Genomic DNA, 57,341 nt, shown 5'->3' with positions numbered 1-57,341 from the left:
GTCCACGACCTGGGCCGGGTCGTTGCGGTTGTTGATGCGGACGTAGCCGTCGCTGGTGGAGGTGAAACTCCACTGCTGGGCCGTGGAGTTGTTGCAGGCGTACTGCTGCACGGTGGTGCCGTTGGCGGTGCCGGCGGCCCGGGCGTCCAGGCATTTGCCGCTGCCGCTGTTGACGACCGTCGCCCAGCTCGTGGGCAGCGCCGCCGCGGCGGCGGAGGCGCGCGGGGCGGCTCCCGCGGAGACGACCGTCAGCGCCGACGCGGCTGTGACCAGCGCCAGTGCGGCGGCCGTTCCGGGGCGGACACGCCGGAGGCGGCCCGCTCCGTGGCGGAACAGGGATGGGAACACGGTTCCTCCTCGGCCGACGGTTCGCCGGCCGTTGTGGGGGTGGGGGACGGCTCGTTCAGCCGGTGTAGGAGGCGAAGACGCGCGTGTAGTCCCAGGCCTGCTGGCTCACTCCGGAGCAGCTGTCGGCCGGGCCGCCGGTGCAGGGGCGGTCACGGTTGACGGACCAGAAGGTGAGTCGCGCGAGGTGGTGCTGCTGGGCGTAGCCGAGGATGGTGCGGAAGTCGGCGACGGTGACCGTCTCGTTCTGGTCGGTGATGCCGTTCATCGACGAGATGCCCATGTCGCGGTAGGCCTGGTCGTCGCTGTAGCCGTACGCGTTCTTCAGCGCCGTCTTCAGTCCTTCGGCGGCCCGCAGGGTGAGCGTGCCCATGTTCTGTCCCGCGCCGCCGAAGTCGAACGGCATGATGGTCCAGCTGTCGACCGTGAGGCCCGATCCCGCGGCCCGGTTGATCAGACTGGTGTCCGGGCCGCTCTGCCCGGTGCCGATGGTGACGTACACCTTCAGACCGGGGTTGTTGGCCTTCACCGTCTTCAAGGCGTCGACCGTGCGCTGCTGGACGGTCGGGTTGCTGTAGGCGTCGGCCTCGATGTCGATGTCGATCGCCTTGAGACCGTAGGCGTTGATGACCTTCTGGTATGCCGCCGCGAGCTCGCCGGCGCTGGAGCAGGAGCTCTCCAGCTTGTTGCCGCTGTAGCCGCCGAACGACGGGATCACGTCGCCGCCGTTCGCCCGGACTGTGTTGATCGTCTGCTGGTCGACCCCTCCGGTGAGCGCACGGCCGCCGTCCCACTGGGGGTTGCAGTAGCCGTTGCTGAGCACGAAGGCCAGCGTGAACCACTTCACGCCCGTCGCGTTGGTGACGGTGGTGGGGCTCGGCGGGTCGCCCCAGCCGTTGTAGAGGTACGGGGCCACGGCCATCGGCGCGGCGGGGGTGGTGCCGCCTGACGAGGGCGCCGTCCACTTCTGGTTGGCTCCGCCCGAGCAGGTCCAGATCTGTGTCGGGGTGCCGTTGGCCGAGTTGTTGTCCGTGACGTCGAGGCACTTGTCGGCCTGGGAGTTGACGATGTCGTGCGCGGCGCTGACGGTCCACTTCTGGTTCGCGCCGCCGGTGCACGACCACAGCTGGACGCGGGCGCCGTTGGTGGTCGAATTGCCGGTCACGTCGAGACACTTGCCCAGGGCGCGAATGGTGCCGTCGGCGCCCACGGTCCACTGCTGGGCCGTGGTGCCGTTGCAGTCGTAGATCTGCACCGGGGTGCCGTTGGCGGAGTTGGCGCCGGCGACGTCGAGGCACTTGCCCGCGAGTCCGGTGATGGTTCCGGTCGCTGCGGCGGCGGGGGACGCGGACAGCGCGGTGGCGGACAGAGCCAGCAGGGACACGGCCAAGGCGGCGCGAGCGGCGGTCTGGGAGCCCATGACACTCCCTTTCTCTGCGTGGGGGGTGGGGTGGGGGAGCTGTTACTTCAGACCGCGATTTAAGAAGTGAAGTAAGGGACTGTCAAGACTTTGGTACAGACCAGTAGTTCAGGGGTTCGCCGGATGCGGATCGATGCGGACGTCGCGCACCCGGACGGTCGGCGCCCGTGGGCCACGGGCGCCGACGCGCACGGTCAGGCGTTGGGGTCGAACGTGATCCCGGACGGCTTGGCCGCGGCCAGGTGGGAAGCGAAGTTGTCGTCCCTCAGACCGAAGTGGGCACTGCCGAAATCGGCCTGGCTCAACTTCTCGCGGACTCCCGCGGGGTAGCCGTTCCATCCGACCAGGGCGGGGAACTGCCAGGCGTGGTAGTGGTTCTCCGGCGGGTCGTCGTTGCTGTTTGCGGGGCGGAAGCAGTGGGTGCCGATGCCGTCCTTGTGATACACGACCTTGGGGTGGGTGCCGTCCCAGCGGATCTGGTCGCGACTGTAGATGTCGAAGTCCCCGTGAGCCGAGGTGGAGACGTACTGCGCCTGGTTGTTCAGCACCCAGACGACCACGTGCTCCCAGTCGTGACGGTGACCGCCGAGGCTCGTGCCGGGGAGCGCCTGGTCCTTCTCGAAGTACAGCCCGTAGATGATGGCGCACCAGCCGTTGTTGCACTTGTAACGGGAGTACCCGTTGGTGTTGTCGAGATCCGAGGCGTCGCGGCAGTTCCCGTTGAGCTCTCCGGTCGGATTGAGACCGCCGTTGAGGGTTCCGTCGGGGCCGATGGCGGGTGTCGGGTAGCAGCCGTCCGTGTCGTAGTCGTAGGCCGGCTGGAACGTCTGCTCCAGTGCGTCCGCGTTGGCGGGCAGACCCTTCGGCGGGGCGGCCAGCGCGACGCCCGGGAAGGCGACCACGAGCGCGGCGGCGGCCGCGACGACGGCCGACGTTCTGCGGAATCTCGAGCGCTTCTGCATTTTCACTGCGTCCTCCTGAGACACGGCGGTGGGGGGGTACGCGGAGCACGGTTGGCATGCCCGGAACAATCCCGTGACACACCGTGCATCGGGTGAACACCGGCGCCCCGCCGCGTGATGGGCGCTCAACGAGTAGGCGTTCAGGTCGAATTGGAGACGAACGGTCCGTGTCCTGGCATGCTGCCCGCATGCCGACCCCCATGCGCCCGCGCTCCGCTCCCACGGCCACCGCATCGTCCGATCGCATCGACGGACTGCGGATCCGGGCGCACCGGGTGGACCAGGACGTTCGGGGCGCCGGGCGCGTCCTGCGGGAGGTGTCCTTCGACGCCGACCCGGGGCGCATCACGGTGATCGTCGGCAGCAGCGGGGCGGGCAAGAGCGTGCTGCTGCAGACGCTCGCGGGCCTGCGCGCGCCGGCGGGCGGGAGGGTGCTGCACGACGGCGCACCGCCCGGACGGCCGGGGCCCCGGTTCGGGTTCGTGCCGCAGGACGACGTCATCCACCGCGAACTCCCCCTGCGGCGGACGCTGATGTACGCGGCGGGGCTGCGCCTGCCACCGGCCACGGCTCCCGGGGACATCGACGAACGCGTGGACCGCGTGCTGGACGTCCTCTCGCTCACCGACCGGGCGGACACACCCGTCGGCGCGCTCAGCGGAGGCGAACGCAAACGGGCGAGTATCGCCGCCGAGTTGCTCACCCGGCCGCGCGTGCTCCTCCTCGACGAGCCCACCTCCGGTCTGGACCCGGTGACGGCCGCGGGGCTGCTGCGCACACTGCGCTCACTCGCCGAGGACGGCACGACCGTCGTGCTCACCACACACGTCCTCGCCGACCTGCCGCGCTGCGACCGGGTCGTCTTCCTCTCCCCCACGGGCCGGCTCGCCTACACGGGCGAACCCGCGGATCTGTGCGCGGCGTTCGGCGTCGGCACGGTGGAGGAGGTCTACGAGGCCGTGGCCGGCGGCTCCCGGGCGCAGGACTCCATGACGCCGGAGGCAGGGGCCATGGACGACCCCGCGCCCGGCCCCGCGGCGGCCCCCACCTGGCCGCGCTCCGGTGCCGTGCGTCAGTGGCTGCTGCTGACCCGGCGGGCCGGCGCCCTGATGTGGCGGAACCGGCTGACCGCGGCCGTGCTGGCCGGATCACCCGTGATGATCGTGGCGATGTTCGTGGTCCTGTTCCGGTCGGGCGCCTTCGACGCCTCCTCCCCCGATCCGGGCACCACCGCGATGATCATGTTCTGGATCGCGTTCAGCGCGTTCTTCTTCGGGCTGACGTACGGGTTGCTCCAGATCTGCACGGAACTCCCCGTGGTACGCCGGGAGTGGATCGCCGGAGTGCGCATCGGCCCCTATCTGGCCTCCAAGGTCGCCACCGTGCTGCCGCTGCTCGCGGTCGCGGACGCAGCACTGCTGGCCGTGCTGCGCGCCCTGGACCGGCTGCCCGCGGCCGGATGGGACGTGTACGGATCGCTGTTCACCTCCGCGGTCCTGGCCTCGGCCGCCGCCCTGGCGCTCGGGCTGCTCGCCTCTGCCGCAGTCGGCGAACCTGGACAGGCGACGCTGATACTGCCCCTGCTGTGCTTTCCGCAGGTGCTGTTCTCGGGCGCGTTCGTGCCGGTGCCACGGATGCCGCTGCCCGGGGAGGTCGTCAGCTGGGCCATGACCAACCGCTGGGCCTTCGAGGCACTGGGCAGCGGGGTCGGTCTGGAGCCGCTGTGGCGCCGGGGAGCCTCACCGCTGGGGCCGCCGCTGCTGCGCTCGTACGGCGACACGTTCACGCATCCGGCGGCCCGCGGCTGGCTGGTCCTCGCCGGGTTCGCGCTGCTCTTCCTCGGCGTCACCTGGGCCGTCCTCGCCCGCAAGTGCCGGGAGGGAGCCGTACGGAGCCGGGCGGGAGGCTGAGCGCGGGGGCGCGGCCCCTCCGGCCGGAGCAGTCCCGCGCGACAGGCGGGCGGGCGCGTACGAGGGTGGAGTGCATGATCGAGGCCCATTCCCTCACCAAGCGCTACGGCGAGCACACCGCCGTCGACGATCTGAGCTTCACCGTACGACCCGGCGTGGTCACGGGATTCCTCGGGCCGAACGGGGCGGGCAAGTCCACCACGATGCGGATGCTCCTCGGCCTGGACGCACCCACCTCGGGCCGGGCCGCGGTCAACGGCAGGAAGTACGCCGAGCACCGGGCGCCGCTGCACGAGGTGGGCGCGATGCTCGAAGCGCGCTCCGTCCACACCGGGCGCAGTGCCTACCACCATCTGCTGGCACTCGCCGCCACGACCGGGATCTCCAGGCGCCGGGTGAACGAGGTGATCGACCTGGTCGGACTGAGCGCGGTCGCGGGGAAACGGGTCGGCGGCTTCTCCCTGGGCATGGGCCAGCGGCTCGGTATCGCCGGCGCGCTGCTGGGCGACCCGGCGACGGTGATCCTCGACGAGCCCGTCAACGGCCTGGACCCGGAGGGGATCCTGTGGATCCGCAATCTGCTCAAAGGGCTTGCCGGCGAAGGGCGCACGGTCCTGGTCTCGTCACACCTGATGTCGGAGATGGCCCTGACGGCCGAACACCTGATCGTGATCGGGCGGGGACGGCTGATCGCGGACACCTCGGTGGCTCAGTTCGTCGCCCGGGCCGCCGGAGACGTGGTGCGCGTGCGCACCGACGAGGCGGACAGACTGTGCGCGCTGCTGGCCGGGCCGGACGTGGCGGTCGCCGCGCAGGAGCCGGGCGTGCTGCAGGTGACCGGGCTGAGCAGTGACCGGATCGGACGCCTCGCGGCGGAGCACGGTGTCGCCCTGGCGGAACTGACTCCGCAGCAGGCCTCGCTCGAGGAGGCGTTCATGGAGCTGACCCGGGACGCCGTGGAGTACCAGGCACCCGATGCCCGGCTCATCGGCACGGGCGGGAAAGGACTGGCGGCATGACGACGGCATCTGCGATCCCCGCCGCCGAGCGGGGCAGGGTCACCCAGCTGAGGGTGATCCGTTCCGAGTGGATCAAACTGCGGTCGTTGCGCTCCACCCTCTTCACACTGCTCGCCGCGGTCCTCGCCATGGTGGGACTCGGCTGTCTGTTCAGCTACTTCACCTCGGCACGCTGGGACCGTCTGCCACCGCAGGAGAGGCTCGCCTTCGATCCGACGCTGGTCAGTCTGCGCGGCATCTACCTGGCCCAGCTGGCGGTCGGGGTGCTGGGCGTCCTCGTGATCAGCGGCGAGTACGCGACGGGAATGATCCGGTCCTCGCTCTCCGCGGTGCCGCGGCGCCTTCCGGTGCTGTGGGCCAAGGCCCTGGTGTACGCGGCCGTGGCCTGGGGGCTGATGACGATCGCCTCGCTCGCGGCGTTCCTTGCGGGGCAGGAGGCGCTCTCCGGCCGGCATCTGAACACGTCGCTCGGCGAACCCGGGGTGCTGCGCGCGGTCCTCGGAGCCGGTCTGTATCTGACCGTCGTGGGAGTGATCGGAGTGGCGTTCGGCGCGCTGTTCCGCAACACCGCGGGCGGGATCGCCACCCTCTTCGGCCTCCTGATGGTGCTTCCCGTGCTCGCCCAGGCGCTCCCGTCGTCATGGCTCGACGAGGTCAACCCGTATCTGCCGAACACCGCGGGGCAGGGCCTGATCCACGTCCAGCAGATGCCCCACACCCTGGCCCCCTGGACCGGCTTCGCGGTGTTCTGCCTGTACGCACTGGTGGCACTGGCCGGGTCCGGGCTGGCCCTCGGACGAAGGGACGCCTGACCCGGCGCAGTGCCGGCCTCCGCAGCCCCACGGCCGGCCCGGCACCGGCCGACGGGCCTCTCAGCAGCCCACGCGGGCGGTCAGCCCGGTCGTGCCCGGTGTCCTGTCCCGGTAGGTCTCCTCGACGAACCGCAGGAACGTGTCCACGTCCTCCGGCCGCGACGACAGGCCGAGGGAGACCCGGACGGCTCCCGCCGAGGGCAGGTGCAGCAGCTCCAGATAGTCCTCGAGGGACCGCGGACGGGTGCGGGCCGCCGCCCGCAGACGGGGCAGCGGCAGCGCGAAGGCCGCTTCACCGGCTCCGGGGTTGCAGAAGCAACCGGTACGCAGGGAGATCCCGCGTGCCGCGCTGTCCCGCGTGACGATCCGCTCGTCCACGACACGGCCGTCCGCCCCGAGCACGTTCAGCGCGACGGTACCGCCGCGGTCCGGCTCTCCGGCCCCGGGGCCGTACACCCTGACCAGGGGCGAACGGTCGCTGTGGCGCAATCCGCCGAGGCCGGTGAGCAACCGGTCCGTGAGCGCGGCCACATGCGTGTGCACCCGGTGCACTCCGATCCGGTCGATCCAGTCGAGTCCGGCGGTGACATCCGGTATGGAGAGGAAGTTGACGGTGCCGTCCTCGAACGCCGCCTCGTCGGGGGCCAGGACGTGCCACTGCGCCTGCGCGCTGACCGCGTATATCGTGCCGCCCGAGAACCAGGGGCGGCGCAGCCGGGCGAGCGCCTCCTTGCGTGCGATCAGGCTGCCCACGCCGGTGGGGTGACCGAAGACCTTGTACCAGCTGACCACGGTGAAGTCCGGATGGAACCGGCTCAGGTCCAGCGTGTTCGTGGGGACGAAGGCGGCGGCGTCGAGCAGCACGTCGTAGCCGCGCTCCCGGGCGCGGGCGATCCACTCCAATGAGTGCTGCACTCCGGTGAAGTTGCTCTGCGCCGGATAGGCCAGCAGCCCGCGCCGGCGACCGCGTCCGGGCAGCAGCCCGCGCCCACCGGTGGTCAACGCGGCCTCGAACCGCTGCTCGTCGAGCCTCAGGGCGGGTCCTGCCACGGGAACGTACGCGGTGGCCGCTCCCCTCGCACGGGCGTACTCCCGCAGGCCGTTCACGGAGTTGTGGTTGTCCAGCGCCATCACCAGCCGGCTGCGCCGATCGAACGGATAGGCCTCGCCCACCAGGCGCAGCGCACCCGTCGCGTTCGGCGTGAAGATCACCGCGTACTCACCGGGGTCCGCCCGGAAGTGGCGCAGCACCGCCTGCCGGGCCTCTGAGAGCAGCAGGCCCGAGGCGCGTGAGGCAGGGCTCTCCGAGTGCGGGTTGCCGAACAGGGCACCGGTGATCCGCGCCGCACTCCCGCTGACGAGGGAGCTCGGGGGCAGGCCGGCCCCCGTGTGGTCCAGATAGGTGTGCCCCCCGGCGTCGAGGTAGCCGAACTCGCGGGCACGTAAGCGTGCGAAGTCCCGCGCCTCCCCGTGCCCGTCGCCGTGCGTGCCGTCGATGGTCCGTATGTCCGCCACGATCCCCCCTGTGTCCTGCCGTCCCGGCCCGTCGCGCGCACGGGACGTGCCCTTGTCCTCGGCATCTTCCGCCCGGCCGGCGACGGACCACCCGCCCGGCGAAAGCGGTGTCCGCCCCCGCGGAGCCTTCCCCGGGCCGCCACGCTTCACGTCCGTCACTGTGGCCCCTACGGCACCGCGGCCCTGTCACACCCCCGCAACGATCACCTGCGAGAATCGAACACAGCACCGCCGTACGGCAGACATGCCACGGATCCTGGAGGAGCCCTGTGCCGCCGACCTCGCAACCGCTGCAGAAGCTGGGATTCCTCACCATCGGCCTGTTCGACGAGGCCGATCCCGGTCGCGGGCACGAGTCGACGCTGGAGATCATCGAACTGGGCGAGCGGCTCGGCTTCGACAGCGCCTGGGTGCGCCACCGTCATCTGCAGTTCGGGATCTCCTCGCCCGTCGCCGTGCTCGCGGCCGCCACCCAACGCACGCAGCGGATCGAGCTCGGGACCGCGGTCATCCCACTGGGCTGGGAGAACCCGCTGCGCCTCGCCGAGGACCTGGCCACCGTCGACATCCTGTCCGGCGGCCGGCTCAACCCCGGCATCAGCGTCGGCCCCCCGATGCACTACGACCAGGTCAAGCGGGCGCTCCACCCGGACACCGCCGGCATGGAGGACTTCGGCTACGAACGCGTGCAGCGGCTGCTGGACTTCGTGCGCGGGAAGCCGGCCACCGACTTCAGCGGTGTCGAGGGCTTCGAGGTGTTCTCCGAGCGGGTCCAGCCGCACTCCCCCGGCCTGGGCAGGCGCATGTGGTACGGCGGCGGGAGCCTCCGCTCGGCACGGTGGGCGGGCGAACACGGGATGAACCTGCTGACCAGCAGTGTCGTGAAGGCGGAGGAGTCGGAGGACTTCGCCGAGGTGCAGCTCTCGCACATCCGCGCGTTCCGCGCCCATCACCCCGAGGGCGAGCGCGCCCGGGTCTCGCAGGGGCTCGTCGTGATCCCCACCGACGGTGCGACGTCCGAACAGCGCGCCAGGTACGAGGGGTACGCGGCGAAGCGGATGCCGCGCACGGCAACGCCGCAGGGCCCCGGCCGGCTGATGTTCGCGCCCGACCTCGTCGGGCCGTCCGAGCAGATCGCCGAACAGTTGTATGCGCACGCCGCGTTCCGGGAGGTCCACGAGGTGGCGTTCGCCCTGCCGTTCACCTTCGAGCACGAGGACTACGTACAGATCCTCACGGACATCGCCACCCGGCTCGGACCGGCGCTCGGCTGGCGGCCGGCCGTCTGAACCCCGGGCGGCGGCGCGGCCCCGGTCACGTCACGTCGGGCCGCCCGTGCGATCTTTCGCACGGGCGGCCGACAGGCGATGCTTGCCCCGAGAGGCCCGCACGAACGACGGACGGAGCCCGCATGACCGGGGACAGCGGTACGGAGATCGAGCCGAGGCCCGTCGCGGGCCATATCGGCGCCGAGATCACGGGGGTAGATCTGGCCGGCGACCTGGACGACGCGGCGGTGGCCGCGATCCGGTCCGCCCTGCTGCGCTGGAAGGTCGTGTTCTTCCGGGACCAGGAACTCGACCACGCCGCGCACATCGCGCTCGCCCGTCGGTTCGGCGAACCGGTGATCCTGGGCAAGCGCGGGAGCGCCTCACCGCAGGACCACCCCGAGGTCGAGACCACGGCCGACCGGCTGGAGCTCGGCGGGCGCTACGGCATGGACCACGACGAATGGCTGCGCCGCAGGCGCCACTCGCTGTTGAGGGGCTGGCACTGCGACCACGGTGCCCGTGTCGATCCGCCCGCCGCGACCATCCTCCGCGCCGAGACGGTGCCGCCCTACGGCGGGGACACCCAGTGGTCCAACCTGGCGGCCGCCTACGCCGGGCTCTCGGAACCGCTGCGGGCCTTCGTCGACGGGCTGCGCGCCGAGCACCGGCTGGGCGTCGGCTACCAGGCGCGACCCGGCGACGACGCCTATCTGCGACATCTCCTCGACCATCAGGTGGCGACGGAGCACCCGCTCGTACGGGTGCATCCCGAGACGGGCGAGCGGGTGCTGTTCGTCAACGGCTACTACCTCGAGCAGATCACGGGCCTCTCGCGCGCCGAGAGCGCACACGTCCTGCAACTGCTCCTGGAGCAGGCCACGCGTCCCGAGTACACGGTCCGCTTCCGCTGGGAACCGGGCAGCGTCGCCTTCTGGGACAACCGGGCCACCATCCACCTCGCCCCCGGGGACCTGGTCACCCCCGGGCATCCCCGGATCATGCACCGCGTGATGCTCGCCGGAGACGTACCGGTGGGGCCCGACGGCAAGCCGTCGGCGCCCATCACCGGTACGGAGCCCGGCCGTTGGTGACGCGGCGGGAGGCCGCCGGCGCTCCGAGCCGGCTGTTCACGGCGTCGTCGCCGCGCAGACGCCCCGCGCACGGACGGAGCGGTGGACCGGGGAATGTTCGCTGCGGCGAATCCTCCGTCTGCGACCGGAACCTCCTGCTGCCACTTCCTGTGCGCTCCTTGTCGTATTCCGCCGCATCCGGCGGCAACCTGGGCTAGATTCGAGCACCGCCGATCCCGCATCCATCGGCGACGTCGCAGAGAGACTCGGGGGCGGCGCATGCGCGACTTGGGGAACGTCCGGGCGGCCGCCCAGGACACGACCGGATGGCCCGTCATGGCCGGAGGGCTCGCCGACAGCGTCTTCGACCGGGCGGCCCGGGACCCGCTTCTGCCGCAGATCGCCCGTCGTGGCGCCGACGGCACCTGGACGACGGTGACGGCGATCGAGCTGCGGGACGAAGTGGTCGATCTGGCCAAGGGACTCGTCGCCTCGGGCATCCGTCCCGGCGACCGGGTGGCCATCATGGCGCGCACCCGTTACGAGTGGACCGTGCTCAGCTGCGCCCTGTGGGCGGTCGGGGCCGAGGTCGTGCCGATCTACCCGACGTCCTCGCACGAACAGGTCGAGTGGATCCTCAGGGACTCGGACTCGGTCGCCGTGCTGGTCGAGGACGAGCACGGAGTGATGACCGTGGGGTCCGTGTGCGCCTCGCTGCCCCGGCTGCGCCACGTCTGGCAGTTGGACACCGGCGCGCTCAGGGCACTCGTGGAGCGCGGCCGTCCGGTACCGGCCACGACCGTGGACTCGTTGCGCCGGATCGTGCTGCCCGACTCGACCGCGGTCATCGCCTACACCTCGGGCACGTCCGGACACCCCCGCGGATGCGCGCTCAGCCATCGCAATCTGGCCGGCGCGGGCGACACGAGGCTGGCCGGGTGGGGTCACACCTGGGCTCCGCCCGGCGAGCAGCCGTCCACCGTCGTGTTCCTGCCCTTCTCCCATGTGTACGGGCTGATGGTCCAGGTGCTCTGCCTGCGGGGCGGTCTGCTCATGGGCCACGAACCCGAACTCCGCGCGGACGTCCTCGCCGAGTCCCTGCTGACCTTCCGTCCCACCTACCTGTGCGCGGTCCCGTTCGTCTTCGAGAAGCTCTACAAGAACGCCCTCCGCGCCGCCCAGCAGGCGGGCCGGGGCGCCCTGTTCGAGCGGGCCGTGCGCACGGCACAGGACTACGCCCTGGCGACGGAGCGGCAGCGGCTGGGCACGGGGCCCGGACCCGGTCTCGACCTGAAGCTCCAGCACAGCCTCTACGAGAAGGCGGTCTACCGGAAGGTGCGCGCCGCCCTCGGCGGGCGGGTGTGCGGCGCCGTGTCCGGCGGATCGCCGCTCAGCCGTGAACTCGCCCTGTTCTACGAGGGGATCGGCATCTACGTGCATGACGGGTACGGGCTGACCGAGACGGGCGGAGGGATCACGGCCCAGCCGCTCGGGCGGGAGAAGTCCGGCACCGTCGGGCTCCCGCTGCCGGGCATCGACGTGCAGGTGGCACCGGACGGGGAGATCCTCGTACGCGGCCCGTCGGTCTTCCAGGGGTACGTGAACGACGATCTGGGCACACACGCGGCGCTGCGCGAGGGCTGGCTGGCGACGGGCGATCTCGGGCACCTCGATCCGGAGGGATACCTGTCCATCACGGGCCGCAAGAAGGACATCATCGTCACGAGCGGCGGGAAGAGCGTCGCCCCGGCGGCCCTCGAGGAGCGGCTGCGCATGCACCCGCTCATCCACCAGGCGGTGGTCGTCGGCGACAACCGGCCCTGCGTGGGTGCCCTGATCACCTTGGACCCGGAGTTCGTGACGCACTGGCGCGGCGCGCTGTTCATGCCGGGGGGAGCCCCGGCGGGCGAGGCGCGGGAGGCGAACGCGCTGCGCCAGGAGGTCGCCCGTGCCGTGGCCGCCGCGAACACCACGGTGTCGCGGTCCGAGTCCATCCGGGTCTTCCGCGTCCTTCCGGAGCCCTTCGATGTGTCCAACGGACTCCTGACCCCGTCGATGAAGCTGCGCAGGGACGCCATCGCGCACCGGTACGCGGTCGAGATCGACGGGATGTACCACTCCGCGTCGCGGGTTCCACGGGAGCGGAGGTCCGAGGAACTTCCCCTGTGGGACGACTCCGACGACGTGTTCCGACGCACGAGGTGAGCGGGCGTCAGCCGCTGCGCGGCGGGTCCTGAGGCCGGCACTCACCGCCGCCGCGCCGACCGGCAGACCGTAGGCGCCCCTCGGACGGCGATCCGGCTTCGGCGGTCCCATACGCATCAGCCGGAAGCGGCGACGCCGCCCGGCACGCTGCCTGCCACACCCGGGGGCCGGTACGGCGGGTGCTCACCGCCGCCGCGCCGACCGGCCGGGCGCCCCCGCGGACGGCGACCCCGGCGGCGCCCGCCCGACCCGTGCCGGGCCGGGCACATGCCGGGCCCGGCGCGGCCGGCCTGGGCCCTCGCCCCGCCGCATACTCCCGGACCACCCGCCACGGACCGCGGTGCCCCGCGACCGGCTTCGCCGCGCCGGGGGTGTCAGGTGCGACGGCCGCGGCCCCCTCACCGAGCCGTCCGGATGCGCGTCGGGGGCAGTGCGGCGCATTCTTGCTGTGATACCTCACCCGACGGCTCGGGACGAAGGCAGACCGATGCAAGGGAGCGCCGAGCGCGTGGACAGCGCACCCGGGACACCGACCGCTGTGCTGACCGGCGCCGTGACGGACGCGATCCAGGCCGTGGCCGGCTTCGCGGGCGGGGTCTACCTGCGCGCCAGCACGCCCGCGGTACTGCGCCTCGCGGTGCTCGCCGGGCTGCCGGGACCGCTGTTCCGGCCGTGGTCGCGAGTGCACATGGACCGGCAGCTTCCCGTCGCGGACGCCTACCGGCTCCGCACACCCGTCGTGCTCACCGACGCCGAGGACACGATGCGGCGCTACCCGCAGTTGGCGGCCGGTCTGCCGTTCCGCTTCGGTTCGGTGTACGTGCCCGTCATGAGCGGTACAACGGCGTACGGCGTCCTGGCGGTGCTGAGACCCCCGCTCCCGGAGGCCCCCGAGGCGCTGCCCCACCGGACCAGGGTCACGGCGGTCGCAGAGCGCCTGGGGGGCGCCCTGCGCGCCCTGGAACAGGACGGGGCTCCGTTGCACTGGGACGGGGACCCGATGGGCGTACGGCTGCCCTCCCACGGTCTGCCCCAGGGTTTCATCGGGCACTTCGTCTGGGACCCCACCGACTCCTCGGTCACCGCCGACGCCACGTTCTGGGACATGACCGGCGGCGCGAAGGACGACGCGGCCCGCTCACCCGAGGCCCTCGCCTCGGCCATCTCCCCCGACGACGCGCACCTGGTGCTCGGTGCGCTGCGGGAGACCGCCGCCGGTTCACCGCCGTCGCGTCCGCTCGGTGTGCGCACCGAGAACGGCGGTCATCTGATGCTGGAGTTCTGGACCGAGGGATCGACCCGGCGGGAGTACCGCGTCGGCGGACTGGTGATCGACCGGGGGGCGGGGCAGGCCGCGCAGGAGGCCACCGATCTGCTGCCCGACGGTCTCTTCGCCTTCGACCGCCTCGGGCTGATCACCTACGCCAACCCCTGCGCCGCCGACCTGCTCGGCCGGCCGCAGGCGGAGCTCGTCGGCCGGACCCTGTGGGACGCCGTCCCCTGGCTGGGGCGCCCCGCCTACGAGGAACGGCTGAGAGCGGCCCTGATCACGCCGGAGCCGGTGCACTTCCATGTGCTGCGCCCCGGCTCGGGCACCGTACGGGGCGACGACGGGGACTGGCTCACCCTCTCGGTCTACCCCGGCGCGGACGTCCTGACCTGCCGGATGGTGCCGCTCGGGCACACCGCGGAGGCACCCTCCATGGGTGAGCCCGCGGCGCCGGAGGGGCCGCTGTCGGTCGGGGAGGCCCCCACCCCCGTGTACCGGCCCATCGTGCTCGCGATGGCTCTGTCCGAGGCCGTCACCGCGCGCCAGGTGTCCGAGGTGGTGATGCGGGAGTTGCTGCCCGCCTTCGGCGGGACCCGGCTGGCCATCTACCTGATGCAGGAGCGGCATCTGCACCTGGCCTGGGAGACCGGCTTCCCACCGCGGTTCCTCTCGCAGTTCGACGGCGTGGGGCTCGACGCCAAACTGCCGGGTGTGGAGACGCTCAATTCCGGCCGACCGTTGTTCTTCGAATCGATGCAGCAACTGGAGGCCGCCTATCCGGACATGCCGCTCGACACCCCGGTGGGCTCGCGGGCGTTCCTGCCGCTGATCGCCTCCGGGCGGCCGGTCGGTGCATGTGTGCTCGGCTTCGAACGGCCGCGCACCTACAGCGCCGAGGTGCGCACGGTGCTCACCGCGCTCGCCGGTCTGATCGCCCAGGCCCTGGAGCGGGCCCGGCTCTACGACTCCGAAGCCGCACTGGCGCGCGGTCTGCAGGAGGCACTGCTCCCGCACCGGCTTTCGGAGCATCCGCAGGTGGAGACGGAGGGTTGCTATCTGCCCGGCACCCAGGGCATGGATGTCGGCGGCGACTGGTACGACGTCGTCGAGGCCGGCGACGGCCTGGCCCTGGTCATCGGAGACGTGCAGGGCCACGGAGTTCAGGCGGCCGCCACGATGGGCCAACTGCGCAGCGCGGTCCGGGCTTTCGCGCTCCGCGACAACGCCCCGCACCAGGTGATGGGCGGAACCAACCGGCTGCTCATCGACCTCGATCCCGGCCAGTTCGCGAGCTGCTGCTACATCCGGCTGGACCCGGACACCGGCTACGCACGCGCCGTGCGGGCCGGGCACACGCAGCCCCTGCTGCGCCATCCGGACGGCCGGGCGGAGGTCCTCGATCTGCCCGGCGGGCTGGTGCTCGGGGTGGATCCGCAGGCCCGCTACCCGGTGACGCATCTGCGACTGGAACCCGGGGCCGTCCTGGCGCTCTACACCGACGGGCTCGTCGAGCAGCCGGGCCACGACATCGACGAAGGGGTCGAGGCCCTGCGCAAGGCGCTCGCGGGCAAGTGCGCGGCCGACGGCCCCGGCCCCTCCCTGTCGGACATCGGGGACCGGCTCATGGAACGTGCCCGGCGGGCCGCCGACCGCCCGGACGACATCGCGCTCCTGCTCGCCACACGCCGCCACGAGCCTCCCGGAACCGCCCACGCCTAGCACGCCGGGCGTCCTCTCGTCCTCGTCCAGCCCCGCCGTCCCGGCAGTCGTGGTGCGCCCCCGGCGGTTCCCGTCCATGATCCGGCCGCCTGTTGACGCAGGCGCCGTCCGGGTGCGGTGATGCTCCTCGGCACGACGACCGACCATGAGGCGAGGACAGTCCTTCGATGGCTCTGCAGATCAGCGCGACCAATCCGGAGCACCCCGCACTCCTGCTCGACCTGCCCTGGCAACTGCCTCTGGAGCAGTGGCCCGAGCAGGTTCTCGTGCCGCTGCCGCGCGGCATCTCCCGGCACGTGGTGCGCTACGCGCGGGCCGGCTCGGAGGTCGTGGCGGTCAAGGAACTGGCCGAGCGGCCCGCGGTGCGGGAGTTCGAGCTGCTGCGGGACCTGGACCGGCTCGGCATCCCGGCGGTGGACCCGCTCGCCGTGGTCACCGGTCGCGCCGACGGGAACGGTGAACCCCTCGAACCGGTGCTGATCACCCGGCATCTGGGCGGTTCGATGCCGTACCGGTCGATGTTCGAGACGACGCTGCGGCCCGCCACCATGCACCGGCTGATGGACGCGCTCGCCGTGCTTCTGGTGCGGCTGCATCTCGCCGGATTCGCCTGGGGCGACTGCTCGCTCTCCAACACCCTGTTCCGACGGGACGCGGGCGCGTACGCCGCGTATCTGGTGGATGCCGAGACCGGGGAGCTGCATCCGAGGCTGAGCTCCGGACAGCGCGACTACGACCTCGATCTCGCACGTGTCAACATCAGCGGCGAGCTGCTGGACCTGGAGGCGTCCGGGGCGCTGCATCCGTCCGTGGACGCCATCGAGTTCGGCGCGGAGATCTGCGAGCGGTACACCCGGCTGTGGGTGGAGCTGACCCGCACATCGGTGTATCCGGCCGGCAAGTACCACTACATCGACCGCCGGGTCCGACGACTGAACGACCTCGGGTTCGACGTCGCGGAGATGCAGATCGCGCACTCCAGCAACGGCGACACGGTCACGTTCGTCCCGAAGGTCGTCGACGCGGGGCACCACCAGCGGCAGCTGCTCAGGCTGACCGGACTCGACACCGAGGAGAACCAGGCCCGGCGGCTGCTCACCGACCTCGAGAGCTGGATGGCCACGCAGGACGACTACGCGCCCGGCGATCCCCTCGCCGCCCGACCCGAGGTACTGGCCCACCGCTGGGTGCGGGACGTGTTCCGGCCCACGGTGCGCGCCGTGCCGCCGGAACTGCGGGGCTCGATGGATCCCGCCGAGCTGTACCACGAACTCCTCGAACACCGCTGGTACTTGTCCGAGCGGGCCCAGCACGACATCGGTCTGGACACCGCCGTCGAGGACTACGTCGCGAACATCCTGCCCCGGGTCCGCGGGACGCTGTCCGATGCCGCGGGCGAGGACACGCCGACACCTCCCTCCGCCTGAAGGGACCGGCCTCCGCCCGAACGCCCCATGCGATTCGTTCCGCATGCCGTTGCGCCGCGCCGATGATCCCCGCGCGCGGGACCGCCGGCCGGCGTTGCGATGATGGCGCCCGAAGGCCCGGCCGGATCGCCATCGGCCGGATGACGAAAGTCAGGAGAACAGCACATGACCTCCACCCGTGGGACGTCCGTGGACATCCCCACTCAGGACGGCACTGCCGACGCCTACCTGGCCTACCCGGAGGACGGCAGCCCCCACCCCGCGGTTCTGCTCTACATGGACGCCTTCGGTCTGCGCCCGAACCTGAAGCAGATGGCCGACCGCCTCGCCGGGAACGGCTACACCGTCCTCGTACCCAACGTCTTCTACCGTCAGGGGCGGGCGCCCGTCGTCGAACTGCCCGAGTTCATCGACACGGCCGAGCGCCCGGAGATTTTGCAGCAGATCAGCCCGCTCGTGCAGGCCCTGACGCCCGAGGTGGTCGAACGCGACGCGGACGCCTATCTGCGCTGGCTCGCCGACTGTCCCCAGGCCGCCGACGGTCAGATCGGCATCACCGGTTACTGCATGGGCTCCCGGCTGGCACTGCGCACCGCCGGTGCGCATCCGGAGCGGGTCGCCGCCGTGGCCGGGTTCCACGGCGGACAGCTGGCGACCGACGCCCCCGGCAGCCCTCATCTGGTGGCCGACCGCGTCACCGCCGAGGTCTACTTCGGCCACGCCGACCAGGACGCCTCGATGCCGCCCGAGCAGATCGAGCGGCTGGACAAGGCGCTCACGGAGGCGGGCGTCCGCCACCGCAGCGAGGTGTACCCCGGCGCCCACCACGGCTACACCCAGGCCGACACCTCGAGCTACAACGCCGAGGCGGCGGACCGCCACTGGAGCGAGCTGCTCGCACTCCTGGACCGCACTCTGCGGCGCGCCGACGGCGCGTCGTAGGTCCACCGCCGGGACGGCGGGCCATCGGGCCCGCCGTCCTGCGGCCGCCCGGCGCAGGAGACCCAACGGGCCCGTCCACGGCGTACGGCGGCCAGGGAATCCGCCCCGGCGGGCCCCAGGGCCCCGTCCTGAGGGGTCAGGCCGGCGGGACGACCGCGACCGGGCAGGGCGCGTGGTGGAGCAGCGCATGCGCCACCGAGCCGATCCGCGGGGCCACCACGCGGGAGGAGTGCCGCCCCACCACCACGAGCTGCGCACGAGCGGCCGCGGAGAGCAGCACCTGACCCGCGCTGCCCATCTCCACGTGCTCGGTGACCGGCACGTCCGCAAAGCGCTCCCGCCAGGGCCGCAACGCCTCGTCCAGCGCCTTGCGCTCGTACGGCTCCAGACCGCCGGCCTCGTCGAGCAGCTTCAGCGATGCGGGGCTGTAGGCGAACACGGGCGGCAGGGTCCAGGCCCGCACGACACGGACCGCCGCTCCCCGGGCCGCCGCCGTGGTGAACGCGAACTCCAGCGCGGCAGCGCCGTCGTCCGGCTCCCCGTGCTGGCCGACGACGATCTCGCGGCCCGCCGCCTCGGCCGCCGCCCGGTCGTCGGACCTGACCAGCACCACGGGCCGGGCGGACTCGGCGATCACCTGCCGCCCGACGGAGCCGAGCAGGAAGCCCACGACCGCACCGTGGCCCCGCGATCCGAGCACCACCAGCTCCGCTGCGGCGGCCTCCTCCACCAGGACCTCGACGGGCGGGCCCTCCAGGGCCTCGGCGGTCACGGTCAGCTCCGGGTGGCGCTCGGTGAGCGTCCGCCCGGTCCCCTCCGCGGTCTCCCGGGCCCAGCGCGCCTGGGCGTCCCGGTCCGCGGCCGGGACGATCTCGTACGGCTCCCAGTGCCACGCGTGCACGATCCGCAGCGGCAGACCCCGGCGCACCGCCTCGCGGCCCGCCCAGGCCGCCGCGGCGACGCTCTCCGGTGATCCGTCCACTCCCACGGTGATGGGGCGGGTCATACGGCTGCCTCCCTGTTCATGATCCGACGTGCACACGCTACCGATCCGGGCGCTCACCTGGTTCCGGAGCGAAACCGGACGATCGAACATACGATGGGCGGGACGCCGATGAGTTCGGGGTGGGAGACTTTATGGCACAGGCTGCCAGCGCAGCTGCACGGACCGTCATCCTGACCGTGGACGACGATCCCGGAGTGTCGCGTGCCGTGGCGCGCGACCTTCGGCGCCGGTACGGCGAGTCCTACCGCATCGTGCGCGCCGAGTCCGGTGAGAGCGCCCTCGATGCCCTGCGGGAGTTGAAGCTGCGGGGCGACCTGGTGGCCGTGATCATGGCCGACTACCGGATGCCCGAGATGAACGGCATCGAATTCCTGGAACAGGCCCTGGACGTCTACCCCGGCGCGCGCCGGGTGCTGCTCACCGCGTACGCGGACACCAGCGCCGCCATCGACGCGATCAACGTCATCGACCTCGACCACTACCTGCTCAAGCCGTGGGACCCGCCGGAGGAGAAGCTCTACCCCGTCCTGGACGATCTGCTGGAGGCGTGGCGGACCTCGGACTACCGGCCGGTACCGAGCACGAAGGTGGTGGGGCACCGCTGGTCGGCGCGGTCGTCGGAGGTACGGGAGTTCCTCGCCCGCAACCAGGTTCCCTACCGCTGGTACTCGGTCGACACCCCCGAGGGCCAACGGCTGCTGGCGGCAGCAGGACACAGCGGGGACCGTCTGCCGCTCGTCGTCACCCCGGACGGCACGCCCCTGCTCGAACCGGGTGAACAGGAACTCGCGTCCCACGTCGGGCTGGCCACGACGCCCACCGCGGAGTTCTACGACCTGATCGTCATCGGCGGCGGTCCGGCCGGCCTCGGAGCCGCCCTGTACGGGGCGTCCGAGGGTCTGCGGACGCTGCTCGTGGAGCGGTCGGCGACCGGCGGCCAGGCCGGGCAGAGCTCCCGCATCGAGAACTACCTCGGTTTCCCGGACGGAGTGTCCGGCGCGCAACTGACCGACCGGGCCCGCCGTCAGGCGAAGAAGTTCGGCGCCGAGATCCTCACCGCACGCGAGGTGTGCTCTCTGGAGGTCAACGGGTCGGCGCGCATCGTGCGGTTCTCGGACGGGCCGGCGATCTCGGCACACAGCGTGATCCTGGCGACCGGCGTGACCTACCGGCAGCTCAACGCCCCGGGCCTCGAGAAGCTGACGGGGTGCGGTGTCTTCTACGGTTCGGCGCTGACGGAGGCCCCCGCCTGTTCGGGCCAGGACGTCTACATCGTCGGCGGCGCCAACTCCGCCGGACAGGCCGCGATGTACCTCGCCCGGGGCGCCAAGTCGGTCACCGTGCTCGTCCGGGGCGAGTCGCTGTCCGCATCCATGTCGCACTATCTGATCCAGCAGATCGCCGAGTCCCCCAATATCTCGGTGCGCACCGGAACCGTGGTGGAGGCGGCGCACGGCACCGACCACCTGGAGCAGTTGACACTGCGCGACGTGGTCACCGGTCACACCGAACTCGTCGACGCGCAGTGGCTGTTCGTGTTCATCGGGGCCGCGCCGCTGACGGAGTGGCTGGAAGGGACCGTGCTGCGGGACGAGCACGGGTTCATCCTGACCGGTCCCGACATGACCTGCGACGGGCAGCCGCCGCCCAGCTGGGAGCTCGAACGGCCCCCGTACCATCTGGAGACCAATGTCCCCGGTGTGTTCGTCGCGGGCGACGCGCGCGCCGAGTCCGCCAAGCGGGTCGCATCGGCGGTCGGCGAGGGGGCCATGGCGGTGATGCTCGTCCACCGGTATCTGGAGCAGTCATGAATCCACAGGACGGGGAGCGGTGCGTGGGCGGCCGGACGATGACGTGCGACAAGGAGGAGCTCAGGACGCTCTTCCTGTTCGAGAAGCTCACCGACGACCAGTTGGCACGGCTCTGCCACGAGGGCCGGGTGGAACTGTTCGAACCCGGCCCGGTGTACACCGAGGGCGAACCGGCCACGTGTTTCTTCGTCCTGCTGAGCGGCACGGTGGTGATGTACCGCCGTGTCGGCTCCGACGACGTGGAGATCTCCCGGACGTCACAGCGAGGGGTGTACGCGGGGGCCTTCCAGGCGTACCTGGGCGAGCGGGCCCGGGGGGCGAAGTACAACGGATCGATGCGGGTGACCGAACCCTCACGGTTCTTCGTCCTGCCCTCCGAGACCTTCTCCTCGGTCATGCGGGACTGGTTCCCGATGGCGGTGCATCTGCTGGAGGGCCTGTTCTTCGGCAACAAGAACACACAGCAGATCATCAACCAGCGGGAACGGCTGCTGGCACTCGGTTCCCTGTCCGCGGGACTCACCCATGAGCTCAACAACCCTGCCGCGGCCGCCGTGAGCGCGACGGCGGCGCTGCGGGAGCGGGTCGCCGGGATGCGGCACAAGCTGGGCATGATCGCCGCCGGGCGGTACGAGCCGGAGGCGCTGCTGACCCTGGTCGACATCCAGGAGCGGACCGCGGAACAGGTCGCCAAGGCGATGCCGGTCAGTCCGCTGGAGGCGTCCGACCGTGAGGACGCGATCGGCGACTGGCTCGAGGACCACGGCATCCAGGGCGGCTGGCAGCTGGCTCCCACGTTCGTCCAGGCCGGTCTGGACACCGACTGGCTCGACCAGGTCGAGGCGGCCGTCGAGGAGGGGGCGCTGGAAAGCGCGATCCGGTGGCTCAACTACACGGTCGAGACCGAGCTGCTGATGAACGAGATCGAGGACTCCACGACCCGGGTGTCCACCCTGGTCAATGCCGCCCGTCAGTACTCCCAGCTCGACCGGGCGCCGTACCAGGTCGTCGACGTCCACGAACTTCTCGACAGCACCCTGCTGATGCTCTCCGGAAAGATCGGCCGTCGGATCACCGTGGTCAAGGAGTACGACCGCACCCTGCCGAGCATTCCCGCCTACCCCGGCGAGCTCAACCAGGTGTGGACGAACATCATCGACAACGCGGTCTCGGCCATCGAGGAATCGGGTGGTGACGGCACGCTGACCGTGCGGACGTCGCGCGACCGCGACCGGCTGCTCGTCGAGTTCTGCGACACGGGCCCCGGTGTGCCGTCGGAGATCCGCAACCGTATCTTCGACCCCTTCTTCACCACCAAGCCGGTGGGTCAGGGAACCGGGCTCGGCCTGGACATCTCCTGGCGCATCATCGCCAACAAGCACCACGGCAGCCTGGACGTCCAGTCGGTGCCGGGCGACACACGGTTCCAGGTGCGGCTGCCACTGACCGCCGCGGAGTCCGACGTCGCCGAGCAGAGCGCCGAACCCCAGCCGGCTCCCGAACCGTCACCGGAGGCAAGATGAGCACTGTGAACGGAATCGAGCCCAGCGTCCCGCCGAGCGGCAGTGGTTGCGTGGAGTGCAACGAGGCGGGCGGTTGGTGGTTCCATCTGCGGCGGTGCGCGCAGTGCGGGCACATAGGCTGCTGCGACGACTCTCCGGCCAAGCACGCCACTGCCCACTTCCACGCCACCGGGCATCCGGTGATCCGTAGCTTCGAGCCGGACGAAGGCTGGTTCTGGGACTTCACCACCTCCCAGCTGTACGAGTCCGGGCCGGATCTGGCTCCCCCCGCCTGCCACCCCGAGGACCAGCCCGTGCCCGGGCCGGAGGGTCGGGTACCGGCCGACTGGGCGGAGACGCTGCGCTAGGGCCTTTCGTCTGGATCAGATCGGCTGAGAGAGACTGCGCCTTTCGGTCGACCCGAGCGGGGCGGGACAGGCCCGTAGATCGCACACGGCCTGCCCCGGCAGTTCCCGCGCCACAACGGGGTGTCCCCCCTTCTCCCGAGAGCCGGCGGCCCCGGAAGTCGCGGTCACCGGATTTCCCGCGCCCGCACATGCGAGGGTGGAGGCGGAACGACAGCCGCATCGTGGCGGATGGAACTGTCATGGGAGGTAGGGGCGTTGATCGGGATCTCGGACATTCACGCGGCCGCGGAGCGCATCGCCGGGCACGTCGTACGCACGCCGACGGTGGAGAGCCCCGGGCTCACCGCACTGCTCGGCGCCCCCGTGACCGCCAAGCTCGAACTGCTGCAGCGCACCGGTTCCTTCAAGGCGCGGGGCGCGACGGCGCGGCTGCTCACGCTCGGCGAGCGGGAGCGGGCCGCGGGAGTGGTGGCGGTCAGTGGCGGCAACCACGGGATCGCGCTCGCCGTCATGGCAGCCGCCCTGGAGGTGAAGGCGACGGTCGTGATGCCACGGACCGCGCCCGCACGATCGGTCGAGATCGTGGAGTCGGCTGAGGCCTCGCTGCATCTGACGGACGGGATGGACGAGGCGTTCGCGCTCACCGCGCGGTTGCGGGGCGAAGGCCTCACTCTTGTGCACCCGTTCGACGACCCGGAGGTGATCGCCGGACAGGGCACCGTCGGCCTCGAGTTCGCCGAGGACGCCGGCGAGTTGACCGACGTTCTGGTGAGCGTCGGGGGCGGCGGGCTCATCACGGGAGTGGCCGCGGCGCTGCACGCCCTGCGGCCCGGTATCCGTGTGTGGGGGGTGGAGACGGAGGGTGCAGAGGCCATGTCCCGTGCACTGGCGGCGGGCGGTCCGGTACCGGTCGAGCTGTCCTCGGTCGTGACCACGCTGAGCGCACCCTCGGTCTCCCAACTGACGTACGACCATGCGTCGACCCTGGTCACCGAGGTCCTGCTGGTGTCGGACCGGGACGCGGTCCGCGGCAGCCTGGAACTGGCCGAGCACGCCGGGGTGTGGACGGAGCCCGCCGCGGGCTGCCTGCTCCCCGCGGCCCGGCAGGTGCGGGAGCGTGTCGGCGAAGGGGTCCGGCTGGGTCTGGTGGTCTGCGGCCGCAACGCGACCGTAGCGGACATCATGGGGTGGGCCGATCGCTTCGGGCTGCGCTGACCGGTGCCGAGCCCTCCCGGGAGATGAGAGGCGCCCGACAGCGGCGCAGCGGGCCGCCGCGAAGGGGGGTCGTGTGCCAACGGGCCGTGAAGGTGCGGTCGTCCAGTGCGCAGTTCACCGTCAGACGGTGCGGCGTCTGCAGGAAGACGACGTCGACTCGCAGGGTGCCCGGGGCCGTCCAGCCACCGCTCACCGCCGTGGGGACCGCACCCTCGTCCACGGCCCATCCCGAGTCGGGAAGGCGCAGGGCGAGACGCTCCTCGCCTTCCACGAGCGTCACCGTCCAGGCGCCGTCCGCCGAGGTGACCTCGACCTCCGTCAACGTCGGCTGGTCCGCTGAATGGCCGCCCAAGGGCGTGAAACGGGCGTCGCGCCAGGAGCCGGGGGCGGCCGGCGGCCCGGGGTCCGCGACCACCGGTGGCAGTGCCAGCCGGTCGAGGCGTTCCTGGAGCGCCTTGTCCTCCTTGGCGCGGCCGGCGAGCGGGGCGGGGCCGAGGGCGGGCAGCAGATGACGCCACATCGCGTCGAGGAGTTTCTGCGTCTGCCGGGTCGCCGCTGTCGTCGCGATGACGGTGTCGTGCTCGGGCAGGACGACGCAGAACTGACCGTAGGCCCCGTCGCCCCGGTACCCGTGCCGTGACATCCAGAACTGGAAGCCGTACCCCTGCTGCCAGTCCGAGGCGGCGCCCTCGGCCGTCCCGTCGGCGTTGGAGATGTGCGACCGGGACGCCTGCGCCACCCAGGAGGACGGCAGCAGTCGCATGCCCTCCCAGACGCCGTCCTGCAGGTACAGCAGCCCCAGCCGGGCGATCGCGTCCGTGGTGGCGTGCAGTCCGCTGAACCCGAGGTCCCGGCCTCGCGGATGCTGGATCCAGGAGATCTCGCCGATGCCCAGCGGGTCGAGGATCCTCGGGCGCAGGTACTCGGTCAACGACTGTCCGGACAGCCGCTGTACGAGTGCGGCCAGCGTGTAGGTCGTGGGCTGGTTGTACGCGAAGACGGTACCGGGATCGCGGTCCGGGGGGATCAGCAGGAAGCCGCGGACGGGTTCGGCGCGGTCACGCCCGAAGGCCTCGGTGTCGGTCTCGGCGAGGTGCCCGCTGGCCATGGAGGCGATGTGCCGGACCAGCATGGCGCGGCTGCGCGGGTCGGTGATGTCCGCCTGGAATTCCGGGAAGTACGAGACGACGGGTGCGTCGAGATCGAGCAGTCCTTCGGCGACGGCCACTCCGGCCGCCGTCGAGGTGAAGCTCTTGCTGAGGGAGTACAGCAACTGCAGGCGTCCGGCGGTGTACGGCGCCCACCAGCCCGAGGCGACCAGGTGGCCGTGGCGCAGGATCATGAGGCTGTGGGGCTCGATGTCGGAAGCCGTCTCGACCGCATCGAGGAAGGCCTGGATCCCGCGGGCGTCCACCCCTTGCTCGGCGGGGTAACTGACGGGCAACGGGCGGGTCCTCATGCGGCTGGCCTCCTGGAACGCTGCGGTCGGGCGGTCGCGACAGCGGTTCGCTGTACGCGCCATCCTTCCGCCGGGGGCCCGGGCCTGTCCACGGCGCGGATCGGGGTCGCGGGGCCTGCCCCAACTCGGCCGCGGCGCGGGATGGTTGACGGTACACCGCCATAATGATCGGGTGATCGACTCTTCCCCCACACCCTTCCCCCCATCCGGTCGGCACGTCCCCGTCGTCATAGTCGGCGCGGGGCCCGCCGGGCTGGCTCTCGCCAACGTCCTGCGAAGCGCCCGTGTCGACTGTGTCGTCCTCGAGGCCGAGAGCAGGCAGTTCATCGAACAACGACCCCGGGCCGGGTTCATCGAGGAATGGGCGGTGCGCGCGCTGGAGCGCCACGGACTGGCCGCTCGCCTGCTGGAACAGGCGCAGACGCACACGGAGTGCGAGTTCCGCATCGGCGGCGAGCGCCTCAGGTTCGGCTACACGCAGGTGTCCGGCCACCGCCACTTCGTCTATCCGCAGCCGCTGCTCGTCACCGACCTGGTCCGGGAGTACGCGGACACCAAGGGCGGCGACATCCGGTTCGGCGTCCGCGACGTGGAGTTGCACGACGTCGACGGCGAGACGCCTTCGGTGTCGTACACGGACCCCGACTCGGGCGAACGCCGCCGGATCACCTGCGATGTGATCGCCGGCTGTGACGGCGCCCGCGGCGTGACCCGGGCCTCGCTGCCGCCCGATCGCGCGCACACGGCGCGGCTCGACTACGGCGTGGGCTGGCTGGCTCTGCTCGCGGAGGCCCCGCCGTCGTCGGACTGCGTGGTCTTCGGGGTCCATCCCCGCGGTTTCGCCGCGCACATGGCCCGCGGCCCGCAGGTCACGCGCTACTACCTCGAGTGCCCACCGGGCGACGACGCCGCGAACTGGTCGCACGAGCGGGTCTGGTCCGAACTGCGCACGCGGCTGTCCGTGGCGGGTGCCGCACCGCTGACCGAGGGGCGGTTGATCGAGAAACGTGTGCTGGACATGCACAACTACGTGGTGCAGCCCATGACGTACGGAAGGCTGTTCCTTGCGGGAGACGCCGCCCATCTGGTGGCACCGATCGCCGCGAAGGGCATGAACCTGGCCCTGTACGACGCGCTGACGCTCGCCGACGCCCTCGTCGCGTACTTCCACGAGGGCGACACCGGCGGGCTGCGCGGCTACTCCGCCGCCTGTCTGCGCCGGGTGTGGGAGTACCAGGAGTTCTCCGAGTGGTTCGCGGAGCTGCTGCACGGGCCGTCCTCGCAGGACCCCTTCCGGGCCGGCAACGCCGGTGCCAGGCTGCGGCGGCTGTTCGACTCCCCTGTCGCGGCGGCCGCGTTCGCCGAGTCGTACATCGGCGCGGGTGGCGAAAGTAACCGCAGGTAACCTACTGACGGGTAGTCAAGCGCCGCGTTTTCGCACGTACAAGCGGACGTCAGCGCGGCCGGGGAAATCCCGCCATGGAAATCGCCTTTCTTTGAACACCCACCGTCACGTCCGCCGTACAACCGGGAAACGGAGAGTCCGGTGCGCAGCGAAGGATGACGATGGACCACGGGCAGCTCCACACACGAGAGTTGATCGCCGGGCGGTACCGGGTGCTCGAGGCCGTCCACGAGGAGGAGGGACGGTCCGTCTGGGTCGGTGAGGACGTGGAGTCCGGACGGCCGGTGTCGCTCACGGGGTCGCGCCTGGCACCCGTTCGGTCCGAGGACACCGTGCGGCGCACCGTCGCCCGGATCCTGCACGAGTCGGGGGCCATGGAACTGCTGTGTCCCGGCCGGGTCGCCGTGGTCCTCGACGTCGTCGAGGACCACGGCGACCTGTGGACCGTGACCGAGCGGATCGACGGCACACCTCTCGGGGTGATCCTGGCCCGCGGCCCCCTCGACCATGTGTGGGCCGCCAGGATCGGCCTCGGCATCCTCGATGTGCTGGAGGCCGCCCACCGCCGCGGGGCGACCCATGGAGACCTGAGCCCGGGCCAGGTGTTCGTGCGGCAGGGCGGCACCGTCGTGGTGACGGGCTTCGGGCTGATCGGCGCGTCCGTCACCCAGCGGGTCACCGCCCCCGCGTACGCCTCCCCCGAGCAGGCCCGTGGGTCGAGCGCGGGACCGGCGGCGGACCAGTGGGCCCTGGGAGCGCTGTTGTACGCGATGGTGGAGGGTCGTGCGCCGGTCAAGGACCGGGGGCCGGTCGAGTCGACGCTGCGCGCGGTCGACCGGCTGCCGTTCCGCCACCCGGTGAACGCCGGTCCGCTCGCTCCTGCCGTCACCGGTCTGCTGCGCCGCGACGCCCTGGAACGGGTGCCGGAACCGGCGGTGCGCGCCTCGCTGACGCGCGTCCTGAACGAGGAACCGGACGAGCCCACGCACGAGACGCCGCTGCCGCGTCTTCGAAACGCGTGGCCGTTCGTCCGGCGAGCGGGGCGGGCAGGGCGCGGCCTGTCGGTGCGCCGCTCGGTGCTGGTGGGTGCCGGTCTTGTGGTCGCGGCCTCCGTGGCCCTCCTCGTCGCGGTGGGCCGACCGGAGGGCGGCACATCGGCGGCCGGTACCGGTCCTTCACGTTCCGGAGCGCCCGCGACGCCTGCCGATCCGACGGGCGGCGGCACCGATCGGCAGACGCCTCCCCCGTCCTCCGGCGCCACCAGGGACCCGAACGCGGGCTTCGGCCGCCACGTGGCACCGGAGGGCTTCTCCGTCGACCTGCCGCAGGGGTGGGAACGCATCCGTACGGAGAGCGCCGCCGAAGACACCTACAGGGTGACGTTCGGCGCGAGCGGGGATCCGCGCACGCTGACGGTCACCTCCGGCGTGCGTCTCGCCCCGGACCCGGTGGCCGTCTGGCAGAGCCTGGAGCCGTCACTGAAGGGCACATACGCCGACTACGCACGCCTGGGCGACATCAGGCCCGTCACCTACCGGGGCTACAGGGGCGCGGACATGGAGTGGCTGTCCACGGTGAGCGGGGTCCGCGTGCACACCTTCGGCCGCGGCTTCCTCGTCGGCGACGGCCGCGGCTTCTCCCTGCGCTGGACCACCCCCGCCGCCGACGCCCGGAGCGCGGTCGACCAGCAGGCGCTGAAGGTCTTCCTGCGGACCTTCCGTCCGACGGGGTTGTGACGCCACGCCGTCCGAGCATCCCGCGGTTCTGCGGCACGGTCCGCGCCCCCGTGCGGACCGGACCACAGAAGTCATGGGGGGCCGGGGCGCCGATCACCGATGAGGCCGGACCGGCGGTTCATCCACGGCTCTCCGGGACGCGACGCTCCCCCGTACGCCCGGCGAGCCACAGTGCGACCGCCTCCGCGATCGGCTGGCCCGTCTCCAGTTCGACGAAGCCGAACTGCCCTGCCTGGTTGCACTCGAGGAACCACCACAGTCCGTCCTCGTCCTCCGCGAAGTCGAAGGCGGCATAGGCGAGTCCGGACAGCGCCAGGTACTCCTGCACGGACTTCGCGATGCGGTCGGGCACCGCCGTGGTCCCCCATGCGTACCCCGTGTCGCCGTACCGTCCGTCGACCTGTCCGGGTGCCGACCTCTTGCGGGCGCCGAACAGCCTGGGCCCGACACAGGTCAGCCGGATGTCGGCACTCTTGGGGACGTAGCGCTGGAGCAGCGCGGGTCCGGCCGCGACGGTGGAGAAATCGGCGCCGGGTCCGATGAGCGTGGTCGGCAGCGCCGACGCGGGGTCGCCGGGCGGCGGTCCCGAGGCCGACTTCACGACCACGTCCCGGTACTCCTCGGCGAACTGCTGGGCCACCCGCGGGGCGGTGGTGATGACCGTCGGCGGCACGGCGAAGCCGCTGAGGTGGGCGATCCGCAACTGCCACGGCTTGTAGCGGGCCTGGTCGGCGTTGCGAGGGTGGTTCATCCACCGTGTCGGGGCGGAGTACAACATGCCGTAAAGGGCCTGCCGCGTTTCGGCGGTCAGCCATGACGACGAATCGCTCGCATGCGCAGCCGGCTCGCCCGGCCGGCGCACCCATACCGAACGCAGGCCCCCCATGCTCAGGACGTGTCCGTTGACCGACAGATGGCCGTCGAAGTCGCCATGGGCGTAGTCGGCGGACAGTACCGCCTTGCCGGGGACGTCCGCGGGATCGAGGCGCATCACGGGCACGCTGCGCAGGTGCAGCTCCGCCACCACCATGTCGGCGGTCACGTCCTGCTCCGATGTGAGGATGAGTACCGTCATCCGGGTACCGCCGTCAGTCGTCGAAATGGGTCTGTGAACCGGCGGTGGACGTCGTCGTGCCGGCCGCCAGCAGCAGCTCGCGGTCGCTCACCGCGGGACGGCCGTCGGGCAGCACGTTCAACTGCATCGAGGAGTCGTAGCGGTACGGCGTCACCACAGCGGGAAGCACCCTGGGCCGGGCGTAGTTGAGGGTGAACGGTCGCACGGGAAACCTCCGCGTTTTTCGGCATGCCTGTTCCCAGACCTTTACGTCTTCCTGGCGTAAGGAATTCACTACTTTCCGCCACATCAGGGTGAAGGTCGCCACATTGCCCGGAGACAACCGCACGGCGCCGAGTGACGTCCCTAAAAGCCGGACACACGCTGATGTCAGTGCCCTCGGCAACAATGCGAACCGAAGATCATCCGCCCCTCCCCGGCCGGACGCCGCCGCCCGTGCCCCGAAAGGCTGACCGCCCATGACGCGCCCTCGGCTCAGTGCCCGTGCCGCCGACGTGCTGCGCCTGATCACTAACCAGCGCGAGCCGGTCTTCCTCACGGTGCACGCCAACGGGCGGCGCCGCTGGGGCCGCTGGCAGTCCGACGGGCGTCCGGTGGCGCTGCCCACGGAGGAGTGCGACGCGCTGCACGCGGCGGGACGGATCGTGCTCGGCGACCCGGTGGTCGACCGGGCCAAGACGACCTACCGGGTGAGGGCCGCCGCACGCGGGACATACCGCACGGCGGCCTCCTTCCTGACGGCATGACGGACGCGGCCGGGGTGTGGATGTGCGCCCCGGCGTGGCGTCGGTGCCGCATCAGCGGTCACGCTCACACGGGGCACCGCCACTGTCCCCTGCGCGGTAACGGTGGCTGCTCCGGGGCACATTGCTCACCGGTCGTCGCCATGATGTGAGCGCTCCTGGCGACAGCGGGCACAGTTCCTAGGGGAACCGCACTCGTCCGGCCCGGCAAGGGAATTCGTTCGAGGCGCCCAACCGGCTCGTGGCACCATGTGCGGCATGACGACAACTCGAAAGGCCCATGCCGCGTAGACGGCCGGGACACATCCGAGCCGCCCTTCCCCGGCGGCCCCGGAACGGCGACACAAAGGCGGTCGTAGACGGTCTGTCACAGCGTGCGCTGTCCGAGGTCGCCCGCCTCGAGCGCACCTGGAACCATCTGCAACCAGGAGACGTCACCAGGGCCGTTCGCACGTGGAGGGCCTACGTCAAGCTCCCGGTGCGCCGGCTGTGGCTCGACCACGAGTCGGGCGATGTGCACTGGTACTGCTGCGAGGATCCCCTGGAAGCCCGCGCTCTCCTGGAGATCGTGCTGCACGCCATGACACCCCGTAGCGCGCGCGAGCTCCGGGTCGTCGTCGGACGATACGACGCCATGTGGAACACCCGCGCTCCGTCGCTTCCCGCGGACGGCCGATGACGGCCGGCCGAGGGCCGACCGGCCGGGGACGCGCCGCCGGCCGGTCTCCCGTACACGCCTACCAGCGGCTCTCGACCTGCTCCTTGATCCGCCGGTCGTAGAGGTCCCGGATCGCGTCCAGGGTGTCCTGCGAGAGTGCGGGAAGCTTGGCGACGGCCGCGTTGGCATGGGCCTGGTCCGCCGAGCGTGCGCCCGGGATCACCGTGGTCACGCCGGGCTGCTGGACGACCCAGGCCAGCGCCAGCTGGGCCGGGGTGAAGCCCTCCGGGGCGAGCGCGGCGAATTCCGCCGCCGCCTCCACACCGGTGGCGAAGTCGACGCCGGAGAACGTCTCGCCCTGGTCGAAGGCCTCGCCGTGCCGGTTGTAGGAACGGTGGTCGTTCGCGGCGAAGACCGTGTCCTTGGTGTACTTGCCGGACAGCAGGCCGGAGGCGAGCGGCACCCTGGCGATGATGCCCACGCCGGCCCGCTGAGCGGCCGGGAGGACCTCTCGCAGCGGCTTCATCCGGAACGGGTTGAGGATGATCTGCACGCTCGCCACGTTCGGCCGGGCGATCGCGGTGAGCGCCTCGTCACAGGTCTCCACACTCACGCCGTACGCGGCGATGCGGCCCTCCTCGACCAGGGTGTCGAGTGCGTCGTAGACCTCGTCGGACGAGTACACGGAGGTCGGCGGGCAGTGGAGCTGCACCAGGTCGATGCGGTCGACGCCGAGGTTGCGCCGGGAGCGGTCGTTCCAGGCGCGGAAGTTGTCCAGGACGTAGTTCTCGGGGATCTGGTCCAGGCGGCGGCCCATCTTGGTCGCCACCAGCACATGCAGATCGGGCCTGCCCAGCAGGAAGGCGGCGATGGTCTGCTCGCTGCGCCCGTCGCCGTACACGTCCGCGGTGTCGAAGAAGGTCACGCCGGACTCGGCCGCCGCCTCCAGCACCTCATGGGCGTCCTTGTCGTCGACGTCCCCCCAGTCCGCGCCCAACTGCCATGTACCGAGGCCGATGACCGACGCGTGCTGCCCCGACCTGCCGAATTCTCGCTCTTCCATGCGGCCAGTCTGTCATCCGCACCCGCCGGTGCCGCGAACGCCCCGTCCTGCGCGCCGTGGCTTCGGGCGACCACCGGCCGGGGCGAGCGGGCTGCGAGGCTCGCGGACTAGATTGGTGGCCGCCGACCGAGGAGAAGCCCGACCATGCCCGCCCGCCCCCGCCTGCTGTACGTGACGGATCTGTCCTACCCGGCCCGCGGCCGGCGTTACTGCGACGAGGACATCGCCCTCACCTCCCGGCTGCGCGCGGACTTCGACATCGCCCTGTGCCATCCCCTGGAGGCCGCGGCACTGATGGACGGCTTCGACGCCGTCGTGGTGCGCAACAGCGGGCCGGTGCTGCACTACCGGCGGGAGTACGACGATTTCCGTGCCCGGGCCACGGCGCGCGGCACGCGTGTCTACAACCCGCTCACCGGCCGCGCGGACATGGCCGGCAAGCAGTACCTGCTCGACCTCACCGAGGCCGGACACCCGGTCATACCCACTGTCGACCGGGTGGAGGACCTTCGGCGGCTGCCCGCGAGCGACCTGTACGCGGTCAAGCCCAAGGCGGGGGCGGACTCCATCGGTCTCGACTTCGTGCCGTGGGACCGGCTGCGGGACCTGGCCTGGGGCGACGTCCTGGTGCAGCCGCGAATCGACTTCCGCTACGAGGTCTCGTTCTACTACGTGGACGACGCCTTCCAGTACGCCCTCCACGCCCCCGACCCCGAGCGGCGCTGGGTCCTCGAACCCTACGAGCCGACGGAGGCCGACCTCTCCTTCGCCCGGGGTTTCATCGACTGGAACACCCTGGACCACGGCATCCAGCGCGTCGACGCCTGCCGCACCCGGGGCGGAGACCTCCTGCTGGTCGAGTTGGAGGACCTGAACCCGTATCTCTCCCTGGACCGGGTGCCCGAGGCGACCCGCGAGTCCTTCGCCGTGGCGATGACGGCCTCGCTGCAGCGGTTCCTGCGGGCCCGGCCGGTCTGACGTCTCCGGCCGCCCGTTCGTGCTGAGGTCATGCGTGGGGACGGGCGGCTCGCCCGGCCCGGGACGACGCCGCCCGGACGCGTCAGGTGCTGAGCAGCCTGCGCAGCCAGTTCTCCCGGGCCGCACGTGCCTCGCGGGAGAGGGATGCCTTCGGGGCGAGGCCGTCGAAGCCGTGGAACCCGCCCGGCCACACATGGAGTTCGGCGCGCCCGCCCACCTGCCAGATCCGGGCGGCATAGGCGACGTCCTCGTCCCGGAAGGTCTCCGCGGAACCGACGTCGATGAACGCGGGCGGCAGGCCGGACAGATCGGTCGCGCGGGCCGGTGCGGCATAGGGCGACACATCGGGCCCGCCGCGGGCGTCGCCCAGCAGCGCACCCCAGGCGGTCTCGTTCGCGGTGCGGTCCCAGACGCCGTGCCCCGCCATCTGTCGGGCGGAGCAGGAGTCGTTGCGGTCGTCGAGCATGGGGCACAGCAGCATCTGGCCGAAGACGGCGGGACCGCCCCGATCCCTGGCGAGCAGGGCCAGTGCCGCGGTGAGTCCGCCACCCGCGCTTCCCCCGGCCACCACGATCCGCGCCGGGTCGACGCCGATTTCCCTCGCGTTCTCGGCCGTCCACACCAGACCGGCGTAGCAGTCCTCGACCGGGGCGGGGTGCGGGTGCTCCGGGGCGAGTCGGTACTCCACGGAAACCACGACGAGGCCCAGTTCCTCGGACAGGTCGAGCATCTCGTCGACGCCCATCCTGTTGTTGCCGGTGATCATGCCCCCGCCGTGCATGTGGTAGACGGCCGGCAGCGGTCCTCGCTCGCATGTCGGCCGGCACACGAGCAAAGAGACGTCCGGCGCCCCGGGCGGTCCCGGCACCGTCCGCTCCTCGATCTCGAAGGCCCCGCCGCGGCCCAGGTCCTCGTCCGTGGGTGGGGGCACGACCAGACCCGCGCGGATCTCCGGGATCGCCTCGGGCGGGAACCCCGGCGGCAGCCGGTCGGCGATCGGCTCCAGGACGGCCGCCAGCTCGGGGTCGAGAGGCGGCGGGCACGGGGCGTCGCGGTCCGCGGCGTTCCGGGAGGTGGTCGGCTGGGTGGTCAGGACTGCTCCCTCGGGTCGGGGCCACACACCCGTGTGGCCTGTGCGTCGATGAGTGCCGACAGGGCCCTGGCACCACTGCTCACCGGCGGGCGGCCCGGTACGCATCGTCGCTCCGGCCCCGGCAGCCTTCCTTCTGTCCGCCCTGTGCGAGGTTCAGTCCCTGCCCCGGCTCTCCAGCTGCAGCTCGACGTCGACCTCCTGGTCTCCGGCTACCACGCCCAGCTGGTGGACGACGAACATCTCGTCCAGGGCGTGGCGCAACCGCTCCACCGCGCGGGGCTCACCCTGAAGTTCGGCCTTGACCGGACCCGACAGGGACGGCGGCGGGGCCTGCCGCTCGGGCGTACCCGGGACGGCCGAGGTGTCGAACGTCCCGGTCCACATGGTGGGCCGGGATCCAGCGGTCTCGTGGGGCGTGTCCTCGGCCCTGCGGTCCGAGGAGAAATGCCGGCACAGTTCGGCGAACAGGCTCCCGGCGTCCGACGCCGAACAGCCGCTGACCACCACTTCGACCTGTGGTGCGTGTGCTACGGGCGAGTTCACGGCCGCTCCTCTCATCAGGTGACCGACGCGGGTACCCACCCCCGATACCCCCATGCACGACGGTACGGCCGAAGCGGCGGGCCCGCCTGTCGGCCGTGGCTGTCGCGATCTGAGCCGTAAGGCCCCTGGTCAGCGCCTTCCGTGAGCTATGTTGAAGGTTCTCGGGACACACAGGAGGAGGTCCGGTGTCATCGCCCCAGCACGCACGTGCGCAGGCATCTGCGATCACTGCGGGCAAGACGGCCCCGGAGGCCGACGCTGCACCGACGTCCCAGCTCAGGGAGTTGTTCGATGGTCCGAGACTGTCCCCGGGGCACCGCCGGATCGCCCAGTACCTGATCGAGCACATCACCGAGGCCGCCTTCCTGTCGATCACGGACCTGGCAGAGCGGGTGGGCGTCAGCCAGCCCTCGGTGACGCGTTTCGCCACGGCGGTCGGCTTCAGCGGTTACCCCGCGTTGCGGGAGAAACTGCAGGCCATCGCCCTGAGCGCGCTGGGCAGCCCGGGCACCCCCGCCGAGCATCGCGGCAACGAACTGCAGGCGGCCGTGGACGGCGAGATCGAGAACCTCGAGAACCTGCGCCGGGACTTCGCCGACCCGGACGAGGTGATCCGTGTCGGCCGCGCGTTGTCGGAGTCGACGCCGCTGACCGTGCTGGGCCTGAGGATCTCCGGTTCGCTCGCCGAGTACTTCGCGTACGGGGCGCGGCGCATCCACCCGGACGTGCGTCTGGTGACACGCGGCGGCAGCGTGGCCTACGACTCGCTGCTGCAGTCCCGGGAGGCCGGCGGGACCTGGGTGCTGGCCTTCGGGATGCCCCGGCACGCCCAGGAGACTCTGACCGCGGTGCGGGTGGCACGCAGTGCGGGGCTCAAGGTCGCCCTGATCACGGATCTGGGGCTGGGCCCGCTCGCCGACGAGGCCGACGTCGTCTTCGCGACGGGCACCGGTTCTCGTCTGGTCTTCGACTCCTACGCCGCCCCCGGTGTGATGGCCGCGGCCCTTCTGCAGGCCATGACGGACGCCGATCCGGAGCGGACGCAGGCCCGGCTCGAGGAATACGAGCAGATCGCCGAACAGCACCAGTTCTTCCTCAGGGACTGACGCCCCGCCCGGGGAACGCGGAACACCGGTCCGGTCCCGCTGCCCCTTGTTCACCGCCCGGCCCGTCGAAAACGATCCGCGCCACCGTCCCCGAGGGCGACGGCCCGCGGGATGTTTCACCACAAACCCCGGATGAATTTTTCCATGTCCTTGCGCATCAAGCCGCATATATAAATACTTCTCGCGGATCGCAGCCCGGACCTCCGGGTCGCGCCGTACGGACACCCGCTGCCGTCCGCTCCTACCCACGGGCGCCGGGGTGCCGGCCGGGCCCCGCTGCGCGGGCTTCCATGGCGGCGACTCCGGCCACCCCCTGGCCGGGAGCCGCCCCCGATGTCGCCGCACCGACCCGAGCCGACGTGACCCGGAAGCGAAGACCATGGCCTTGACTACGTACTCGCCGATCAGCTCGGACTGGCCGTGCCAGGTCAAGACGCCCGGCAGCTACGACTGGGAGCGATCGGCCGCCAAGTGGCTGCGCGAACTCGTGCCCGCGCGCTACGCGGGCTATCCGGCGCTGATCCGCCACCCCGTCCTGCTCGCCCGGCACGCCCGGATCCAGGTGCAGCACGAGATGCGGGTGGCCCGGACGGCGCTGCAGACGGCCCGCGTGGAACTGCCCGCACTCGGTCTGCCCGAGGCGGTCATCGAACACACCATCAGGCTGTACGCCGCCGAGGTCATGCAGCTCCAGCACATCGCACGCAGCGTGCGGGTGGTGAGCATGGCGCTGCTGGAGAGCAGCGCGGCAGGCGCGGGCCGCTGACGGCGAGGGTCTGTCGTTTGGATCAGGCCGGCCGGGAGCGACCGAGCCCTTCGATCGACCCGGCATGATCCAAACGACAGACCCTGGGCATACGGCTTCTTCTTCCGCGTCCGGACGGCCCGTTCGGACGATCTCGGGCACTGTCCGCCGCGAAGCCGGGCATCCGTAGGATCAGGACGACTCCTACGGATGCCCGGAGAACTGCACATGGACTCCTCGACCTGGACTGTGATCGCCGTCATCGCGGTCCTCGCCGCCGCCTTGCTGGGCATGGCGCTCGCCGTGCTGCTGAGGCTGGTCCGCACCCGCCGCGACCTCCGTCGCGCCGGGCTGCCGACCGGCCCCCGATGGGTCTTCTGGGGCGCGGTCCTGTATCTCGTGCTGCCGACCGATCTGCTGCCCGACCCCGTCTATCTGGACGACATCGGCGTGCTGCTGCTGGCCCTCAGGTCGATGCGCTCGGCCCTACCCGTACGGGAACCCGGGCGCGGCGACGGCGCGTTGTCCGACTGACGGGTGCCGGTCCCCACGGCCGCACCCGGCACGGCGGCGGTACGGACGAGCGGACGGCACCATGAACGAACTGGTTCCCGGAGGCAATCTGCCCCTGCCTGAGGGCTCTGTGACGATCGGGGTGCCGGGCCCGTTCGACGTCTCGGCGATCGTCACGGATATCGGCGGAAAGGTGCGCGGCGACGCCGATTTCGTCTTCTACAACCAGCCGTCCGCGCCCGGCGTCCGGCTGGCCGGCGGGGAACTCACCGTGCACCCGCGCGCCTTGCGGGCCGGAGCCGAGCGCGTCACCGTGATCGTCAGCCCGGCCGACCCGGCCGTGCACCTCGGGTCCCTGCCCGCCCCGACACTGCATGTCAGCGGCGCCGCCGGCCGCGAGGTCGCCCGTTTCACCCCGCAGCGCACGCAGCGGGAGACCGTTCTGCTGCTCGCCGAGCTCTACCGGCGGGGCACGGTCTGGAAGCTCCGTGCGCTGGGGCAGGGGTATGCGGACGGACTGGCGGGTGTGGCCCGGGACTTCGGGGTGGACGTGGTGGAGGACCGGGCCGTGGCTGCACCGCGCACCCCGGCGCCGGTGCCCGCACTCGACCGCCGCCCCGGCCCGGGCTCACCTGGGCCCGACGGCTACCTGGTCCTCGTCAATGCGGCGCGCGCCCGGGCGGGTTCGCCTCCCGTCGCGCTCGATGCGCGGCTCACCGCGGCGGCGCAGGCGCACACCGCCGGCATGGCCGCCCGTGGCGCACTCGCCGCCGAGAGCGCGGACGGCACCTCCCTGCACCAGCGGATCACCGCGAGCGGCTATGCCTGTCTGACGGTCGGCGAGCATCTCGTGTCCGGACCCCGCAGCCCGGCCGAGTTCGTGGAGTACTGCCTCGGCGACGAGCGGTCGCGCCGAACCCTGTGCGCACCAGGGTTCACCGACGCCGGTGTGGCCTGTGTCGCCGGGCGGCGCTCGAACGACACGTACTGGACGGCGCTGTGGGCCAGTCCCCTCACAGCCGCCGGACTGGCCCGTACGACCGACGAGGTGCTCGCACTGACCAATGCCGAGCGGGCCGCCACGGGACTGCCCCCACTGGCCGCCGATCCCCGGCTCACGGCCGCGGCCCAGGCGCACAGCGCCGACATGGTGGCCCGCGACTTCTACGCGCACACCTCGCCCGAGGGCCGCGAGCCCTGGGACCGGGCCGCCGCGGCGGGCTCCCGGCACCGCGCGGTGGGCGAGAACATCGCCTGCGGACAGCGTTCCGCCACCGAGGTCGTCATCGGATGGATGAACAGCCCGGGGCACCGCGCGAACATCCTCAAGCCGGCCTTCACCCACCTGGGCGTCGGTTTTGCGGGCGGCGGCCGGGCGGGGACGTACTGGACGCAGCTCTTCGGCGGCTGACGTCGTCGACCACTCCTTCGCCCGGACCACGTCCGCCGCGCCGCCGCATCCCGCGGTCCCACGCGTTGTCTGCCCGGAGGGACGGGAACACGCCCCCGCCCGTACGTTCCCCGTGCCCGCGGGTCTTCAAGTCTTCGGCCGGCACCGCTACATGCTGAGGTAACCGAGCGGATTGTGAGGCGGTACGGTGTCGGACTTCTCCAGCAGGACGGGCGCGGCGCTCGTGGCGGGCGGAACGGGAGGCATCGGTGCGGTGCTGGTCGGTCTCCTGGCCGAGCGGGGCAGCGACGTGGCGTTCACCTGTCGCACCCATGACGAGCGGGCGGCGGTTCTCGTCAACGAGGTCAACAAGCGCGGGCGGCGCTGTCTGGCCGTCCGAGTGGACCTGACCGAGGAAACCCCCACGGCGCGGGCGGTGAACGAGGCCGCGGACGCCTTCGGCGGCATTCACACGCTGGTGTACGCGGCGGGCCCGCATGTGCCGATGGTCCATCTGAGCCGGGTCACGCCTGCCCGCTACCGGGCACAACTGGAGGCGGACGCCATGGCGTTCTTCCATCTGGTCCATCCCGCGCTGCCGAGGCTGCGGGAGAGCCGGGGCAGCATCGTCGCGGTCACCACGGTGGCCACCCGCCGGTTCCCGGTGCGCGACGGTCTGTCGGCCGGTACGAAAGGCGCGGTCGAGGCCGTCGCACGGGCACTGGCCGCCGAGGAGGGCCGGTACGGCGTGCGCGTCAACTGTGTGGCGCCCGGCATGCTGACGGACGGGAACGCGGCGCGGCTGATCGCGGACGCCGAACTCGACGAGGCAGCGCTCGACATCACCCGGCGCAACATCCCGATGCGCCGCTTCGGCACCGCCCTCGATGTCGCGGAAGCCGTCGCGTTCCTCGCCTCGGACCGGGCCGGGTTCATCACCGGGCAGGCGCTGGGGGGTCGACGGCGGGTACAGCGTCTGATCCGGTGCGGCGGCGTGCACCGGCCGGGCCGTGGGCCGGGAGTCCCGGTTCAGGCCGACGGCAGGGGCGGCCGCGCCACCGGCTCCGGGCCGCCTCGGGCGGGCCCGGTCCGCCAGAGGGCCCGCAGGGCGAAGAGGATCGTGATCAGCAGGGCCCAGGAGGCCCATTTCGTCACGGAGACCGGTTCCCAGCCGTGCAATTGGGACGGGTACCGCCAGGCCCCGAGATACGTGGCGATGTTCTCGGCCAGCCACAGAAAGAAGCCGACCAGGGTGAAGGACAGCGCGAGCGGCATCCGATGGCGTCTGCTGCCGACGGTGAAGTGCATCCAGGTCCCGCCCGTCACGAGCAGGAGCAGGGCGCCGAGCACCCAGCGCAGATCGGGCAGCCAGTGATGCGTAAGGAAGTTGGCATACAGCAGGACCGCCAGCACGGTCGTGCTGCAGGCCCGGTAGCCGGTGAGGGACAGGTCGAGCAATCGCCAGGTGCGGCAGCCGTAACCGCCGACCGCGGCGTACATGAAACCCCCGTACAGCGGCACGCCGGCGAACTTGGTCAGCGCGGGCTCTGGATAGCTCCACGACCCCATGTGCACCTTGACCAGTTCGAAGACGAGTCCGAGGACATGGCAGACGGCGACGAACGCCACCTCGCGCGGGGTCTCCCACCCCAGCAGGTGGCAGACACAGGTGAGCAGCACCCCGTAGGCCAGCAGCAGGTCGTGGCGCGCCACCGGCAGCGGCGGCAGCAGCTTCGCGACCGCCATACCGGCGAACAACGCGACCGCGACGGCGCAGCAACGCGCCTGAAGTCGGCCGAACAACGCCAACTGCCCGAACACCCAGGTCCCATGTCTGATCCTGTGCATGCACCTGGAGACATCGGACCGGCGCCGACGGTTGCCGATGCGGCCTCTTGCGTCACGAGCGGCCGCTCACCGTGCTGTGGTCCCGGCCCGGTGAGCGGCCGCCTCCACGCCCTCAGTTCTGTGCGAGGGCCGCCCCGTTGGGCCGCCGGTGCAGCGGCTGTTCCGGTGCGGGGCGCGGGGTGAGGCGAGGGATGTCGCGGGTGTGCGGCTTGTCCGCGTCCACCGTGAGCGGTTGGCCGTGGTGGTGGACCTCCAGCGGCTCCCCCTCGACCAGGGTGTACGTGGCCTCCCTGCTGCGGATGTCCACCCGCACCCGGCGCCCTCGCAGCTCCAGTGTGAAGGCGAGACGACCGAACCGCTCCGGCAGACGTGGCGCGAACTCGATCCTCTCTCCGTGGTGGCGCATGCCTCCGAAGCCCGCGACGAGCGCCATCCAGGTGCCGGCCAGGGACGCGATGTGCAGACCGTCCCGGGTGTTGTGCTCCAGGTCCTGCAGATCCATCAGTGCGGCTTCGTGCAGATAGTCGTAGGCCAGGGACAGATGACCCGCCTCGGCCGCGACGACCGCCTGGCAGCAGGCGGACAGTGACGAGTCCCGCACGGTGAGGGGCTCGTAGTACGCGAAGTTGCGCGCCTTGTGCTCGGCGTCGAAGTACGGGCTGCAGGTGTACATCGCCAGCACCAGGTCGGCCTGTTTGACCACCTGCTTGCGGTACAGGTCGAAGTACGGGAAGTTCAGCAGCAGCGGGTACTGGTCGGGGCGGGTCGCAGCGAAGTCCCACCTCTGGTATCGGGTGAATCCGGCGTGCTGTTCGTGCACGCCCAGTTCGTGGTTGTACGGCACGTGCATCGCCTCGGCCGCGTCACGCCAGGCCGCGCTCTCCTCCTCGTCGACGGCCAGTTCCTCGGCCCGGCGGGGGTGGCGCTCCACGGCGTCGGCCGCCGCCAGCAGGTTCGCGCGGGCCATCAGGTTCGTGTACGTGTTGTCGTCGGCGACCGCACTGTACTCGTCCGGGCCGGTCACGCCGTCTATGTGGAACGTGCCGTGATGGTCGTGGTGTCCGAGGGAGCGCCACAACCGGGCTGTCTCCACGAGCAGTTCGACCCCGGTGTCGCGTGCGAACCGTTCGTCGCCGGTGGCCGCGACATAGCGGACGACGGCATCCGCTATGTCGGCATTCACATGGAACGCCGCCGTGCCGGCCGGCCAGTACGCCGAACCCTCCGAGCCCTCGATGGTCCGCCAGGGGAACGCCGCACCGCGCAGCCCCAGTTGCACGGCGCGCTCCCGGGCGGCAGGCAGTGTGTTCTGCCGCCATCGCAGGGCCTCGGCGACCGCGTCGGGCGAGGTGTACGTGAGCAACGGCAGCACGAACATCTCGGTGTCCCAGAACGCGTGGCCGTCGTAGCCGGAGCCGGTCAGCCCCTTGGCGGGTATCGCGCGCTGTTCGGCGCGGGCCCCGGCCTGCAGGACGTGGAACAGGCCGAAGCGGACCGCCTGCTGGATCTGCTCGTCGCCGTCGACCTCGACGTCCGACCGCGCCCAGAAGTCGTCAAGGTAGAGGCGTTGTTCGTCGAGCAGACCGGACCAGCCGACGCTCATGGCGGCGGCCAGCGCCGCGTCCACCTGATCGCTGATCGCGGGCAGCGAGCGCGTACCGGACCAGCCGTACGAGACGAACTTCTCCACGCACAACCGCTCGCCCTCCCGCAGCGGGGAGGCGACGGTGAGTCGGGCCAGGTCACCGGTCGCCTCGCTCTGGGTCGTGGTCGGCTCGGGACCCCTGACGACATGGTCGGCCGCGGCCCCGATCCTGAGGCCGCTCCTGCGCGTACGGTGCACCAACCGCAGCCTGCCGTCCTCGGCGAAGTGCTCCTCCGTCTCCAGCGGGGAGTCCAGGACCACGGCGGCGCGCGGATCGCCTTCGCGCACGGGCAGTTGCTCATTGGCGACCAGTTCGGACTGCACGACGATCCGGGCCGGACCGCCGACGGCCTCCACCTCGTAGGCGACCGCGGCGATCGCGCGCTGGGTGAAGGAGACGAGCCGGGTGGAGCGCACCCGGACCGTCGTGCCGGCCGGTGAGGTCCACTCGCAGGTACGGGTGAGCGTCCCGGCCCGCAGATCGAGCACTCGCTCGTGGGAGCGCAGCAGCCCGTAGCGCAGATCGAAGGGCTCGTCGTCCACCAGCAGACGGATGATCTTGCCGTTGGTGACGTTGATGACCGTCTGCCCGGACTCGGGATAGCCGTATCCCGCCTCCGCGTACGGCAGCGGATGCAGTTCGTGGACGCCGTTGAGGTAGGAGCCGGGCAGCCCGTGCGGCTCACCCTCGTCGAGGTTGCCGCGCCAGCCCACGTGCCCGTTGGACAGCGCGAACACGGACTCGCTCTGTGGCAGGACCTCCAGGTGGAGTCCCCGTTCCCGCAGTATCCAGGGGTCGACGGCGTAGGACGTGTGCGTGATCACGAGCGCTCCCCCAGTTCCGCGAGGTCCGTGACGACGACGTCGGCGCCGTGGGCGCGCAGCGCTTCCGCCTGGCCGACCCGGTCCACTCCGACGACGTACCCGAAGTGGCCCGAGCGCCCGGCGTCCATGCCCGCGAGCGCGTCCTCGAAGACGGCGGCGGCCTTGGCCTCGACGCCGAGATCCTGGGCGGCGGCGAGGAAGGTGTCCGGATGCGGTTTGCCCGGCAGCTGCCGCTCGGCGGCGACGACTCCGTCGATGCGCACGTCGAAGAGCTGCTCGGCGCCGATCGACCGCAGAATGTCCCGGCAGTTGGTGCTGGAGGAGACCACGGCCGTGCGCAGACCGGCGACGCGCACCGCCTCGACGTACCTGATCGTGCCGTCGTAGGCGTCGACGCCGCGTGTCCGGATCAGCTCGAGGACCAACTCGTTCTTGCGGTTGCCGAGACCCTGGACGGTCTCCCGCTCGGGCGGGTCGCCGGGATCGCCCTCGGGCAGGTGGATGTCCCGGGATTCCAGGAAGGTGCGCACCCCGTCGGCGCGGGGGCGCCCGTCGACGTACTCGTCGTAGTCGGCGACCTCGTCGAAGGGCCGGAAGGAGTCCCCGTCCCGCCGGTGCAGAAAGTCGTCGAACGTCTGCTTCCACGCGGCCGCGTGGACGACGGCGGTCTTGGTGATGACCCCGTCGAGATCGAAGAGGCAGGCCTGGATGCCGTCCGGAAGACCGAGCTCTGTCATAGGGGCCAGCTTCCCCGAAGAAGGCCGGACAGTGGGTGGCGAGCGCCACATTTCGACGCTCGCGCACCACGGACGGGCCACGGCGGTGGCTGGAACACCTCGCCGCCGGGGCGTTTCACGAACGTCTGACCCGTTTGCCGCCCAGGCCGCGGCCCAGCTCGTGCAGGTACTCCAGGGCGTCCATGACCACCGTGCGGTCGTACCACACCAGCCACTCCCCTGCCTCGCGGCCCACCGTGGCGAGAGTCCGGGACTGGGCCGCCGTCAGCTCCCGGATGCGGTGCTCGAGATGGGCCGATGCCATCCCCACGCACGCCCCGGACACCGTCGTCAGCGGCACGCTGTGGCAGGCGCGGCTGCCGGCCCGCAGGATCGCCTCGCGCGCGGGTTCGGTGAACACCGGGTCCGTCTCAACGTCCTCGACGGTGATCTGTGCGACCTTGCGGGCGGCCATGGCGCAGGAGGTCCCCTCCTCACCGACATGGCCGAAGAAGTCGACGAAGTCGGCGGAGAGTCCGGTGTGTTTCTCCATCCGCAGACCGCCTTCCGCACGGTCGACCGTCTGGACGTTGCCCATGCCCGCGTCCGTCACGGCGAGCGTCTGGCTGAGCACGGCACTCAGCATCGCGCCCCGGTTCCCACCCCTGGCCCGGTGGGCGGTGTCGAAGGTGAGCCGGGGCTCGGGCCGCCGGACCCTTCGGGGAAACCACAGCGTCTGGCGCGGATCCGGGCGCGGGGCGAGCACCAAGGCTTCCGCGAGGACCCGCAATTTGACGTTGTACTGCTGGGAGGCGCGCTGGAGCAGGGCGAATCCGCTTTCCGCGTCCGGCAGCGCATAGCGTTCGCGCAACAGCCCCTGGGCCTCGGAGATCAGCGGGTGGGCCCGCAACCGGGCCCGCAGATGCCGGACCTCGGCCCGCAGACGTTCCAGCTCCATGTCCTCGTCGTCCTGATGTGATCGCAAGTCGCTCATCCGACGCCCCGGTCTCCTTCTCATGTCCTCTCGAGCCGCCGAGCCCACTCGGGCACGCATACAAAGCGCGCCTTCCCCGTGCGCCCACTCGTACGCCGGCGAATCCCGGACCGCGTGGCCGGGACATGCCGTTCTCGCCATCCGCCGCCGCCTCTGGTCCAATGACGAGGACCAACTCCCCGGCAGCGAGCGGCACACCCAGATGAACTTCGACAACCTGCTGAAGCGGGCCGCGTCCCTGGTGGGACCCGGACCTCGTGCGATCCTCGGCATCACCGGCAGCCCGGGGGCGGGCAAGAGCACGCTCGCCCGGCAGGTGGTGCGGGAACTGAACGGCGACGGGCCGCCGTGCGTGGCGTACGTGCCCATGGACGGCTTCCACCTGGCCGACGTGGAACTCGACCGCCTGGGCCGTCGCGACCGCAAGGGCGCGCCCGACACCTTCGACGCCGCAGGGTACGCGGCGCTGCTCGATCGGCTGCGGACTGAGGACGACGAGACCGTGTACGCGCCGGGCTTCGAGCGCGTGCTGGAACAGCCGATCGCGGGCGCGGTCCCGGTGCTCCCGGCGGTTCGGCTGGTCGTCACGGAGGGCAACTACCTGCTGCTGGACAGCGGTGCCTGGGGCCGGGTCCGCCCACGGCTGGACGAGGTGTGGTTCTGCGAGATCGACGAGGAGGAGCGCATCCGGCGCTTGGTGGCCCGCCACGAGGAGTTCGGCAAGGACCACGGGACGGCGGTGGCGTGGGTGCTGGGCACCGACCAGCGCAACGCGGACCTGGTGGCGACGACCAGGGACCGTGCGGACCTGATCGTTCCGGGCACGGCGCTGCCCGCGCCCTGCGCTCCGAGCGGTGGGCCCGAACCACTCCGTTGATCCTCCGGACGGGCTCTCACCCGTGCAGCGTCAGTTCCGGATCCCCGTGGGCATCGCCGTCGATCCCGCCGATCAGCGCGGTGAACGCCTCGGTCCGTACGGCCAGCCCCTGTGCGCCCGACTCGAAGGCGGGCGTGAACGGGCCTTGCGTGCCGTACCGCACGGCGAAGACGTGCAGGTCCTGCGGTGCACCGGCCGCGGGGCCGGCCTCGAGCGCCGAGGAGGACACCAGACGGCGCCAGCCCTCGTCGGGGTCGCCGTAGCCCCGCGGGTCGGCGGCCAGTGCGAAGGCCGCCTGCTCCTGAGTGGTCTCCGTGCGGGCGTCGAAGTGGTCCGGGGCCTGTCCCCGCGGGTGGGTCAGGCGCAGGTCGCCCGCGGAGGCCACCTCCGCCTCGGCCGTCCTGCGCACCCGGTCGCCGTCGTCGGTCGCGTACGGCAGCCCGGCGAGCAGGTAGGGCTGCGCACCGAGCCGTTCCACAGCGACCGTGACCCACAGACTCGTGCCGTCGGTGACGTACAGGGACCGCACATGGCGCAGGACACGGTCGCGGTCGACGACCGGCTTCGTGACCAGTTTGGCCGCCAGGTCCGCGGTGCGGACGTCCCGCACCCTCACCTCACCCATCGGCCGGCACAGCAGGAATCCGTCGACGACCGGTCCGAAGCCGTGCCGCCGGTCCACCGCGCCCGCCAGGCAGTATGTGCCCGCCGCCTCTATCAGCGCCGGGGTCATACGGTCGTCGAAGGCGACCGACACGGTGCCGGCGCGCAACTGGTGGCGGGCGACCGTGGTGGAGGGTGTGCGGTGCCAGCGGGTCGGGTCCTGGATCTGCCAGACGAGCATGAAGGCGAAGTGGCCGTCCATGCCGCCGTCCGGATGGACGGCATGCCGTCCCCATCGGGTGTCGCCCCGGTAGCGGCCCAGATCGGAGGCGATGCGCCGGCTGAAGTAGCGCAGCCCCAGCACGGATTCGAAGCCGGAGTGCTGTTCGCTGTAGCGCGGGCCGCCGATGTCGAAACCGCCGTTGGTCAGGCGTGCGTCGATGTAACGGGCCAGCGCCTCGCCGTCCCGGGCGAAGACCTCCTCGCCGCTGATCCGGTGCGCCTGGGCGAGGAAGGAAAGGGAGATCGGGCCGTAGTTGTTGTCGTAGGCGCCACCGTGCTCAGGCGGCAGCAGCGCGCCCCGGTCCCGTACCCGGCGGGCCCGGATCTCGTCCGCGTACAGGGCCAGCGCCCGCGCGCGGACCTGCTCGCCCTCGGCCGGCGGGAGGTGCCGCGCGAGCATCAGTCCGCCCACGACGCATCCGATCGCCTGGTTGCCCGCCTGCTGCGGGTTGAAGAAGGTCGCCTCGGTCAGCCAGCGCCAGTAGCCGTGTGCCACGACGAGGAGATCGTCGCGCTGCGCGCCGTCCAGGAGTCCGTCCGCCGCGTCGAGGACGTTGACCGCCTGGAGCAGCGCCCACACCGTGCTCGGCCAGTCGCCGATGGGGTGGGCTCCCGCTTCGAGGACGTAACGGGCGCACGGGAGATGCGAGTTCCGGAACCTCAGGTTCGGGTAGCCGGGATTGTCCTGTGTGTAGACCCGCTCGCGCAGATGGAAGGCCAGGCTGCGGCGCACCGCTTCGGGCACCCGCGGGTCCTGTGTGCGCTGCCATGCGAGAGCGAGCAGCGCGGTGATGCCGAGCGAGGTGTCCCCGATGTCGAGCACGGCACCGGGGTGTTCGAGGTTTCCCTCCGGCGTGATGCGTTCCAGAGCCTCCTCGGTGACCTCGGCGAGGACGGTGTCGTACGCCACCGGGGTGTCTGCCAGGTCGTGCAACGGACCGCGCTGGTAAGGGAGATGCACGTCGGTGAACCCTTCATCCCGGAGGTCGCAAGGCCTTCCACCAGCTTCGGCCGGAGGGTCAGGGAGCAGATGAGCGCCGAGAGGAGCGCGAGCGTCGGCACGGCGAACATCGCGCCCCGGGAGCTTCCTTTCCGCCGCTCATGTCGGACCGTGAGGCGGCCCGCTTGCTCGGGCGCCAACGGGACGAGCCCGTCGGCGCTTCACCGCGGCACGGGAGGTTGCGGTACGAGTGCGCCGGTGACGGCGTGGATGCCTCGGGCCACGGCGAGGCGGGCGGCCCCGGCTACCGTGCCGCTCTCTCCGACCGCGCAGCCGGCCACCTCGGTGGGCAGTCCCAGGCGGTCGAGTTCGGCCCGCACGCCGGGCAGCAACTGCGGGTTGGCGCCGATACCGCCGCCGAGGACGATCAGACCGGGGTCCAGTACGGCCGTGACCGCGGCGGCCACTCGGCCCACCTCGCGGGCGTGCTCCTCGACGAAGGAACGGGCCTTGGCGTGTCCCCCCCAGGCGAGCGCGAAGAGTTCCACGGCGTCGTGCGGCGCAGGGCCGTCGGCGGCGGTCCAGGCGGCGGTGACGCGCCGGACGAGGGAGCCGGCTCCGGCGTACTCCTCCAGACCCTCCGGGACCGGCTCGTGTCCCGAGCCCCAGGGATAGGGAAGGCGGGCGATCTCCCCGGCCGCGCCGGAAGCCCCGCGCAGCACCCGGCCCCCGGCCACGATGCCGAGCCCGATGCCGTGACCTACCTGGAGATAGCAGAAGATGTCGCGGCCGCGGGCCGCACCCTCGTGGAGTTCGGCGAGGGCGGCGCAGTTGACGTTGTTCTCGATCCGGACGGGGACACCGGCCGGCAAGCCGAGCGTGTCCACGGCGGTGGCGACGGCCGGGGTCGCGGGGCGTACACCCGAGCCGCCGGCATCCCTGGCGATGTCCGGGACGGCCACGACCGCGGCCCGCAGCGGCCCCGTCGACAGTTCGCCGAGGACTGCGCGCACGGTGTCCGCGGGCCGCGGGTCGCCGTAGGTGGTACGGGCGGCGAGAACGGTGCCGTCGAGCGCGCAACCGCGGACGGCGGTGTGGGTGGAGCCGAGATCGACGGCGAGAACGGTGCCCGCGGCCGGGCCGAGGCGGTAGACGGCGGCCGAGCGTCCGGTCGCACCGTGCGCGGTGCCGGACCGTGCGGCAAGACGGGTGCCCTCAAGCTCCGCGACCGCGGAGGACACCGTCGGCTTGGACAGGCCCGCCAGGTGGGCCAGTTGGGGACGGGTCGCACGGCCTGCCCCGGCCAGCACAGCGAACACCGCGCCCGCGCTGGCACTCGGCCGAGGACCTGCAGCAACGTCGTGCTCCACGATTCCCTCGCAGGTGCGGCCGCGCTCCCGGGGACGCTGGTCCGCGGAAGGACGGCGACGGATCTCGGGTCCGGTGCGTCCGGGCCGCGGCCCGCTCCGCTGTCGGGGTACGCGGCCCGTCTTGACGCACCCTACTTGGTTAGTTAATTTCCTAACGAAATCAGGGTACTCACCTGCCGTGTTCCGCCGGAAGCCCGTACCGGTGCACTCGATGTCCCCGACTCCCGTTCGCCCGGGCACGGTTCACCCACCGCCCGTACCACGGCGCGACGATCGAAAGAGGATCCGTGCAGGACTCCACACCCCTTGTGGTCGGCATCGACGTGGGCGGCACCAAGACGCATCTGCGCGCCCTGACGGGGAGTGGAACGGTCGCCGATCACGTCCGCCCGAGCAGTGGCTGGCGGCCGCACGAGCCGGCGGCGGCAGCCGACTGGCTGACCGCCCTGATCCATGCGGCCCTGCCGCACGGCGCCTCTCCCTCGGCGATCGCCGTCGGCGGGCACGCCTGCGAGACTCCACGCCAGTGCGAGCACATACGCGCCGCCCTCCACCAGCGGCTGGGCGTGCCCGTGGCGGTGGTGGGCGATGCCGAACTCCTCGTGCCCGCGGCAGGTCTCGACAAGGGTGTCGGCCTTGTCGCGGGCACGGGTTCGGTGGCGGTGGGCCGGCTCTGCGACGGCACGGCCGTCCAGGTCGGGGGCTGGGGCGCGGTGCTCGGGGACGAGGGCGGTTCGGCGGGTCTGGTGCGGGAGGCCGCACGGGCCGTCTGGGCGGCGCACGACCGCGGTGAGGCACCGGACGAGCTGGCGCTGCGGCTGATCGCCGCGTTCGCGGTGAGCGAGGTACCCGCGCTCGGCGCGGCGTTGGAGGGTGCGGCGGACGTGTCCGCGGAGTGGGGTCGCCATGCGCCGGCCGTGTTCGCGGCCGCCGAGGCCGGTTCACACCTCGCCCGGGAGGTGATCGCCGAGGGCGGCAGATCGCTCGCCGCGCTCGTCGTGCGGCTGGCCGAACGCGGGGTGCCGGTCGACGACGTCGTGGTCGCGGGCAGCACCGTACTGGCCCAGCCCGTCCTGTACGGCGCCTTCACCGCCTCGCTCCGGACCCTGCTTCCCGGGGCCCGGCCAAGGCCGCTGGACGCCGATCCCGTCGAAGGCGCGGTGGCACTGGCCCGTTCGCTCCTGTGACCGGGACGCCGCCGCGCGCCTCACGTCGAGGCCGCAGTCCTCACCCCGGGAGGACAGGCGTGTCGCGCCGGGGGAAACGCGACACGCCGTCCTCCCGGGGGGCACGGAGCCGTACGGCTCGGGGTGAGCGGCCGCCGTACGCGCGCCGTGCCCACTGCCGCACCCGCTAGAGCGTGGTGCGGGACTCGAGGTCGCGCCGGGTGTCGTTGCCGTACACCCCCGTCTCGTCGCCGCGGATGCCGTACCAGAGCTGGAAACGGGCGACGGCAGCGGTGAGCGTGGCGTCGTAGCGGCCGTCGATCGTGCCGTGGGCGTAGACGTCGGGGATCCGTGACAGGCGCTTCTGCAGTTCGGTCACCTCCGGTCCGCTGTCGCCCTCGCGCAGCGTGCCGGGTCCGTCGGGGTCGGTGCCCTGCTGCCGGTTCGAGGCGGTGGCGGGCGCACTCGGCGGCGCGGCCGCCTGCTGCCGCGCCGCACCCTTGTCCTGCGGGCCCGGGAGGAGCAGCGCGGCCCCGAAGCCGATGAGGGTGGCCGCGGTCACACCGACCGCGACTGCCGCGCGGCGCAGGGTGAGTCCGTCGTCGGACGGCACCCGGCCGCCGACGGGCGGCATGGGCGGTAGCTCCTGTGTGGCGTCCTCGGTGATGGGCGGTGCGACATGGACGACGACGGTTTCGTGGACCGGTTCCTGGGCGCGGGACTCGCGTTCCCGTAACTCCCGCACCAGTTCGGCGAGCGCTTCGGTGCGACGGCGGCGCACGACGTGGGTGGGTTCGAGCACCGGGCGCTTCGGCGGCTGCCCCGGCTCGGTCGGTGTCGCCACACTGCTCTCCTTCCGTCCGCTGTCTCCCGCCGTCCCCGAAGAGTGATACGTGGCCGCCCGCCGCCCGGTTCACCGGGAACGCTCGGTCGCGGTGAGAGCCGGTCGCGGGGTTCCGGTTCCTCGCCCCTCATCGATACCCCCTAGGGGTACAGTTCGACGCGATGTGACGGTGTGAGGCGGACGCGGAACCGGACGGTCGGGGAGAAGGGCATCCCTCATGTGGCATGCGATCGGGCACGCGTTGTCCATCACCGGCTCGATGACCTGGGAGATCGCCTGGGCGCTGATCCTCGGATTCACCCTGTCCGCCGTGGTGCAGGCGGTGGTGCGCCGGTCGACGATCGTCCGGCTGCTGGGAGACGACCGGCCGCGGACGCTCGCCCTGGCCTCGGGCCTCGGTGTGGCCTCCTCCTCCTGCTCGTACGCGGCGGTGGCCCTCGCGCGCTCGCTGTTCCGCAAAGGGGCGAACTTCACGGCGGCGATGGCGTTCGAGATCGCCTCGACCAATCTGGTGATCGAACTCGGCGTGATCCTCGCCTTGCTGATGGGATGGCAGTTCACCCTCGCGGAGTTCGTCGGCGGGCCTTTGATGATCGTGATCCTCGCCCTCCTGTTCCGCGCTCTGCTGCGCGAGCGACTTCTGCGCGAGGCCCGCGAGCAGGCCGAGCGGGGGCGGGCGGGGTCGATGGAGGGGCACGCGGCGATGGACATGTCGGTGGGGGGCGAGGGCGGCTTCCTACGGCGGCTGCTGACCGGCAAGGGCTTCACGTCGGTGGCGCACATCTTCGTCATGGAGTGGGCCGCGATCGTGCGGGACCTGGTGGTCGGCCTGCTGATCGCGGGCGCGATCGCCGCCTGGGTGCCGGACGACTTCTGGCGCACGTTCTTCCTGTCCGACCACCCGCTCGCGGCCAGGCTGGTCGGGCCGCTCGTCGGGCCGCTGGTGGCGATCACCGCCTTCGTGTGCTCCATCGGGAACGTGCCACTGGCGGTGGTGCTGTGGAAGGGCGGCATCAGCTTCGGCGGTGTGATCGCCTTCGTCTACGCGGATCTGCTGATCCTGCCGATCCTCAACATCTACCGGAAGTACTACGGCATGCGCATGGCCGGGTTCCTCCTGGCCACCTTCTATGTCGCGATGACGATCGCCGGATACGTGGTGGAGTTCGCCTTCGGCGGACTCGGACTGATCCCCGACCGGTCCGACGCCAGGATCCCCCACGAGGGCCCCACCTGGAACTACACGACCTGGCTCAACCTCGTGTTCCTGCTGCTGGCCGCGGCGCTGATCGTACGGTTCCTGCGCACCGGGGGCCCCGCCATGCTGCGGATGATGGGCGGCACACCCGACGGCGGCGGACACCAGGGGCACGACGTGATCCGAAACGGCGGTCACCACTGATCGGGACGGCACCGCAGGGCCGTCGCAGGGTGATCGCGACGTGGACGCACGGAAAGATCACCTCCCGCCTTTCCCCCGCGCGACCGAACCTCGATGATGGGGCGATGAGACGACGGGCACACCCGGACGAGAACTGGGCCGCACAGCCTGACCCCCTTCTGGCCCTCGCCCGGAAGGACTTGGCGTTCTACGACCGGCAGCGTGATCGCGCGAGGCGGGAGCACTACGCCACGGAGATCGGAGCCCTCGCGGCCACGTCGTCCACGGTCGTCGCGGCGGGACTGCACGCACCGGCGTGGCTGACCGCCCTCATCGCCGGCAGCGCGGTCTTCTTCACCGGTATGCGCCAGCTGTTCAACCCCGCTCCGCGCTGGGTGCTGGCGTCGCAGTCCGGCCAGACTCTGCGCAGGTCCGTCGACCGTTATCTGCTGCTCTCCGAGGCGGAGCGCGATACGGCGGCTCGGGCGGCGCTGCGGACGGCGATCGAGGAGGTGGGCGAGAACGAGTTGCGCGAGTGGGCCGACTCGCAGCGTGGTTCGGCACCGCCCGCCCCGACCGTCGGAGCCTGATCGGCGGTCGCACGCCCTCCGCTTGACGGTTCGTCACTCCCGCACCATGCACGGCCGCTTGTTGTCGAAGGTCCAGTCCTCGATCAGATACCGCATGCCCACGGCGTCGTCGCGGTCCGACAGGTCCATGCTGCGGTAGAGGTCGTGGGCGGCGAGGAGCCGCTCCCGGTCGAGCCGGACACCGAGCCCGGGGGCGTCCGGCAGGGCGACCTCGCCGCCGCTGATCCGCGGTGGGGCCGTGGTGAGGCGCTCCAGTCCCTCCTGCCAGATCCAGTGGGTGTCCAGCGCGTTGTACTCGCCGGGAGCCGCGGCCCCGCAGTGGGCCATCATCGCGAGGGAGATGTCGAAGTGGTTGTTCGAGTGGCATCCCCAGGTCAGCCCCATGGTGTGGCACAGCTGGGCCACCCTCACCGACCCCTGCATCGTCCAGAAGTGCGGGTCGGCGAGCGGGATGTCGACGGACTGGAGCGCCAGCGCGTGGGTGAGCTGGCGCCAGTCCGTGGCGATCATGTTGGTGGCCGTGGGCAGCCCGGTGGCCCGGCGGAACTCCGCCAGGATCTCCCGGCCGGAGTAGCCCTCCTCCGCACCGCACGGGTCTTCGGCGTAGGCGAGGGTGCCGACCAGGGGCCTGCACAGCTCGACGGCCTCGCGCAGGGACCATGCCCCGTTCGGGTCGAGGGTGATCCGGGCCTGCGGGAAACGCTCCTTGAGTGCATGCACCGCACGGACCTCCTCCTCCCCCGGCAGGACTCCGCCCTTGAGTTTGAAATCGCGGAATCCGTAACGGTCGTAGGCGGCTTCGGCCTGCCGGACGATCCCCTCTGAAGTGAGCGCCTCCTCGTGGCGGATCCGGTACCAGTCCACGCTTGCGTCGGGTTCGCGGACGTAGTCCAGGTCGGTGCGGTCGGGATCGCCGACGTAGAAGAGGTAGCCGAGGACGCGGACCGAGTCGCGCTGCTTGCCGTCGCCCAGGAGGGCGGCGACGGGCACCTCGAGATACTGCCCGAGGAGATCGAGGAGCGCCGACTCGACGGCGGTGACCGCGTGCACGGTCGTGCGCAGGTCGAAGGTCTGCTCACCCCGGCCCCCGGAGTCCCGTCCCGCGAACCTCTCCCCCATCTCGCGCAGGACGCGCTTGTAATCACCCGGACGGGCACCGACGACGAGCGGTTCGGCCTCGCGCAGGGTCCGGGTGATCTTCTCCCCGCCCGGCACCTCGCCGAGTCCCGTCCGCCCCTCGGAGTCCTCCAGGACGACGACGTTGCGGGTGAAGTAGGGGCCGTGGGCTCCGGAGAGGTTGAGCGCCATGGAATCCCGGCCGGCGACCGGATACACGGAGAAGGAGGTGATGGTGGGCCGGCTCATGGACGGGACTCCTCGGGACGGTGGCGGGGGCGGCAGTGGTCCGTGCGTGTCAGGCGTCGAGGATGTCCGGGATCGACTCCGTGGCCAGGACACCGCCCGGTCCGGGGACCACGAGGATCGGGCCGTGTCCATGAATGCCATCCCCCTATGAAGATAGCGTCTACACATGGAGATGGACCAGCGTCGCGAAGTCAGGGGGTGCGCACTGACGGACTGTGATCCGCCGTCCGGGCGCGACACGAGTCGTCCTCCGAACGGCCGGGGGTACCGTCGTCGGCGGGAGGCGCGCAAGACGCACGGGAGGGCGGCGCGGGCGCGGTCCGACCCGGAGCGGAGCACCGCGCCCGGTCCCGCCCGGGAATTGTTCGCTCGCCGCCGTTCCCCGGCGGCGAGGGGGTCACGCCGAGAGCGTGACCCGGATACCCACCGTCCCCTCCCGGCCCCGGCGCAGCCGGCTGCCGAGAAGGGTGAGACGTCCGAGGATGCCGTACTTGCGCCCGATGAGGTCCCGATAGCGGGCCGCGGTGGCCTGATCACCGATCTCGGCGGTGGCGGCGACCTGATCACCAGTCGGGTTGCCGCGCACGTCACAGGGGCCGACCAGGACTTCGGCGCGGGACCGGATCCGCTTCACCTTCCAGGAGTCCCCGGCGGTCCAGACGCCGAGTGCATCGCCGTCGCGCACCACCCACACCGGGGTGGCGACCGCCGTTCCGTTTTTACGGTAGCTGGTGACCAGCAGGTACTTGCCGGTTGCGAGCCGGTCCAGCGTGGCTTCGTCCATGGGGGGCAGTCTAGGCGGGGGGCGCTGCCGTGCGCAGGGTGCCGGTACGGCCGTACCGGCACCCTGGTGCCCTGGAGGTCCGTCAGGACAACTGGCCGTCGTAGTCGGGGAGCTTGAAGGTGCGCTCGGCGTGCCCGCCGACCAGGTCGGAGTCGTTGTTGCCGACGTTCGCGATGATCGTGTAGCCGAGGGCCTCGATCGCGGCGCGCTTGCCCGTCTTGTACTCACCGACCTCGTCGAATAGGTCCGGCAGATCGCGCACGTACAGACCGTCGACCGGGTAGCCCACGGCCTTGAGGTTCCACTTGGTCTCGGACGCGATGATGCCGGGGCGCGCGGTGACGAAGAAGACGGAGACACCGCGGGACTTCGCGTACTTCGCCAGCTCCAGGGAGGGCTTCACCGCGGGGGTGGGGAGCTGGTACCAGGGGTGGAAGTCCGTCTCCAGCGTGGTGTTGTCGATGTCGAAGACGATCGCCGTCTTCTGCCCGGCGGTGTTCGCCGTGCGCTGCTGGACGTACGGCGTCGCCTGGTCGATGACCGCCTTCACGTCCGCCTGCCAAGTGGCGTAGTCGACCTCGGCAGCCTGCGCCGCCGCGCTCACAGCGGTCCGCGCCGGCGCGGCGGAGGCGGTCTGCGCCGCCGTGACCGTGCCGCCGAGGCCCAGTGCCACGACCACCGAGACCGCACCGATCCGGCGTCCCACACCCGGTCTTGTCATGCCCGTCCCTTCTCTGGGGTCCAACTCGCGCCAGAGCGGCGACAGTTCCTCGACCGTCGCCGCCGCTCGCCATGTTCACGTCCAAGGATGGACGACAGACGACCGAAAAGTTACTCCCCGGTAGACAGTTACTCGCGAGTAGACACGTCCGCGCGCGCTCGCCGGCCGACGGGGGGTGCGCAATCGCCCGGCGGGAGTGGGCTCATGGCGTCCGTGCCGAAGGGCCGGCCGACGGTTCACCGCACTCCCGATGCGGGATGCTCCCTGTGGGACACAAGGCAGGGGGCCATGCGGTGACCTGGAGTGGCGGGAGTTCGGTCCGGGCGAGGACGGCGGGGCGACTGCTGGAAGTGGCCTGCGACGAGTCCGGGTCGGACGGCGAGAACCTCACGAGCGGGAACACCGACGTCTTCGCACATGCCGGTGTGCACCTCCCCCTCGCCTCGGCGGCCGCGTACGTCCAGGAGATCCGCGACCGGGTCAGGTCCCCCGCGGAGGAGTACAAGGCGACCCATCTTCTGAGGGAGAAGCACCGGTCGGTGCTGCAATGGCTGCTCGGTGACACGGGACCGCTGTACGGGCACGCCCATGTGGTGCTCGTGGAGAAGTCGTTCTTCGTCGTCGACCGGATGGTGGACCTGCTGCTCGGCGATCCTGCGGCGGCGCTCGTCCTGTTCCGCCAGGGTCCCGGCCGCTTCGGGAACGGACGATGGCGGCACTTCCTGGAGGCGTCCAACGACCTGATGCGGGTCAGGATGAACGGAGACCCGGCAGCCCCCGTCGACTCCTTCTACCACCTCGTCGACGCCATGCGCCGCACGCAGCCGCACGGCGACACCGGCGCGATCCTCCGCCTGCTGGGCCGAACGCGCGAGGCCGCCCTCGCCCATCGGGTACGGATCACCGAGAGCCCGACGGTGGTTCCCCTGCTGAACCCGCTGGTGCCCGCGATCATCCGGACCGCGGCGTACTGGGGAAGGGATGGGCGGTCCGTGGCGATCGTGCACGACGAACAGAACCTGCTCACACCGCGGCGCATCGCCTGGATCACGGAGGCGGCGCAGCTCTCCGGGCTCAGGCTGGTCGACTCACGACGGGACCCGAGGGTGCAGCTCGCCGACCTCCTCGCCGGGATCGCCCGGAAGATCGCTTCGGACGAACTGAACGAGCGCGACGACCGTGGGCTCATCGGGCTGCTGCGGCCCTACGTGGACGACGACTCGCTGTGGGGCGACGAGCGCAGCGGTGACTCGCTTATGCCGTCCTCCGCGTCGCCCACGGGGTGACTCGCACCGCCCGACGGTGAACTCCCGCACCCCGGCCCACGTATGTAGTGAGGGCGCTCGCCGACCGGAGCGCTCCGCGGTGGTCACGCCGTGCCGTTCGGGGTTCGGGAGCCATGGATGAGGCATGCACGACGACGGATCGTCCGGCGGGGGGCGCGCATCGCGGCCGTCGGCGGAGTGCTCCTGGGAGGCCTGATGGTCACCCAGGCCCTGGCCGCCGAACCGTCCGGCGCGCCGAGTCCCGGCGGCGCGTCCGCGCAGGGCACCTCCCGGACAGTTGCCGGGCTGATGTCACAGCTCGGCATGGCGCGCACCGCGGGCAGTTGGATCGGATCCGACGGGAAACCGGTCGTCGCCGTGACCGACCGGGCCGCGGCCGACCGGGTCACGGCCGCCGGAGCCCGGGCCGAGATGGTGCGGCACAGCATGGATCAGCTCAAGTCGGCCACCGTTGCGCTGAGTTCGGCGCCAAGGGTGTCGGGTACCGCCTGGTCCGTGGACTACCGGTCCAACCAGGTGGTGGTACAGGGTGACAGCTCCGTCTCCGCCTCCGACTGGTCCCGGATGACCCGGCTCGCCCACGACACGGGCGACTTCGTCCGCATGGAGCGCACCGAGGACAGGTTCACCACCCGGGTGAACGGCGCCCAGCCGGTCATCTCGGCAGGCGGCCGGTGTTCGGCCGGCTACAACGTGACCAACGGGCAGAGCGAGTTCATCCTCACCGCCGGGCACTGCGGCCCCGGCGGCACGCTCTGGTTCTCCGACAGCACGGGCCGGACGGTGGTGGGCCGTACGGTGACGTCGG

49 protein-coding genes and 1 pseudogene (2 of these 50 running past the window's edge) are annotated in these 57,341 nt (G+C 71.5%); 29 read left to right on the top strand and 21 right to left on the bottom strand.

The features are described 5' to 3' along the window. From ADL25_RS14340 to ADL25_RS14330, 3 genes are all read right to left on the bottom strand, one after another. Positions 1–279: the beginning of an RICIN domain-containing protein gene (locus ADL25_RS14340; RefSeq protein WP_107116606.1), read on the bottom strand. The gene continues 1,881 nt to the left of window position 1, outside the view; only the first 279 of its 2,160 coding nucleotides appear in the window; the start codon lies at positions 277–279; its stop codon lies beyond the left edge, outside the window. 124 nt (positions 280–403) lie between these two features. Further along, positions 404–1,765, bottom strand: coding sequence for a lectin (locus tag ADL25_RS14335; RefSeq protein WP_059128084.1), 1,362 nt, complete (start codon positions 1,763–1,765; stop codon positions 404–406). 194 nt (positions 1,766–1,959) lie between these two features. Next, a complete protein-coding gene (locus tag ADL25_RS14330; protein WP_059128083.1) occupies positions 1,960–2,727 on the bottom strand; it encodes an NPP1 family protein in 768 nt (255 codons plus the stop codon). 188 nt (positions 2,728–2,915) lie between these two features. Here ADL25_RS14330 and ADL25_RS14325 point away from each other — a divergent pair, with 188 nt between their 5' ends. The 3 genes from ADL25_RS14325 (at position 2,916) to ADL25_RS14315 (ending at position 6,468) form a co-directional block, all read left to right on the top strand. Then, positions 2,916–4,637, top strand: coding sequence for an ATP-binding cassette domain-containing protein (locus ADL25_RS14325; protein ID WP_234380904.1), 1,722 nt, complete (start codon positions 2,916–2,918; stop codon positions 4,635–4,637). A gap of 74 nt (positions 4,638–4,711) precedes the next feature. Then, positions 4,712–5,656: an ATP-binding cassette domain-containing protein gene (locus ADL25_RS14320; protein ID WP_059128082.1), complete on the top strand. Its 945-nt coding sequence runs from the start codon at positions 4,712–4,714 to the stop codon at positions 5,654–5,656. Next, positions 5,653–6,468: an ABC transporter permease subunit gene (locus ADL25_RS14315; RefSeq protein ID WP_059128081.1), complete on the top strand. Its 816-nt coding sequence runs from the start codon at positions 5,653–5,655 to the stop codon at positions 6,466–6,468. The genes ADL25_RS14320 and ADL25_RS14315 overlap by 4 nt, the downstream gene beginning before the upstream one ends. 60 nt (positions 6,469–6,528) lie before the next feature. Here the strand turns inward: ADL25_RS14315 and ADL25_RS14310 are convergent, their stop codons facing one another. After that, positions 6,529–7,983 carry an aminotransferase class V-fold PLP-dependent enzyme gene (locus tag ADL25_RS14310; protein ID WP_402524775.1) on the bottom strand — a complete coding sequence of 485 codons (1,455 nt, stop codon included), beginning with the start codon at positions 7,981–7,983 and terminating at the stop codon, positions 6,529–6,531. A 269-nt stretch (positions 7,984–8,252) separates the two neighbouring features. On the opposite strand from ADL25_RS14310, the gene ADL25_RS14305 reads away from it, so the two are divergent. The 6 genes from ADL25_RS14305 to ADL25_RS14280 all read left to right on the top strand — a co-directional run bounded on the left by ADL25_RS14305 (position 8,253) and on the right by ADL25_RS14280 (position 17,887). Beyond that, positions 8,253–9,272 carry an LLM class flavin-dependent oxidoreductase gene (locus ADL25_RS14305; protein ID WP_059128080.1) on the top strand — a complete coding sequence of 340 codons (1,020 nt, stop codon included), beginning with the start codon at positions 8,253–8,255 and terminating at the stop codon, positions 9,270–9,272. A gap of 122 nt (positions 9,273–9,394) precedes the next feature. Further along, the gene (locus tag ADL25_RS14300; RefSeq protein ID WP_059128079.1) at positions 9,395–10,345 is read left to right on the top strand and encodes a TauD/TfdA dioxygenase family protein; all 951 of its coding nucleotides are present in this window, start codon (positions 9,395–9,397) and stop codon (positions 10,343–10,345) included. Between the two features lie 258 nt (positions 10,346–10,603). Further along, positions 10,604–12,529 carry an AMP-dependent synthetase/ligase gene (locus ADL25_RS14295; protein WP_059128078.1) on the top strand — a complete coding sequence of 642 codons (1,926 nt, stop codon included), beginning with the start codon at positions 10,604–10,606 and terminating at the stop codon, positions 12,527–12,529. A gap of 487 nt (positions 12,530–13,016) precedes the next feature. Further along, positions 13,017–15,518: a SpoIIE family protein phosphatase gene (locus tag ADL25_RS14290; protein ID WP_059128077.1), complete on the top strand. Its 2,502-nt coding sequence runs from the start codon at positions 13,017–13,019 to the stop codon at positions 15,516–15,518. Positions 15,519–15,685: 167 nt separating this feature from the next. Next, positions 15,686–16,945, top strand: a complete 1,260-nt coding sequence (locus ADL25_RS14285; protein ID WP_059128076.1) for a DUF4032 domain-containing protein — start codon at positions 15,686–15,688, stop codon at positions 16,943–16,945. Between the two features lie 165 nt (positions 16,946–17,110). Further along, positions 17,111–17,887 carry a dienelactone hydrolase family protein gene (locus tag ADL25_RS14280; RefSeq protein WP_059128075.1) on the top strand — a complete coding sequence of 259 codons (777 nt, stop codon included), beginning with the start codon at positions 17,111–17,113 and terminating at the stop codon, positions 17,885–17,887. Between the two features lie 136 nt (positions 17,888–18,023). Here the strand turns inward: ADL25_RS14280 and ADL25_RS14275 are convergent, their stop codons facing one another. Then, positions 18,024–18,893, bottom strand: coding sequence for a universal stress protein (locus tag ADL25_RS14275; RefSeq protein ID WP_059128074.1), 870 nt, complete (start codon positions 18,891–18,893; stop codon positions 18,024–18,026). Positions 18,894–19,024: 131 nt separating this feature from the next. Between ADL25_RS14275 and ADL25_RS14270 the strand changes: the two genes are divergently transcribed. The 4 genes from ADL25_RS14270 to ADL25_RS14255 all read left to right on the top strand — a co-directional run bounded on the left by ADL25_RS14270 (position 19,025) and on the right by ADL25_RS14255 (position 23,789). Continuing rightward, a complete protein-coding gene (locus tag ADL25_RS14270) occupies positions 19,025–20,704 on the top strand; it encodes an FAD-dependent oxidoreductase (RefSeq protein WP_059128073.1) in 1,680 nt (559 codons plus the stop codon). A 38-nt stretch (positions 20,705–20,742) separates the two neighbouring features. Then, a complete protein-coding gene (locus tag ADL25_RS14265) occupies positions 20,743–22,227 on the top strand; it encodes an ATP-binding protein (protein ID WP_107116605.1) in 1,485 nt (494 codons plus the stop codon). Beyond that, positions 22,224–22,574 carry a UBP-type zinc finger domain-containing protein gene (locus tag ADL25_RS14260; protein ID WP_059128071.1) on the top strand — a complete coding sequence of 117 codons (351 nt, stop codon included), beginning with the start codon at positions 22,224–22,226 and terminating at the stop codon, positions 22,572–22,574. The genes ADL25_RS14265 and ADL25_RS14260 overlap by 4 nt, the downstream gene beginning before the upstream one ends. Positions 22,575–22,829: 255 nt before the next feature. Then, complete coding sequence (locus ADL25_RS14255) at positions 22,830–23,789, top strand: threonine/serine dehydratase (RefSeq protein ID WP_059128200.1); 960 nt, start codon at positions 22,830–22,832, stop codon at positions 23,787–23,789. Here the strand turns inward: ADL25_RS14255 and ADL25_RS14250 are convergent. Next, entirely contained in the window at positions 23,755–25,248 is a 1,494-nt protein-coding gene (locus tag ADL25_RS14250; RefSeq protein WP_063805632.1) for a serine hydrolase domain-containing protein, read from the bottom strand. The genes ADL25_RS14255 and ADL25_RS14250 overlap by 35 nt on opposite strands. A 172-nt stretch (positions 25,249–25,420) precedes the next feature. Here ADL25_RS14250 and ADL25_RS14245 point away from each other — a divergent pair, with 172 nt between their 5' ends. After that, positions 25,421–26,653, top strand: a complete 1,233-nt coding sequence (locus tag ADL25_RS14245; RefSeq protein WP_234380902.1) for a 4-hydroxybenzoate 3-monooxygenase — start codon at positions 25,421–25,423, stop codon at positions 26,651–26,653. A 161-nt stretch (positions 26,654–26,814) separates the two neighbouring features. Further along, positions 26,815–28,389 (top strand): serine/threonine protein kinase, encoded by a 1,575-nt coding sequence (locus tag ADL25_RS14240; protein ID WP_063805630.1) that lies wholly within the window; start codon positions 26,815–26,817, stop codon positions 28,387–28,389. A gap of 118 nt (positions 28,390–28,507) precedes the next feature. Here the strand turns inward: ADL25_RS14240 and tgmB are convergent, their stop codons facing one another. Together tgmB and tgmA are read right to left on the bottom strand one after the other, a co-directional pair. Further along, the gene (gene tgmB / locus ADL25_RS14235; protein WP_059128069.1) at positions 28,508–29,464 is read right to left on the bottom strand and encodes an ATP-grasp ribosomal peptide maturase; all 957 of its coding nucleotides are present in this window, start codon (positions 29,462–29,464) and stop codon (positions 28,508–28,510) included. A gap of 13 nt (positions 29,465–29,477) precedes the next feature. Then, entirely contained in the window at positions 29,478–29,669 is a 192-nt protein-coding gene (gene tgmA, locus ADL25_RS14230; protein WP_059128068.1) for a putative ATP-grasp-modified RiPP, read from the bottom strand. Positions 29,670–29,922: 253 nt separating this feature from the next. Here tgmA and ADL25_RS14225 point away from each other — a divergent pair, with 253 nt between their 5' ends. Then, the gene (locus ADL25_RS14225) at positions 29,923–30,210 is read left to right on the top strand and encodes a hypothetical protein (RefSeq protein WP_059128067.1); all 288 of its coding nucleotides are present in this window, start codon (positions 29,923–29,925) and stop codon (positions 30,208–30,210) included. A 277-nt stretch (positions 30,211–30,487) separates the two neighbouring features. Beyond that, on the top strand, positions 30,488–30,886 hold the full coding sequence (locus tag ADL25_RS14220) for a hypothetical protein (protein WP_234380901.1): 399 nt from the start codon (positions 30,488–30,490) through the stop codon (positions 30,884–30,886). 58 nt (positions 30,887–30,944) lie between these two features. Here the strand turns inward: ADL25_RS14220 and ADL25_RS14215 are convergent, their stop codons facing one another. Then, a complete protein-coding gene (locus ADL25_RS14215; RefSeq protein WP_059128066.1) occupies positions 30,945–31,928 on the bottom strand; it encodes an aldo/keto reductase in 984 nt (327 codons plus the stop codon). Between the two features lie 144 nt (positions 31,929–32,072). Here ADL25_RS14215 and ADL25_RS14210 point away from each other — a divergent pair, with 144 nt between their 5' ends. Continuing rightward, positions 32,073–32,906, top strand: a complete 834-nt coding sequence (locus ADL25_RS14210) for a hypothetical protein (RefSeq protein ID WP_059128065.1) — start codon at positions 32,073–32,075, stop codon at positions 32,904–32,906. 82 nt (positions 32,907–32,988) lie between these two features. On the opposite strand, the gene ADL25_RS14205 is transcribed toward ADL25_RS14210, so the two are convergent. Both ADL25_RS14205 and ADL25_RS14200 read right to left on the bottom strand, forming a co-directional pair. After that, positions 32,989–34,104 (bottom strand): alpha/beta hydrolase, encoded by a 1,116-nt coding sequence (locus tag ADL25_RS14205; RefSeq protein WP_079050332.1) that lies wholly within the window; start codon positions 34,102–34,104, stop codon positions 32,989–32,991. Positions 34,105–34,152: 48 nt separating this feature from the next. After that, positions 34,153–34,542: a hypothetical protein gene (locus tag ADL25_RS14200; protein ID WP_234380900.1), complete on the bottom strand. Its 390-nt coding sequence runs from the start codon at positions 34,540–34,542 to the stop codon at positions 34,153–34,155. 185 nt (positions 34,543–34,727) lie between these two features. Between ADL25_RS14200 and ADL25_RS14195 the strand changes: the two genes are divergently transcribed. The 5 genes and pseudogenes from ADL25_RS14195 (at position 34,728) to ADL25_RS46065 (ending at position 39,276) form a co-directional block, all read left to right on the top strand. Beyond that, on the top strand, positions 34,728–35,648 hold the full coding sequence (locus tag ADL25_RS14195; RefSeq protein WP_059128064.1) for a MurR/RpiR family transcriptional regulator: 921 nt from the start codon (positions 34,728–34,730) through the stop codon (positions 35,646–35,648). A 379-nt stretch (positions 35,649–36,027) separates the two neighbouring features. Then, a complete protein-coding gene (locus ADL25_RS14190; RefSeq protein WP_059128063.1) occupies positions 36,028–36,414 on the top strand; it encodes a hypothetical protein in 387 nt (128 codons plus the stop codon). A gap of 207 nt (positions 36,415–36,621) precedes the next feature. Beyond that, positions 36,622–36,927: a YkvA family protein gene (locus ADL25_RS14185; RefSeq protein ID WP_059128195.1), complete on the top strand. Its 306-nt coding sequence runs from the start codon at positions 36,622–36,624 to the stop codon at positions 36,925–36,927. Between the two features lie 61 nt (positions 36,928–36,988). Then, complete coding sequence (locus ADL25_RS14180) at positions 36,989–38,317, top strand: CAP domain-containing protein (protein ID WP_059128062.1); 1,329 nt, start codon at positions 36,989–36,991, stop codon at positions 38,315–38,317. Between the two features lie 223 nt (positions 38,318–38,540). Continuing rightward, positions 38,541–39,276 (top strand): annotated as a pseudogene (locus tag ADL25_RS46065) (SDR family NAD(P)-dependent oxidoreductase). A 49-nt stretch (positions 39,277–39,325) separates the two neighbouring features. Here ADL25_RS46065 and ADL25_RS14170 read toward each other — a convergent pair. From ADL25_RS14170 to ADL25_RS14155, 4 genes are all read right to left on the bottom strand, one after another. Continuing rightward, positions 39,326–40,144 (bottom strand): DUF817 domain-containing protein, encoded by an 819-nt coding sequence (locus ADL25_RS14170; protein WP_059128060.1) that lies wholly within the window; start codon positions 40,142–40,144, stop codon positions 39,326–39,328. A 112-nt stretch (positions 40,145–40,256) separates the two neighbouring features. After that, positions 40,257–42,614, bottom strand: a complete 2,358-nt coding sequence (locus ADL25_RS14165; RefSeq protein WP_059128059.1) for a glycoside hydrolase family 65 protein — start codon at positions 42,612–42,614, stop codon at positions 40,257–40,259. Further along, complete coding sequence (locus ADL25_RS14160) at positions 42,611–43,351, bottom strand: HAD family hydrolase (protein WP_059128058.1); 741 nt, start codon at positions 43,349–43,351, stop codon at positions 42,611–42,613. Before ADL25_RS14160 ends, ADL25_RS14165 begins: the two co-directional genes overlap by 4 nt. 115 nt (positions 43,352–43,466) lie before the next feature. Further along, positions 43,467–44,324, bottom strand: a complete 858-nt coding sequence (locus tag ADL25_RS14155; RefSeq protein ID WP_059128057.1) for an ANTAR domain-containing protein — start codon at positions 44,322–44,324, stop codon at positions 43,467–43,469. Positions 44,325–44,526: 202 nt separating this feature from the next. Between ADL25_RS14155 and ADL25_RS14150 the strand changes: the two genes are divergently transcribed. After that, the gene (locus tag ADL25_RS14150) at positions 44,527–45,201 is read left to right on the top strand and encodes a nucleoside/nucleotide kinase family protein (RefSeq protein WP_059128056.1); all 675 of its coding nucleotides are present in this window, start codon (positions 44,527–44,529) and stop codon (positions 45,199–45,201) included. 16 nt (positions 45,202–45,217) lie between these two features. On the opposite strand, the gene ADL25_RS14145 is transcribed toward ADL25_RS14150, so the two are convergent. Beyond that, complete coding sequence (locus tag ADL25_RS14145; RefSeq protein ID WP_059128055.1) at positions 45,218–47,047, bottom strand: hypothetical protein; 1,830 nt, start codon at positions 47,045–47,047, stop codon at positions 45,218–45,220. A 200-nt stretch (positions 47,048–47,247) separates the two neighbouring features. Further along, entirely contained in the window at positions 47,248–48,396 is a 1,149-nt protein-coding gene (locus ADL25_RS14140) for an ROK family protein (RefSeq protein ID WP_059128054.1), read from the bottom strand. A 287-nt stretch (positions 48,397–48,683) separates the two neighbouring features. On the opposite strand from ADL25_RS14140, the gene ADL25_RS14135 reads away from it, so the two are divergent. Next, positions 48,684–49,583 (top strand): N-acetylglucosamine kinase, encoded by a 900-nt coding sequence (locus tag ADL25_RS14135; protein WP_059128053.1) that lies wholly within the window; start codon positions 48,684–48,686, stop codon positions 49,581–49,583. Positions 49,584–49,749: 166 nt separating this feature from the next. Here the strand turns inward: ADL25_RS14135 and ADL25_RS14130 are convergent, their stop codons facing one another. Next, the gene (locus ADL25_RS14130) at positions 49,750–50,406 is read right to left on the bottom strand and encodes a peptidoglycan-binding domain-containing protein (protein WP_059128052.1); all 657 of its coding nucleotides are present in this window, start codon (positions 50,404–50,406) and stop codon (positions 49,750–49,752) included. A 217-nt stretch (positions 50,407–50,623) separates the two neighbouring features. Between ADL25_RS14130 and ADL25_RS14125 the strand changes: the two genes are divergently transcribed. Both ADL25_RS14125 and ADL25_RS14120 read left to right on the top strand, forming a co-directional pair. Next, positions 50,624–51,808: a permease gene (locus tag ADL25_RS14125; RefSeq protein WP_059128051.1), complete on the top strand. Its 1,185-nt coding sequence runs from the start codon at positions 50,624–50,626 to the stop codon at positions 51,806–51,808. A 104-nt stretch (positions 51,809–51,912) separates the two neighbouring features. Continuing rightward, the gene (locus ADL25_RS14120; protein WP_059128050.1) at positions 51,913–52,377 is read left to right on the top strand and encodes an SLATT domain-containing protein; all 465 of its coding nucleotides are present in this window, start codon (positions 51,913–51,915) and stop codon (positions 52,375–52,377) included. Between the two features lie 33 nt (positions 52,378–52,410). Here ADL25_RS14120 and ADL25_RS14115 read toward each other — a convergent pair whose 3' ends face one another. From ADL25_RS14115 to ADL25_RS14105, 3 genes are all read right to left on the bottom strand, one after another. Further along, complete coding sequence (locus ADL25_RS14115; protein ID WP_059128049.1) at positions 52,411–53,742, bottom strand: enolase C-terminal domain-like protein; 1,332 nt, start codon at positions 53,740–53,742, stop codon at positions 52,411–52,413. 397 nt (positions 53,743–54,139) lie between these two features. Further along, positions 54,140–54,526 carry a PPOX class F420-dependent oxidoreductase gene (locus ADL25_RS14110; RefSeq protein ID WP_059128048.1) on the bottom strand — a complete coding sequence of 129 codons (387 nt, stop codon included), beginning with the start codon at positions 54,524–54,526 and terminating at the stop codon, positions 54,140–54,142. An 82-nt stretch (positions 54,527–54,608) separates the two neighbouring features. Beyond that, positions 54,609–55,247, bottom strand: coding sequence for an HAD family acid phosphatase (locus tag ADL25_RS14105; protein WP_059128047.1), 639 nt, complete (start codon positions 55,245–55,247; stop codon positions 54,609–54,611). A 293-nt stretch (positions 55,248–55,540) separates the two neighbouring features. On the opposite strand from ADL25_RS14105, the gene ADL25_RS14100 reads away from it, so the two are divergent. Continuing rightward, positions 55,541–56,533 carry a DUF3800 domain-containing protein gene (locus tag ADL25_RS14100; RefSeq protein ID WP_234380899.1) on the top strand — a complete coding sequence of 331 codons (993 nt, stop codon included), beginning with the start codon at positions 55,541–55,543 and terminating at the stop codon, positions 56,531–56,533. A 117-nt stretch (positions 56,534–56,650) separates the two neighbouring features. Next, positions 56,651–57,341: the 5' portion of a S1 family peptidase gene (locus ADL25_RS14095; RefSeq protein ID WP_059128045.1), read on the top strand. It continues 707 nt past the right edge of the window; the window shows 691 of its 1,398 coding nt (coding positions 1–691); the start codon lies at positions 56,651–56,653; its stop codon lies off the right edge, out of view.

This window comes from Streptomyces sp. NRRL F-5122 (assembly GCF_001507435.1).
GTDB classification, from domain to species: Bacteria; Actinomycetota; Actinomycetes; order Streptomycetales; family Streptomycetaceae; genus Streptomyces; species Streptomyces lannensis.
The sequence above is the reverse complement of the archived record's forward strand: the minus strand, read 5'-3'. Positions and strand labels throughout refer to the sequence as shown.

Excerpts from the sequence above, each read along its gene's own strand:
- ADL25_RS14335 (WP_059128084.1), bottom strand. The coding sequence starts at position 1,765 with ATGGGCTCCCAGACCGCCGCTCGCGCCGCCTTGGCCGTGTCCCTGCTG.
- ADL25_RS14330 (WP_059128083.1), bottom strand. The coding sequence starts at position 2,727 with ATGCAGAAGCGCTCGAGATTCCGCAGAACGTCGGCCGTCGTCGCGGCC.
- ADL25_RS14325 (WP_234380904.1), top strand. The coding sequence starts at position 2,916 with ATGCCGACCCCCATGCGCCCGCGCTCCGCTCCCACGGCCACCGCATCG.
- ADL25_RS14320 (WP_059128082.1), top strand. The coding sequence starts at position 4,712 with ATGATCGAGGCCCATTCCCTCACCAAGCGCTACGGCGAGCACACCGCC.
- ADL25_RS14315 (WP_059128081.1), top strand. The coding sequence starts at position 5,653 with ATGACGACGGCATCTGCGATCCCCGCCGCCGAGCGGGGCAGGGTCACC.
- ADL25_RS14300 (WP_059128079.1), top strand. The coding sequence starts at position 9,395 with ATGACCGGGGACAGCGGTACGGAGATCGAGCCGAGGCCCGTCGCGGGC.
- ADL25_RS14295 (WP_059128078.1), top strand. The coding sequence starts at position 10,604 with ATGCGCGACTTGGGGAACGTCCGGGCGGCCGCCCAGGACACGACCGGA.
- ADL25_RS14290 (WP_059128077.1), top strand. The coding sequence starts at position 13,017 with ATGCAAGGGAGCGCCGAGCGCGTGGACAGCGCACCCGGGACACCGACC.
- ADL25_RS14285 (WP_059128076.1), top strand. The coding sequence starts at position 15,686 with ATGGCTCTGCAGATCAGCGCGACCAATCCGGAGCACCCCGCACTCCTG.
- ADL25_RS14280 (WP_059128075.1), top strand. The coding sequence starts at position 17,111 with ATGACCTCCACCCGTGGGACGTCCGTGGACATCCCCACTCAGGACGGC.
- ADL25_RS14275 (WP_059128074.1), bottom strand. The coding sequence starts at position 18,893 with ATGACCCGCCCCATCACCGTGGGAGTGGACGGATCACCGGAGAGCGTC.
- ADL25_RS14270 (WP_059128073.1), top strand. The coding sequence starts at position 19,025 with ATGGCACAGGCTGCCAGCGCAGCTGCACGGACCGTCATCCTGACCGTG.
- ADL25_RS14265 (WP_107116605.1), top strand. The coding sequence starts at position 20,743 with ATGACGTGCGACAAGGAGGAGCTCAGGACGCTCTTCCTGTTCGAGAAG.
- ADL25_RS14260 (WP_059128071.1), top strand. The coding sequence starts at position 22,224 with ATGAGCACTGTGAACGGAATCGAGCCCAGCGTCCCGCCGAGCGGCAGT.
- ADL25_RS14250 (WP_063805632.1), bottom strand. The coding sequence starts at position 25,248 with ATGAGGACCCGCCCGTTGCCCGTCAGTTACCCCGCCGAGCAAGGGGTG.
- ADL25_RS14240 (WP_063805630.1), top strand. The coding sequence starts at position 26,815 with ATGGACCACGGGCAGCTCCACACACGAGAGTTGATCGCCGGGCGGTAC.
- tgmB (WP_059128069.1), bottom strand. The coding sequence starts at position 29,464 with ATGACGGTACTCATCCTCACATCGGAGCAGGACGTGACCGCCGACATG.
- ADL25_RS14225 (WP_059128067.1), top strand. The coding sequence starts at position 29,923 with ATGACGCGCCCTCGGCTCAGTGCCCGTGCCGCCGACGTGCTGCGCCTG.
- ADL25_RS14220 (WP_234380901.1), top strand. The coding sequence starts at position 30,488 with ATGCCGCGTAGACGGCCGGGACACATCCGAGCCGCCCTTCCCCGGCGG.
- ADL25_RS14215 (WP_059128066.1), bottom strand. The coding sequence starts at position 31,928 with ATGGAAGAGCGAGAATTCGGCAGGTCGGGGCAGCACGCGTCGGTCATC.
- ADL25_RS14210 (WP_059128065.1), top strand. The coding sequence starts at position 32,073 with ATGCCCGCCCGCCCCCGCCTGCTGTACGTGACGGATCTGTCCTACCCG.
- ADL25_RS14205 (WP_079050332.1), bottom strand. The coding sequence starts at position 34,104 with ATGCGTACCGGGCCGCCCGCCGGTGAGCAGTGGTGCCAGGGCCCTGTC.
- ADL25_RS14190 (WP_059128063.1), top strand. The coding sequence starts at position 36,028 with ATGGCCTTGACTACGTACTCGCCGATCAGCTCGGACTGGCCGTGCCAG.
- ADL25_RS14185 (WP_059128195.1), top strand. The coding sequence starts at position 36,622 with ATGGACTCCTCGACCTGGACTGTGATCGCCGTCATCGCGGTCCTCGCC.
- ADL25_RS14180 (WP_059128062.1), top strand. The coding sequence starts at position 36,989 with ATGAACGAACTGGTTCCCGGAGGCAATCTGCCCCTGCCTGAGGGCTCT.
- ADL25_RS14170 (WP_059128060.1), bottom strand. The coding sequence starts at position 40,144 with ATGCACAGGATCAGACATGGGACCTGGGTGTTCGGGCAGTTGGCGTTG.
- ADL25_RS14160 (WP_059128058.1), bottom strand. The coding sequence starts at position 43,351 with ATGACAGAGCTCGGTCTTCCGGACGGCATCCAGGCCTGCCTCTTCGAT.
- ADL25_RS14155 (WP_059128057.1), bottom strand. The coding sequence starts at position 44,324 with ATGAGCGACTTGCGATCACATCAGGACGACGAGGACATGGAGCTGGAA.
- ADL25_RS14150 (WP_059128056.1), top strand. The coding sequence starts at position 44,527 with ATGAACTTCGACAACCTGCTGAAGCGGGCCGCGTCCCTGGTGGGACCC.
- ADL25_RS14125 (WP_059128051.1), top strand. The coding sequence starts at position 50,624 with ATGTGGCATGCGATCGGGCACGCGTTGTCCATCACCGGCTCGATGACC.
- ADL25_RS14120 (WP_059128050.1), top strand. The coding sequence starts at position 51,913 with ATGAGACGACGGGCACACCCGGACGAGAACTGGGCCGCACAGCCTGAC.
- ADL25_RS14115 (WP_059128049.1), bottom strand. The coding sequence starts at position 53,742 with ATGAGCCGGCCCACCATCACCTCCTTCTCCGTGTATCCGGTCGCCGGC.
- ADL25_RS14110 (WP_059128048.1), bottom strand. The coding sequence starts at position 54,526 with ATGGACGAAGCCACGCTGGACCGGCTCGCAACCGGCAAGTACCTGCTG.
- ADL25_RS14105 (WP_059128047.1), bottom strand. The coding sequence starts at position 55,247 with ATGACAAGACCGGGTGTGGGACGCCGGATCGGTGCGGTCTCGGTGGTC.